Origin of the sequence: Pseudoalteromonas rubra, from assembly GCF_004212645.1 — a bacterium.
GTDB classification, from domain to species: domain Bacteria; phylum Pseudomonadota; class Gammaproteobacteria; order Enterobacterales; family Alteromonadaceae; genus Pseudoalteromonas; species Pseudoalteromonas rubra_G.
This window is the reverse complement of record NZ_PPUZ01000021.1, coordinates 1-57,671: the sequence shown is the minus strand read 5'-3', so window position 1 is coordinate 57,671 and position 57,671 is coordinate 1. Positions and strand designations below refer to the sequence as shown.

Sequence of the window (57,671 nt, the reverse complement as noted above, 5' to 3'; positions counted from 1 at the left end):
AACGTCAGCAAAGCTGGCTGGCAGAGCGCAACATCAAGCTTAACCTCTATGGTGTAGCGAACTCAAAACACTGTTACCTGAATGAACAGGGCGTGCCTTTTGAGCGCTGGCAAGAGGCGCTGGCAGGCGCGTCTGAGGGCTTTAAGCTTGCGGATCTCGAGGCCTTTGTACGTCGTAACCACCTGATCAATCCGGTTATTGTCGATTGCAGCTCGTCTCAGCAACTGGCCGACCAATATCGGGACTTTCTCGCGGCAGGCTTTCACGTTGTGGCAGCCAATAAAAAAGCCAACACCAGCGACTACGACTATTACCTGACGCTGAAGCAGGTTGCACAGCAAAAAGGCCGACGCTTCTTATACGAAACCAATGTTGGTGCAGGCCTGCCGGTACTCGATAACCTGCAGCTATTGTTCGGCGCGGGCGATGAGCTGTTGTCTTTCAGTGGTATCTTGTCGGGCTCACTGTCTTACATTTTCGGTGAGCTGGAAGATGGCCTTAGCCTGTCGGAGGCCACCGCCAAAGCGAAGCAAAGCGGCTTTACAGAACCGGATCCGCGCGATGACCTCTCCGGCACGGATGTCGCGCGTAAACTGCTGATCATCGCCCGTGAGTCGGGTTTAGCGCTGGAGCTGTCTGACATTGAAGTCGAGCCTGTGGTGCCCGAAGACTTTGCCGCGGGCAGCTCTGTGGATGAGTTTATGGCACGGTTGCATGAACTGGACGGTGCGTTTGCGGACCGCATTCAAAGTGCAGCCAGTGAAGGTAAGGTGTTACGTTATGTGGGCAGTATTGCCGATGGTCGCTGCCGGGTCGGGATTGAAGCGGTGGAGCGTACTCATGCATTGTCGGATATTCGTGATGGGGAAAATGCCCTTGCCATATTGAGTCAGTATTATCAGCCAAAACCTTTTGTGATCCGGGGATATGGTGCCGGTGCGGAAGTCACCGCAGCCGGGGTATTCGCTGATATTCTGAAAACACTGACACGCTAGGAGTGGCTATGAAACGATTTTTTGCACCGGCATCCATTGGTAACTTTTGTGTCGGATTTGATTCCCTCGGGGCCGCCATAGCCCCGTTGGATGGGACTTTATTGGGCGATGTGGTGAGCGTTGAAGCTGCCGAACAAGACAGCTTTGCTTGCATCGGCCCTTACGCGGCTAAATTGCCCGCACAGGCTGAGGAAAACCTCGCCTATCAATGTCTGGTTCATTTCAGAGAGCATGTCGCAGCGAACATGCCCGGGGTGAAATTAACCCTGGAAAAACGACTGCCGATCGGCTCAGGGCTGGGTTCCAGTGCCTGCTCCGTGGTCGCGACGTTTGCGGCGCTGGATGCCTTTGCACAGACGCAGCTGTCTCAGACTCAGATGATTGAGCTGATGGCTGATTTTGAAGGCAAGGTCAGTGGTGCACGCCACTATGACAATATCACGCCTTGCTATTTGGGTGGGCTTCAGCTGACAGCCGAATTGGTCCCTGACAGGGCACTGAGCCTGCCGAGCGATGACAACTGGCGACTGGTGGTGGCGTACCCCGGATTTGCCCTGAATACCGCTGCAGCCAGAGCGGTGTTGCCGCAACAGCTGGCGACACACGATGCGGTAGAATTTGCCCAGCGATTGAGCGCTTTTACTTTGTTAATGGCGCAGCAGCAGTTTGATAAGGCCGTGACTTTAATGAAGGATGAGATTGCCGAGCCGGCGCGGGCACCTTTGATAAAAGGGTTTGCCGAGGCCAGACAAAGCCTGCCTGAATTAGGCGCGCTAAATGTCAGCATTTCGGGGGCCGGGCCAACCTTGTTTGCATTATGCGCAAGCGAGGAGGATGCACAGCGTTGCCAGCTGTGGTTACAAAAGAATTACTTGAATGAACATGGCTTCAGCCACATTTGCCGGATTGACCCACAAGGTACAAGAGAAATAAAGGAAGGAGAGTAGAATGAAACTGGTTAACTTAAAAGACGATACTCAGGTGGTATCCTTTATTGACGCCGTTAAAACAGGGTTGGGTCGCAATCAGGGGGTGTTTTTCCCCGAAACGCTTGAGCCTTTGAGTGACATTGATGGCCTGCTGGCACAGCCTTTTGCACAGCGCAGCGCGGCTATCCTGAAACACCTGATCGGAGATGAGTTACCTCTGGACTCATTACAGAGCATGTGTGAGCAGGCATTTGATTTTCCTGCGCGCTTAGTTGAAGTTGAAAAAAATAAATATTGCCTTGAATTATTTCATGGCCCGACGCTGGCATTTAAAGATTTTGGTGGACGCTTTATGGCGCAATGCATTGGTGCCTTTAGTCAGGGAGAGCGGGTCACCATTCTTACCGCGACCAGCGGCGATACTGGTGCGGCGGTAGCCCATGCCTTTTATCAGATGCCGGGCGTGGATGTGGTGATCCTCTATCCACAGGGGAAAATCTCACTGGCTCAGCAAAAGCTTTTCACGACGCTGGGTGAAAACATCCATTGTTATGCGGTAGAAGGCAGCTTCGATGACTGTCAGGCACTGGTAAAACAAGCCTTCCTGGATGATGAGTTTAAACAAACGTTAGGTCTGAACTCAGCCAATTCAATCAACATCAGCCGCCTGCTGGCCCAGGTTTGCTACTACTTTGAGGCATTTGCCCAGCTGAACTCGGCTCAGCGCCAGCAGGTTCATGTTTCTGTACCCAGTGGTAACTTCGGTAATGTGTGTGCGGCCATGATTGCCGCCGCACTGGGATTGCCGGTAAAACGCCTCAGTGCGACCACCAACCAGAATGACACTGTGCCCCGTTATCTGGACTCCGGTCAGTGGCAGCCGAATGCGACTTTGGAATCTATTTCCAATGCGATGGATGTGAGTAAACCTAATAACTGGCCTCGTGTTGAGTCCATGTTGAAACAAGGGTGCTTTCCTAAGTATGAATTTTATTCACGTTCAGTGTCTGAAGAGAGAACCCAGCAAGTGATGCGTACGGTGGCTAAAGCCGGGTACGTGACAGAGCCTCATACCGCAATTGCCTATGAGGGGCTACTGCTGGATGGTCAGCCCGAAGAAACCGGAATTTTTCTGGCAACCGCACACCCTGCCAAGTTCAGAGAAACGGTAGAAGCGGTGCTGGAGCAGGCGATAGAGATGCCAGAGGCGCTGGCAACGGCGCTTGAAAAACCCTGCCTGGCTGAGCCTTTGTCTGCCGATTATGCTGCTCTCAAGCAGGCCGTGTTGGCGCGTCTGACACGTTAAACCCTGGTAGATTGCTTTGCTGGTGACACTCTGAGGCATCAGCAAAGCGCATTCAGTAGATTTCAATTTGAAATGTAATTTCGCATTTTAATAAAAAATATAAATGTTTAAATAAAAAAATATCATCCCCCAAACACTGTGAAATAAATTCAATCCTTGATTAAATAGGCTCACGCCGATTTCATAGGCAAATGGCCGCAATTTGCGTACAATCAAGCCTTCAAAAACCAATCTTACGTGTACCTAGGAGACACCATGTTAGAACGTAACATGAATATTGCAGATTTTGACCCTGAACTAGCTCAAGCGATCCAGTCGGAAACAACTCGCCAGGAAGAGCACATCGAGCTTATCGCATCTGAAAACTACTGTAGCCCGCGTGTACTAGAGGCTCAGGGGTCGCAGTTAACTAACAAATATGCTGAAGGTTATCCGGGTAAGCGCTACTACGGTGGCTGTGAGCACGTTGACGTGGTTGAGCAACTGGCGATTGACCGTGCCTGTGAGCTGTTTGGTTGTGACTACGCCAACGTTCAGCCACACGCGGGTTCTCAGGCAAATGCCGCGGTTTTCCAGGCATTGCTTCAGCCGCACGACACTGTTCTGGGCATGAGCCTGGCACACGGTGGCCACCTGACTCACGGCTCTCACGTGAACTTCTCAGGTAAGACTTACAATGCGATTCAGTACGGTCTGAATGAAGAGACTGGTGAAATTGACTACGCGCAGGTAGAAGCGCTGGCATTAGAGCACAAGCCAAAAATGATCATCGGTGGTTTCTCTGCTTACTCAGGTATTGTTGACTGGGCTAAGTTCCGCGAAATTGCGGACAAAGTAGGTGCTTACCTGCTGGTTGATATGGCACACGTTGCTGGTTTGGTTGCGGCAGGTATCTACCCAAGCCCAATTCCACACGCACACGTTGTTACTACGACGACTCACAAAACCCTGGCGGGTCCTCGTGGTGGTCTGATCCTGTCTGCATGTGGCGACGCCGACATCTATAAAAAGCTTAACAGCGCGGTTTTCCCGGGCGGTCAGGGTGGTCCTCTGTGTCACGTGATTGCAGCCAAAGCCGTTGCTTTCAAAGAAGCGTTACAGGACGACTTCAAAGCTTACCAGACGCAAGTGGTTAAAAACGCCCAAGCAATGGTGGCTGTACTTCAGGAGCGTGGCTACAAAGTGGTGTCTGGTAAGACTGACAACCACCTGTTCCTGCTGGATTTGATCGACAAAGACATCACAGGTAAAGATGCCGATGCAGCGCTTGGCCGTGCTAACATCACGGTTAACAAGAACTCAGTACCTAACGATCCGCGTTCTCCGTTCGTTACTTCAGGTCTGCGCATTGGTTCACCGGCAATTACCCGTCGTGGCTTTAAAGAAGCTGAAGCAAGCGAGCTAGCAGGCTGGATCTGTGATGTACTGGACAACATCGAAGACGAGTCAGTTCAGGCACAAGTGAAAGAAAAAGTAAAAGCAATCTGCGCTAAACTGCCTGTATACGCATAAATCTCAGATACCACAGAGATATCAAAGAAGGCTGCACTGAGTGCGGCCTTTTTTATGTGCACCCACTGGCACTATCTTGATATACTTCTGGCAATTGGCTCAAAGTGTGTTCTCAATTAAATGAGGCGGTTTGAGTGTTTGTCAGTTTTTCATAGTGAGCGTTTATGCACTGCCCATTTTGTACAGCAAAAGAAACCAAAGTGATTGATTCGCGGTTAGTCGGCTCGGGCCATCAGGTTCGCAGGCGGCGTGAATGTATTTTATGTCATGAGCGTTTCACGACCTTTGAAGGCGCTGAGCTGGTGATGCCCAGGGTCATTAAACAAGATGGCTCTCGAGAGCCATTTAATGAAGATAAGTTGCAAAATGGTCTGCATCGCGCACTGGAGAAGCGTCCGGTGAGTACCGAGCAGATTGAAGAAGTGGTCCATCAGATCAAGTCTCAGTTGCGCGCCACCGGTGAGCGCGAAGTTTCCAGTCAGCTGGTGGGTGAATGCATTATGGAAGCGCTGAAAAAACTCGATAAAGTGGCCTATGTTCGTTTTGCGTCGGTCTATCGCTGTTTTGAAGACGTGAAAGAGTTTGGCGAAGAAATTGCCCGACTGGGGGACGAATGAGTTTTACACAAGCCGATCAGACTTATATGGCACGCGCCATTGAACTGGCGCAACAGGGCCGCTTTACTACTACCCCAAATCCCAATGTTGGCTGCGTCATCGTCAATAACGGTGAAATTGTTGGTGAAGGCTTTCATTTGCGCGCCGGCGAGCCTCATGCAGAAGTGCATGCGCTACGACAAGCCCAAGCGCGCGCCCGTGGTGCAACAGCCTATGTCACCCTGGAGCCCTGTAGCCACTATGGTCGTACACCTCCGTGCGCAAAAGGGCTGATTGAGGCCGGTGTGAGCAAAGTAATTGCCGCTATGGTTGACCCCAACCCGGAAGTGGCCGGGCGAGGACTTGCGATGCTCAATGAGGCCGGGATTGAGACGGCTTTTGGGTTGCTCGAGGAGCAGGCCCGCGCGCTGAATAAGGGCTTTTTGAAACGTATGGAGCAGGGGCGTCCGTATGTGGTCTGTAAACTTGCAGCTAGCCTGGATGGTAAAACGGCACTGGGCAATGGCGAGAGTAAATGGATCACCGGGCCTATGGCACGGCGTGATGTACAGCTGGGGCGGGCACAAAGCTGCGCGATTTTGACGGGCGCCGATACCGTGCTGGTCGACGATGCGCGTCTCAATGTAAGGGCAGAGGAATTGACGGATATTGAGCGCCCCGTAGAGCAGTGGCGTCAGCCTGTTCGGGTGATCATCGACTCGCAAAATCGCCTGCATCCCGAGCTGGCGTTATTTAAAACCCCGTCTCCCGTCGTTATTTTACGTTCAGACCTTGATAATCAGCACAACTGGCCACATTTCGTAGAGCAAATTAAGATTAACACCCGGGCAGGTAAAATTGACCTGCAAGCGGCGCTGAATGTGCTGGCTGAGCGCAATATTAATCAGATCTGGCTGGAAGCGGGTGCGACGCTGGCGGGGGCCATGCATCAGCAAGGCCTGATTGATGAGTACCTGATTTATCTGGCGCCCAAGATCATTGGCACAGATGGCAAAGATTTATTCAACAGCGCAGCGCTTTCGTCAATGAGCCAGATCACTGAACTGCAGATCACCGAGGTCACCTCGATTGGCACCGATATTCGTATTACGGCACACAAACAACAAGGTAAGTAAGGCATTATGTTTACAGGCATCATTGAAGCAACGGGCACATTGACCGAGTTAACGCTCAAGCAAGGTGATCTCAGCGTGCAGGTTAGCAGCGCAACACTGGATATGGATGATGTGCAACTGGGCGACAGCATTGCGACCAATGGGGTGTGCCTGACCGTTGTAGAAAAGTTCTCGGACGGTTTTCGTGCCGATGTGTCTAATGAAACGCTGAAACTGACCCGCTTTGGGGAGTATCGGGTAGGACAAAAAGTCAACCTTGAGAAGGCGCTTCAACCTACGTCACGACTCGGCGGGCATCTGGTCTCTGGTCATGTGGATGGCATTGCCGAAGTGGTTGCGGTGCAGCCCAACGCCCGCGCCACTGAGTACTGGCTTAAAGCGCCTGCGCAACTGATGAAGTATATACCGTATAAAGGATCCGTGGCCATCGATGGGATCAGTCTGACGGTTAATGACCTGGATGGCGATAAATTTAAGTTGACGATTGTGCCGCATACCGCACAGGAAACCACCATTGTCGACTTTAAGGTGGGGACCTTAATCAACCTTGAAGTGGATCAGATATCACGTTATCTGGAAAGGTTGATCCAGGGCGAACCGGCTGCAACGCAGCAATCAACTCTCACAACCAGCTTACTGGCCAAAGCTGGCTTTATTAAATAACTTGCCTATAACGCACTTAAAAACGGGAAGATTATGAGCTTAAACAGCGCACAAGAAATCATCGACGACATTAAAGCCGGTAAAATGGTCATTCTTATGGATGATGAAGACCGGGAAAATGAAGGCGATCTGATCATCGCGGCGGAGCATATCACGCCAGAAGCCATTAACTTTATGGCGACCTACGGTCGTGGCTTGATCTGTCTGACCATGACGCAGGAGCGTTGCCAGCAGCTTGACTTACCGCTGATGGTGAAAAACAACGGCGCCCAGTTTTCAACCAATTTTACTATGTCTATCGAAGCTGCCAAAGGCGTGACGACGGGGATTTCAGCGGCCGACCGTGCCCGCACCGTCCAGGCCGCAGTCGCCAAAGGCGCGGTGCCCGAAGACATAGTGCAGCCTGGCCACATCTTCCCAATTATGGCGCAGCCGGGTGGGGTATTGACCCGTGCAGGTCACACTGAAGCAGGTTGCGACTTGGCGCGCCTGGCAGGCCTTGAGCCTTCTTCTGTGATTGTGGAAATCCTCAATCCGGACGGCACCATGGCAAGACGCCCTGAACTGGAAGTGTTCGCCAAAGAGCACGGCATCAAAATTGGCACCATCGCCGATTTAATCGAATATCGAAACCTCAACGAAACAACCATCGAAAAAGTGGCCCAGTGTAAACTGCCAACTGAATACGGTGAATTCGAGCTGGTTACTTATAAAGACACCATAGACAACCAGTTGCATTACGCACTACTCAAAGGCGAAATCAATGCTGACGAGGCAACCCTGGTCAGAGTGCATCTGCAAAGTACGTTCAATGATACTTTGTTGTCGGACCGCAGTGCAGATCGTAGCTGGACGTTACACGGCGCAATGAAGTACATCGCGGATAACGACGGTGTGTTAGTGATCCTTGGTAAACAAGAGAAAACGGAAGACCTGGAACAGCTGGTGAAGGCGTTTGCAGCAGAAGATGCCGGTGAAAAGCCCAATTATCGTAAATTCCAGGGCACCTCCAGAACCGTGGGAGTGGGCTCTCAAATTCTCGCTGATCTGGGGATCAGTAAAATGCGCCTGATGAGTTTACCAAAAAAATATCACGCACTGTCAGGCTTCCACTTAGAAGTTGTCGATTACGTCGAACCTCAATAATTTACTTATAATAGCAGAGGCGCCTGACAGGGATTTCCCTGTAGGCGTTTCGTCTTTTTCTATGCTATTATGCGCCTCAATTTGGCAATTGCTTATACTAGATTAGGAATCATCTAATGAAAATCATCGAAGGTAATAAATACGCACCGGGCAAGAAATTTGCCATTGTCATCTCTCGTTTTAACGACTTTATTGGCAAAAGCCTGTTGGAAGGCGCTGTTGATGAGTTAAAGCGTACAGGTGGCGTAAAGGACGAGGACATCACTGTTGTGTATGTACCGGGTGCAGTAGAATTACCTTTAGCGGCTAAGCGTGTTGCAATGAAAAAAGAACACGATGCCATCATTGCATTAGGTGTCATCATTCGTGGCGGTACACCTCATTTCGACCTGGTTGCAAATGAGTCAAACAAAGGCCTGGCGAGCGTGTCTATGGACTACGATATCCCGGTTGCCTTTGGTGTGTTAACCACGGAAAGTATTGAGCAGGCCATCGAGCGTGCGGGAACCAAAATGGGTAACAAGGGTGGCGAAGCTGCACTTGGTGCACTAGAAATGGTTAACGTGCTAGAGCAAATTTAAGAGGAATCTCAGTGAAACCAGCAGCTAGACGTAAGGCGCGTGTCCTTGCCCTTCAGGCAGTATATTCTTGGCAGCTAAGTGGCAACCCCATTGCTGATATCGAGCAGCAAATGCTGATCGAAAACGACGTTTCAAAGGTGGATGTAGAGTACTTCAAGGATCTGGCACGTGGTGTTGCAGTAAACTGCAAACAGCTAGATGAATTGATGACGCCGCATTTATCTCGTCCATTTGATGACCTGGATATGGTTGAAAAAGCCGTATTGCGCGTCAGCATTTACGAGTTAAAGTTCCGCGAAGACGTCCCTTACAAAGTCGCCATTAACGAAGGGATTGAGCTGGCGAAAATGTTTGGTGCCGAAGACAGTCACAAATTTGTCAACGGCGTACTGGACAAAGCGGTTAAGATAATCCGCAAGTAATCGAGACCGTGAGGAGAGCCGGCATGGGCCGGCTTTTTTAATGTATGAAGGAATTTGAGTTAATCAATCATTACTTCAAGGGGCGTGGCATTGCGCGTCGTGATGTAAAGGTTGGTATTGGTGATGATTGTGCCATAGTGACGGTTCCTGAAAAGCACCAACTTGCCATTACCACAGACACCCTGGTTGCGGGTGTACACTTCTTTGAAGACATTCCACCCAGAGCCCTCGGGCATCGCGCTTTAGCCGTCAATCTGAGTGACCTGGCTGCGATGGGAGCTGAGCCGACCTGGATCTCTATTGGTTTGACCTTACCCGAGGTCGATATGGCGTGGCTGGAAGCGTTTACCGAAGGCATGCATGAAATTGCCGAATACTATAATGTTCAGCTGATTGGTGGAGATACCACGCAGGGGCCGCTGACGATTACCATTTGTGCCAAAGGGATCATTCCCAATGACAAAGCACTGACGCGCTCCGGCGCCAAGGTTGGTGACTGGATCTATGTCACAGGTGAGCTGGGCGATGCTGCACTGGCTATTGAAGCACGTAAACGCCAGATCCCACTTGGTGACAAGCAACTAAAACGGCTTGAAGAGAAACTGCACTTTCCAACCCCCAGAGTGGCGGCTGGACAGGTTTTACGGGGGATGGCAACAGCCTGTATCGATATCTCAGACGGCTTGTTGGCTGACTTGCAGCACATTCTCAATAAATCTGCGGTCGGCGCCATCGTCAATATTGAAGATGTGCCGGTATCAGCGGTTATGCAGCAGCTTCAGCCTGAGGCTTTGCGGCACGAACTGAGCCTGGCTTATGGCGATGATTATGAGCTGTTGTTCACCGTCAATGACAGCAATAAAGGGGCTGTCGAAGCCCGCCTGCGTCAGTATGGCGTTGAGCCTGTTTGCATTGGCCAAATCACCGCCTCAGCAGGTAAGCTGGAGTTGCTCAATGAGGGCGAAAAGTGCCCACTGCCGCGCAGCGGCTATCAACATTTTTAACGAGGAGCAGGTTTGAATAAGCCGTTATCATTCAACCTTAAACGCCCACATCACTTTTTGGCTCTGGGGTTTGGTTTAGGACTGGCCCCCAAAGCCCCGGGTACCTTCGGTACTTTAGCCGCACTCCCTTTTATTTTGCTGACCATGGATCAACCTCTGTGGTTGCAGATAAGCCTGGCGATTGTGATCAGCCTGGCCGGCTTTTGGATCTGTGGTAAAACGGCGCGAGACGTCGGTGTGCACGACCATCCCGCGATTGTCTGGGATGAAGTTGCCGGGTTTTACATCACTATGGTAGGGGCAGCCATTAGCTGGCAGTCCCTGCTGGTCGGCTTTTTGCTGTTTCGCTTTTTCGATATCGCCAAGCCGGGTCCTATCAGACTACTGGACAGAAAACTCCATGGTGGTTTAGGGATCATGGCGGATGATTTGCTTGCCGGGATATTTTCATTGATTTGTCTGCAAGCTTTGTTTAAAACAGGGGTCCTGGGCGGCTAATTTTATTACGGGTACTAAGAGGGAGCCTATGCGATTTATACTGCTACTGTTGCTGTGCATATTCACTACAAGCGTGAATGCGGCAATTAATGATTATGTTGTTAAACAGTGGAGTATGCAAAATGGGCTGCCGTCACAAAGTATAAAAAGTGTGGTTCAGGATCAGCAGGGATATATCTGGCTGGGCACACAGTTCGGACTGAGTCGCTTTGACGGCCTGCAGTTCAGTAATTACACAACACAAAACAGTGATTTTTTGGACAGCAATGCGGTAAACAAGCTCTTTGTGGACCGCTTTGGCATGCTGTGGATTGGTACCCGCAGAGGGGTAACCCGGTTAAACCCGCAAACACTAAAGGCTGAGCGCTTTGAAGTTCAGGGCGAAGTCAGAGACATTCTTGAAGACCATAATGGTAATATCTGGGTTGCCGCGAATGGCTTGTATTATGTGTCGGCCAAACGCCTGACCTTAGCTGAAAATAATCTCGACAATAAAAAACTCTCCCTGACTCATATCAGTCAGATTGTTGGCTCGGTGACCAAGATGACGTCCTCTCCTCAGGGGATCTGGTTGGTCAATGAACGCCACTTATTGCGGATCAGTGAATCACAGTCGATGGGCTCCAACGACATGCGACTGGAACTGTCCAGCAAAATTTCGCTGCCACGACAGCTGGCACAAACTAATATCCATGACCTTGCCTGGATAGATGGCAAGCTTTTTCTCGCGTCGCAGTTGGGGGCTTATTTTCTCGACTTTGACGAAGTACTCAGACGCTACGATGAGATTGGCAATAACGCGACCTACAAGTTCCTGAGCGACCAGCAAGGTGGTATGTGGGTCTCTACTTATGGTCGACTGCTGTATAAAGAAAGCGGCGGTCAGTGGCAATTTGTCGAGTTGGCGCAGCTGGATCAGGGGATCTGGTTTACCGATATCTTTATCGACAATGACTCTAACGTATGGATGGCCAGTATAAATGAGGGCCTGTGGCTGGCACACGCGGGTAGGGTGGAGCGTTTTTCCGTTGGAGAGCAGCAAGAGCAGGCGATTTCGGCGATTACTCAGGATTTACAGGGCAACGTTTGGGTGGCAACCCGTGAAGGTGTGGGGCGTTTAGACAGCAGTGATAATTTTGAACCTGTGATCAGTGCTGAGCAGCTCAAAGGGGTTGAAATCCATGATATGGAGTTTGTCGGGGAGCGTTTGTTTTTGGGCACCGGTCGTGGCGTGGTGATTTATGAAGACGATAAATTACTCGCCATTCCTAATCGAGAGTTTCGCCAGACTCAGGTTTTTACTTTAACTCCTTCCAATCAGGGCGGCCTGTGGTTGGGTACCGGGCGTGGTCTGTACCGGCTCGATTATAGTGGCCTGACGCCCTTTACCTACAACGCCTTTCTTGGCAGTCAGTTTATAACCTATGTCGTCGACTTTCCGCGTTTTGGCTTTATCGGTACCGACAAAGGGGCCTATAAATACAATGAGCGGGGAATTGAAAAAATTGGCGGGCAGACTTCGCTTGAGTCCGCTTATGTGACCAGTATTTTGCACGTAGAAGACAGTGCCACACTCGTTGGGACCTTCTACGACGGGCTCTATTATCGTAGTCAGGATGGTGACTGGCATCAGCTGGATGCCTCTCATGGCTTGCCTTATGGCCCTATCTTATCTCTGCACTTTGATAAATCCCAGGAGCTGGTGTGGGTGAGCACCATGAAAGGCGTTTATCGAATGCCTATTGCTCAGTTCAGTGAGGTGGTGGAAAACTTACAGGTTGAGCAGGTGATAAACCCGTTTGACCGCCAGTTGGATGGGGTACCCAGTCAATGCTGTACCGGCTTGGGACATGATGCAGTGGTGGAGCAGGATGATTACCTGTTGTACCCCAGCCTGCAAGGTATCGTGCGGATCCCGAAAAAAGTGCAGCTGTTCAGCGCTGCCGAGCTGGCCCCTAAATTTGAGAGCATAGTCACGGCATACCGAAACCTGACCCCGGACAGGCTGGAAGGCCCAGTTGAGTTGGATACCAGTGAACGCGACCTGACCATTCGCTACACCGCCATCGATTTCTATGCGCCGCAGAGTATCGAATTTCGCTACAAGCTGGAAGGCCATGATGCGCAGTGGCGCGATGCCCAGTCACGACGCGAGGCGATTTATACCAACCTGCCGCCTGGCGACTTTACCTTTTTGTTGCAGGTAAAGCGACGCGGCCAGGACTGGCAGCAGGCACATAACCTGTCACTCAATTTACAGTTACCACAACGCTTTGATGAAACCGTATTTTTCCGACTGATCATTACCTGCGGCTTTATGTTTTTGTTCTACCTGGTGTTCTGGGTATTCCGCACTCAGGAGCGACGCAAACAGGCAGCGCTGGAAGCTCTGGTAGCTGAGCGCACCACCGAGCTGAGAAAAGCCAATGACAAGCTGAATCAGGTCAATACGCAGCTTAAACTGGTCAGTCACTCCGATGAACTGACCGGGCTACGCAGTCGGCGCTTTTTATTCGATCAATTACCGAAGGACATTGAGCATTATCAGCGCAACGCCCAGTCGTTGCGTCAGCAGGATAAGAGTCTGGTACTAATGATCCTGAATATTGATAGTTTCAGTAAAATCAACGATGCCTATGGCCCAATTGGCGGCGACAGTTGCTTGCAGCAGTTGGCTACCCTGCTCAACACCCGCACGCAGGGCTCTGATTATGTGGCGCGCTGGAGTGGCGATGAGTTCTTATTGCTACTGCGAGACTTTAAATGTTCTGAAGTTGAACGCTATGTCAGTGAATTATGTAAAGCCATCGCGCAATTTGATTTCAGACTACCGAACGGTAAATCGCTGAACCTGAGCGTTTCCGTTGGCTGGTCATTCTATCCACTGCCTTTGCTCGGAGGCCAGGTGATTGGCTGGGAGGCGTCCGTTAATCTTGCCGATATCGCGCTACATGAAGTGAAACAACGCGGCGGAGATGGCGCTGCGACCATTACCTTTGATGAGCAGCTCGATGCCTTTGAATTTGAACAGAGCCAGAACGTGGAATCGCAATTGCAACTGTTGCAGTCTAATGGGCTGGCTGAAGTGAAAGTATGGATGCGTTAGTCTGTCCCATCCCTTTGTTTGTCTCCAAATATGGAAAAAGCGTATAAACAAGGTTGAATATTGAGTAAATATCAACGGAGATTATAAATTTAACGACTTTTAATTTGAAAAGAGATAAATATAATATACTCTCTACATATCGAGCTTAATTAACTTAGAAAATTCTAAATTCAACAATCTACGAGAGTAATCCAATGCGTGAAATAAGATCTTTTATAAAGACTGCAAGCTACAGTGATTTGAATAAAGCGCTGGAGCTTATCCAAGCTGCTATTGATGAGCAGGCAAAACAGGAAGAAGCCAAAAAAGAAGTCTTGGCGCTGATTAAAGAAAAGGGATTGTCTTTAGAAGATTTTGCAGCGGAAAGCGCAACAGATAAGCGCAGCAAAGTGCGTCCAAAATACCGTATTGAAAAAGACGGTGAAGTATTTGAGTGGACAGGCCGTGGTAAAACACCAAAAGCTTTTGTTGGTGTTAATCTAGAAGATCACAAAATCTAATTGTGATCTTGCATAAGCCAGTGACCGTATTTCAACGCAATCTGGCTTATGCTGTTTAAACGTATCCCGGCCGGGTGCGTGTTCTAAATCTTTTCTCTTCTCAACGTTATCAAAATCCTTATTCATTAATATTGTCAGGTGTTCCTATTTACACGCTAAGACCTTATCAAGAAGAAGCTGTTGCTAATACCGTTGCACATTTTAAAAAGTCAGATGACAGTGCGGTGATTGTGCTGCCAACCGGCGCAGGTAAAAGCCTGGTGATTGCGCAGCTCGCTAGACTGGCAAAACATAAAATTCTTGTGATGACTCATGTCAAAGAGCTGGTTGAGCAAAATGCGCAGAAATACCAGAGTTATGGATTAACGGCGAGTATTTACTCCGCCGGCTTAAAGCAAAAAGACCTGACCCATCAGGTGACATTTGCCAGTGTTCAGTCACTGGCTCGCAATATAGAAGCAATAGATACCTTTTATTCCTTATTAATTATTGATGAGTGTCACCGGGTAAGTGGTGAAGACGACAGTCAGTATATGGCGGTTATTGCACGCTTGAGGCAATTTAATCCGGCGTTAAAAATACTGGGTTTGACAGCTACGCCCTATCGACTGGGCAGTGGCTGGGTGTATCACAGCCACTATCATGGTTTTGTGCGCGGCAGCGAAAATAGTCCCTTCCGTCGCTGTATTTACGAATTGCCGCTGCGTTATATGATCAAGCATGGTTATCTGACACCACCGAATAAAATCGATCCGGCTGTAGAAAACTATGATTTCTCTGCACTCACCAGCAACGCGTTTGGTCGCTATAGTGAGGCGGATATGAACCAGCTGCTGCAAAGCAATACCCGGGCGACCAAAAGCATTATTAATCATGTGGTCTCGCTCAGCAAAGACCGTCACGGGGTGATGATTTTTGCGGCAACAGTATTACATGCTAAAGAAATTATCGGTTATTTACCTGCGCAACAGACGGCCCTGGTTATTGGTGATACAGATAACCGGGAGCGCGATGATATTATCGCGGCATTTAAACGTCGAGAAATAAAATATCTGGTAAATGTATCGGTATTAACCACAGGGTTTGATGCGCCTCATGTGGACGTGATCGCTATTTTGCGGCCCACAGAATCGGTGAGTCTGTACCAGCAAATTGTGGGCCGGGGCCTGCGCCTGAGTGAAGGCAAAAAAGACTGCCTGGTGGTTGATTACGCGGCCAACGAGTTTGATTTATTTCACCCTGAAGTGGGCAGTAAAAAGCCTGATTCAGACAATGAACCTGTCCAGGTGTTATGCCCGGGCTGTGGCTTTGGCAATGTTTTCTGGGGTAAATATGATGAACAGGGGCGTGTAATTGAACATTTCGGCCGACGTTGTCAGGGGCTATTGCAGGATGACGAAGGCAATGAACAGCAATGTGACTATCGTTTCAAATTCAAAGAATGCGATAACTGTGGCGCTGAAAATGACATTGCAGCACGCCAGTGCCACAGCTGTGGCGTGATGCTGGCAGACCCCGACGACAAGCTGCGTGCGGCGCTCAATCTGAAAAATGCCATGGTGATCCGCTGTAGTGGCCTAAGCGGTGAAGTGATTAAAGCTCAGTTGCTGAAAATCACTTACTTTGATGAGGACGGGGCGAGTGTGAGCGAGGTGTTTGATTTTGCAAAACCGGCTAGCCGACACCATTTTGTTCGTCAGTTTGCCAAGCATTGCCGCAGTGGCGTGAATGTGAAGGCGTGGACTGAGGTCGCGCAAGTGGATGCCACTTTACTGTCGGCGCCCGACTTTGTGATTGCCCGGCAACACAAGAAGTATGGCTGGCAGGTAACAGAAAAGATTTTTGATTATCAGGGCAGTTATCGTACCGCAGACAAAAGCTAATGCAGAGCACTTTGGGCTCTGCATCGTTCAGGTCCGAGTGTTATTCGGCGAGTATTCCCCAGCCATCGCCATAGCCTTCGTGGCTGTTGGCGATAGACTCCAGATACTGCTCGGTCTGACTTAAGAGCTGGTGATCCGGCACCATAGTGACAGAAGTAACGACTTCCCATACACCGGTATCCGGGCAGGTATCCAGTTTGGTTTTGGGTGCCAGCTCATCAGCGGCAATGGCAAGCATAAAACGCTCTGCGTCGGCCTTTTGTTCGAACAAAATAAAAAAATCGATGCTGTGCATCTGAGTGAGATCGACACCGGCAGCGGCTATCTCAGACAGAAGCTGGCCGTTGTCATCATCAGGGAATTGCATAATCGTACTCAAGTTAATATAGCTGGGGATATTGTCCGCTATCCAACACAAAATAAAAAGCACTGAGGGCAAAAATTTGCGCCTAAGCGCATAAAAATAACACACTGCTAAGGTGCTTCTCGCCATGTCAGTGTTATCTTGCTGTGGTATGATAATGCCAATGTTAACTATAGGGTTATTTAGTGCGTTTATCTGCGTTTAGCGCCATCTTCGTTGCGCTGCTTTTTTCATTTCAGTCCTGGGCCAATCCGCCATCTGGTATCACAGAGTTTACCATTCACAGTGCGTCTGACAGCACTGAATTAACGGATGAAGCCCGTGACAATGTGATGCGCTTTTTAGCTTCATATGTAGGCAAGCCATTCACGCCGCGCAGGAAAAAACTCATTGATAAAGATGTGACTAAGGCGCTGCAGGCATTGGGATACTATGACCATACGCTTTCCCTGGCTTTTGATTCCCAGACGCGTCGCGTTAATTTAGAGCTGGACCCCGGAGACGCCTGGCGCTGGGATCAGGTCGAAATCTCCCTGCAGGGCATTGACGATGAGGCGCTGCGCACTCGTTTGCTGAGTGGGGCTATCCAGGTTGGTGAACAAGCCAGACATGATCGCTATGAAGCCACCAAAGCGCAGATCGAAAGCCTGTTGCTGGAGCTGGGTTACTTTGATTTTCAGTGGCTAAGAAAACAGCTTAGTGTGGATAAAGCACAGCAACAGGTTTCTGCGACACTCGTGTTATCGGCGGGCCAGCGCTATCGCTTTGGCGCGTTACGATTGTCAACGCAGTCTAAGGCGATTGCGTTTGCACAAGCGCTGAGCCCATTTCAGCCGGGCGAGCACTATGTCGCAGAAAAGTTGTCGCAATATAACCTGACGCTCAATGAAACCCCGTATTTTCAGAGTGTGCGTGTTTATCCGCTACTCAAAGCCAGACAAAGCGGCGAGGTGCCTATTCGTGTTGAGCTAGTCGACAAGCCGGCCAATAGCTATGAAGTAGGCGGAGGATACAGCACGGATTTAGGGGCAAAAGCACGCTTTAAATGGAGCAAACCCTGGATCACCCAGGGGGGACATTCGATGACTTCAGATCTCAATGTGTCGCAGCGTCAGCAGGATATCAGCGCGGCGTATACCATTCCGGTGAGCGACCCAAACAGCGATGTGTTTCGCATCTTAGGAGGTTATCAGTTACAGGACGACCTCACTGAAGGGGTCGATACTAAAACCTGGAACATTCAGGTTCAGCGTCAATGGCTGACGTCCGGCAACTGGGTCCGTACCGCTTTTTTAAAGCGAGAGCATGAAACCAGTGAGCAGGGAGGTGAAACACTCAAGACCGAGATGCTCATTCCGGGGATCAGCTATGCGAAAAAGCAAAGTCAGGGTGGCATGCTGCCTTACTGGGGCAATGAGCGGTTAATCTCGATTGAGCTGGCCAGCGATTCGGTTATATCTTCCACGTCTTTACTCAAGGTGCGATGGAAAAATGCCTGGCTGCGAAACCTGCAGCAGCGACACTTCTTTCTGACACGCCTGGAAGCCGGTGCGATTGTCACGGATGATATTTCGGCCGTGCCTTTTAATATGCGTTTTTTCGCCGGTGGCGATCAGAGTGTGCGCGGCTTTGCCTATCAGTCTGTGGCACCGCGCGATGAAGAGGGAAACCTGCTTGGGGGTAAATATCTTGCGACCGCCAGCGGCGAGTATAATTACCAGTTCTTACCCAACTGGCGTGTTGCCCTGTTTGTAGATACCGGTACGGCAACGGATGATTTTAAAGACAAGTGGGCCGTGGGGGCGGGGTTTGGATTGCGTTATCTGACGCCGGTCGGACCTATCCGGCTTGATCATGCTTGGGGACTGAGTAAAGACAGTAAAAGCACACGTTTAAGTATTGTGATTGGACCGGAGATGTAATGGGATTGAAAACTTGGCTGCGCCGAATTAGCTATGCTGTTGCAGGCGTGTTTGTAACCGTCTTTTGTCTGCTATTTACCTTGCCCGGTCACCAGCTGATGGTGTGGGTGGCCAATCACAGTGTGCCGGGGTTGCAGGTCAGCTCGCCTCAGGCGCGTCTGTTATCCAACGCGGTGCTGGATATTCGTTTTGAAAATGAGCAGCTGACTTTTGGTGCGCGCCGGATGAGCCTGTCACTGGATTGGTTTAGCTGTGCCACTGTGTGCCTGTCTGGCAGTGCCGATAAAATAACCCTGCATCTGGCAGAGCAGGGCAGTGAGCCGCCTATAACAGCACAATCAGAGCCTGCTGCTGAGGCAGCCCCTTTGTCAGTACCTTTCTCTATCGCTATTAAGCAGTTCCGTTTGGGTGGGGCAGACATCAAGGTCGCCGGACACCAGATCAGCCTTACTAAGTTGGCGCTGGCAGCCAGTGCTGATGAGCAGGGTCTTCAGCTTAGCAAGCTTGCGCTGCGCAGTGCACAGATCCTACAAACTGAAGCGCCGGCGCCTGCTGAGCCTTTTGCAATGCCGACAGAAATTCCGGCATTGTCGCTGCCCGCCATAGAGCTTTCCATGGCCGTTAACCTGGAACAACTTAGTGTTGCAGAGCTGAGTTATCACCCCTATGAGGGAGACAGTCAGACGTTGACGCAGCTTCAGCTCAGCGCAGATGTCAGGCAATCTGAGCTGTCGGTACGTCATTTATCACTGGGTTATCTCGCCCATCAGCTGGCGCTCACTGCGCAGGCAGACCTTAGCAGCTGGGCAGTGTCGGGGGCACTTGATTATCAGCACCCCGATTACCAGAGTAACCTGACGTTCAGCGGCGATCTCAGGCAACTTGAGCTGGCGGCCACAGTTGCCGGCAATGCACAGGGTAAAGTTGCTTTAAGTGTGAGTCCGGCGCAGCCAAACTGGCCATTCTCACTGGATGTGCGCGCTGAACAATCCGCGCTTGGCGCACAGCACAGGTTACAGCACCTAACGCTCAGCGCAGCAGGCACGGCAGATGACTATCAGCTTACTGCCAATGCCGACGTGACGCTGAGCGAGCAGCTGGCGCTGGCAGATAATCAGCTCGCGGTGCAACTGGCTGCCAGCGGCGGTCTTAGCGCATTGACGTTGCAAAAAGCCGCACTGGACCTGGGAGAAGCGCACACCCAACTGAGCGCTGAGGTAAGTTGGCAAGACGGGATCCGCAGCCAGCTTCAGGGCAAGCTGCATGCATTGCCGTTAGGTGCCTGGCTGGCGTTCGATGAGACGCAGCTGTCGGGCGCTTATCAACTTGAATTTGAGCAGCATGGTAGTCAGTGGCAGGCACAGATTAACGAGCTGACCCTCAGCGGGCAACTCGCTGCCTTGCCTTTGCAGCTGGTCGCTCAGGGCAAAGTGAACAGTGACTTACATGGCGAACTTCAGGCTGCCCGGCTCAGTTATGGGCAAAGTCAGATCACGGTGTCTGGCACCGCCGACCAGCAATTGGACTTACAAGGCAAGCTGCAACTAGCGCACCAGCGCAATGCACTGTTGCCGGCGGATATTCAGTTATCAGGACAATTTACTGCAAGCGGGCCGGTTGATAGTCCAAAACTGACGCTTAACAGCCTGCTTGGCAAACTGGGTTATCAGGATACCTCAATCGACAGCGGCACACTGGCACTGAGTCTGGATATGGCCCGAAACTGGCTGACTGATCTTTCCTTGTCTTTGTCTGCGGTGACCGTGGGTGAATTGAGCGCAACGGATCTCAGCGTCACAGCACAGGGCGATCAAAGCCTGCATCAGCTGAACGTGCAGGCCGACAATACCGATGGCAGCGTCGAGTTGACGCTGAGTGGTCGGTATGCTCAGCAAGCCTGGGCAGGCCAGATTGATGCCGGACACTTGAACTTGAAAAACAGTGAGCTGGCGCTGGTGTCTCCGGCGGCGCTTGCCGTCAAAGCTGGGCAGGTACAAGTGGCTCGCCAGTGTTGGACGCTGTCACCCGGGCAGATCTGTTTTGCGGCGCAGCATGGCACTCAGGGTCAGGCCAGCGTTGAAGTGCAAGAATTGGATCTGACGCATTTTAATCCGCTACTGAGCGACCTGGCGAACCTGCAAGGCCGGTTATCGGCGAATGCCAGCGCAGCCTGGTCGCAGGGCCAGTTACAGGCGTTGGATGGCAAACTGGCAATGTCGGATGCTCAGGTTACCCTCTATGGTGCCGCGGCAGAGCAGCTCAGCGACAACGAAGATAACGTTGCCCCGACGTTACCGCTTGAAATTGAAAACTTTTCCCTAGCACTGAACAGTGATGCGCAGCAGGCCAAAGCAGACTGGCAGTTGGCGCTCAGAAAACTAGGACACTTTAATGGTGAGCTGGCCATGCCACTACAGGCCGAGCCACAGACTATGCGTGGTTTTGTCAACATAGCCGGCATCGAGCTTGGTAAATTCCGCCCGCTATTGCGGCGCTTGTTATGGCCAGATCTGGAGCTGGGTGGCACCATTGCTGGTCAGGTTAACATTGATGGTGCTTTGGCTCAGCCGCAGCTCAGTGGCCAGCTCAGCGCCACAGATATTCAGCTTAAGGCCAGTGAAATACCCGTCGCCATTAGCGACCTAGACCTGGACGTGCAATTGCAAGGCCAGCGGGCCCAGCTAACCGGTCTGCTGAACACTACACCGCGAGGGCAGGTTGCACTCAGTGGTGAGCTTGACTGGCAGTCATCTATGATTGCGGCGCTCAAACTCAATGGTGAGCGACTGACACTGATGCCACAGCCGGGCGTAGAGCTGGATATCTCCCCGGACCTGTCACTGCGTTACAACGGCCAGTATGGTGAAGTCACCGGTGCGGTGACAGTCCCTTATGGTCGGATTGAAATTGCCGAATTACCGCAGGGGGTGGTCGCCGTCAGTGACGATCAGGTGATAGTAGACAGCGCCAGCGCCACTCAGCCAAACCAGATGATGGACTATCGTCTTGACCTGGATGTGCGTTTGCTGGATGACGTCAGGGTCAAGGCGATGGGACTGGATGCTTATCTGACAGGTGAGCTGTCTTTGGAAAAGCAGCTTGCTTCGGCCCTGTTGGCCAGTGGCGAGATCAATCTCAGAGAGGGTAAGTATAAAGCCTTTGGCCAGGACCTGAGTATCGAGACGGGTCAGCTGGGCTTTAATGGTCCGCTGGACAAGCCCTATATCAATGTGCGGGCTATCCGTAACCCGGATACCACGGCGGATGGGGTGATTGCGGGTGTTGAAGTGAAGGGCAGTATTCGTAGCCCTGAGCTGGTGATTTATTCGCAGCCTGCGATGGATCAGGCCCAGGCACTGGCTTACCTGCTCAATGGCCAGCCGCTGGGCGAGGGCGAAAGTAACAACAATACCATGCTGGCACAGTTACTCCTGTCGCAGAGTATAGACCGTAGTAAGGGTTACTTTGCTAAAGCGGGCGAGACGATAGGGTTTCAGGATGTGAATCTGGCTGCCAAGGGCAGCGGTGATGATACTCAGGTTGAAGTGTCAGGTTATCTGACACCCAGTGTTCAGGTTAGTTACCGGGTTGGGGTGTTTGCGTCGCTCAGTGAGGTGGCGGTGCGCTATCGGATTTTTTCAAAGTTTTATATTGAAGCTACCAGCGGTTTGTATAAGAGTATTGACTTGCTTTACAAGTTTGACTGGGACGAATAATGCGCCGCTTTTTGTTGCTACTGATGCTGTGTGCCTCGACTGTGGCTGCGGCTAAACCTCAGCCGCTGGAGATCCGGGTGACTGCTGGTGCCGACCCCTATGTGACACAGCTACTTGAGCTGGCGCTGTCTTATCAGTCCCGGCCAGTGATATTAAAGCCGATCGCCGGGATCCCAACGCAAAGTCGGGCCGTGCGATTGCTTGGCAAGCCGTCGGGTATCGATGTGTTTTGGTCGGTCACCAGTCGGACGCGCGAACAGCAGGCGCTGGCCGTGCGCATTCCTCTGGTAAAAGGTCTGCTGGGATATCGGGTGCTGTTTATTGCAGCCAGCCGGGCTGCCGATTTTGTCGATATTAAGCATTGGGGGCAGTTACAGCCTGTATTGTTTGGGCTACGTCACGACTGGCCCGACCGAGAGGTCTTTGAACTTAATGGGTTGCAGGTCGTGGCATTTCACGACACCGAAAAGGCGATGAGTATGCTCAGCAGCAAGCGTCTGGATGTGGTGCCGCTGGATATACTGGCGGCGGGCGATTTTTCGTCGCGCAGCGATATCATGGTGCAACCTCAGTTGCTGATCCATTACCCGTCGGCCGTCTATCTGTTTGTTGATAAAGCCAATACCCAGCTCCACGCGTTATTGCAAAAAGGCCTTGAGGAGGCGATTGCAGATGGCTGTTTCGAATGGCTGTTTCGCCGCCACTTTGCAAGGCAGCTTGAACAGCTGGACCTGGCCGGGCGCACACGACTGAACTTACCAAATCCGACTTTGTCTGCCGAGACGCCGTTGTCACGGAGCGAACTGTGGTATCAACCAGGAAAATACAATGACAATAATAACACGCAAAGCAACAAAACTGAGCATGGCAGCCATGTTGCTCCTCACCCTCACTGCCTGCCAGTCAAGCCCTGAACAGGCCAGTACTGATAAGGTATCCTCAGCGTTAACTGGCCTTTCTCCTGCTGACATCATCGCACAGGCCAGCGAGACGGACTGGCGCACTGTCGAGCCGGAGCAGATTCTTAAAATCACCCTGCCAGGCGGCCCGGTCTATGTTGAACTGAATCCTGAGCTTGCACCGGGACACGTGAGCAATATTAAAGCGCTGGCACGGGAAGGCTTTTATCAGGGGTTGTCGATATACCGCTTTGTTGAAGGCTTTGTCGCACAGGGGGGTGACCAAAGTGATGAGAAGCGTCCTGTAAACGGTAAAAAAACCATCCCTGGCGAGTTTTATCTGGAAACGGCCGCGCCTTTGGAGATCACGGGCTTAAATCTGGTCGACGGATATGCACCACGCAGTGGATTTTTACATGGGTTTGCTGTGGCACAGAACGACGAGGGAACACGCACCTGGCAAACCCATTGCCCAGGGGCGTTTGCCATGGCGCGGCAGAATGACGCCGACAGCGGCGGGACTGAGTTCTACTTTACGCTCAGCGCACAGCGTTATCTGGATTTAAATACCACGGTTTTTGGCCGGGTGTTAGCGGGGATGGAGCATGTGCAGCGATTGCACCGACAGCCCCAGGGTCGCCTTCCTTTTAACCCTATTCTGGCGGTTGAGGTACTGGCGGACATTGAGAAGACGGATAAACAGCGTTTTCGGGTATTTAACACCGAAAGCCGTGCTTTTCGGGCCTTGATTGCGGCGCGTAAAAACCGTCCGGAAGCCTGGTTTTTACACCAGGCCAATCACACCGATGTGTGCGCCGTTAACGTGCCGGTACAGGCCTTTACTGGCGATTGATCCGCACGTTGAAGGCGGTCTGATTTTGCTCGCTGGAGCGAAATGGATTGATGTCCAGGCCGCCGCGGCGGGTATAACGGGCGTATACTTCCAGCTTGCTGGGTTTGAGCGCGCGCAGCAGATCGCAGTAAATACGCTCAACACACTGCTCATGGAACTCGTTATGATCGCGAAATGAGATCAGGTAACGCAGCAGCGACTCCCGACAGAGTTTCGCGCCTTCATAACGGATCACGATACTGGCCCAGTCTGGCTGTGAGGTGATCAGGCAGTTCGACTTAAGCAAGTGGCTGTGCAGGGTTTCACTGACCGGCTCGTCGCTTTGCAGCGCCAGCAGGCCATCGCGCGGGCTATAATCATTGACCGTGATATCTAAGTCATCGATACAATCGCCCGGCAACGCTGAAAATGGCAGGCAATCGTGGTCATCGGGGCCATACAGTGTCACTGCCACATCGCATTTGGCTGCTGCGGATAGGTCTTGTTGCAAGGCATTGCGTACGGCATCAAAGCTGTCAAACTTGCTCTGATTAAAACTATTCAGATAGAGCTTAAAGGATTTAGACTCGATAATGTGGCTGCTCTGACAAGGGAATACAAATCGCGCGATTGCCACCTGAGGTTTGCCTTTTGAGTTCAGCCAGGACAACTCATAGCCATGCCAGATGTCTTCACCAAAAAACGGCAATGCCTGCTCGTCCACGGCTATCTGGTCGCGGTTGAGTTTACGGGCGATAGGGTGCAGCAGGCTGGGGTCATACTGACTGGCGTATTCTGTGGTTTTACCCAGCACAGAAGCTTTTAACTCCGGGGCGTTATTGTAGTCTGTCATGTTGATCCATTAGTAGTTACAATGGCAACGATTATAGCGAATAATGAGCGAGAATAGCAGTATGAGCGTGCGCACTTTGATCCTCGAACTTCACGAAAAATTTGCCAACTCCGTGCAGCAATCCCAGGGCCACTGGCCACTGATCCAACATGACGAACAATGGCCCAGCCCCTGTGAGACTGGTGAGCCAAGGGGTGATGGGCTGATAGCCTGGCAGGCAGTACCAAGAACCCCTGGCGGGGATTTGAATGCGCTGGCCAGTGCACTGGATACCCAGTTTAGCGCTGAGCTGAATGACTTTTACGGCTCGGCTTTTGGCGGTAATATACTGCTTATGCTGGAGGGAGAAGAAGTTGAGTTGTTGCAGGCCTGGAACGAAGAGGACTTTGAGCGTTTGCAGCAGAATATCACAGGCCATGTACTGATGAAGCGTCGCCTGAAACAAGCTGATACCGTTTTTATTGGCCTGACTGCACAGGAAGATGTGCTGATCACTGTGCAGCTGAGCAGCGGAGAAGTGTGCCTTGAGCGTGTCGGTAAGGCACCACATACCGTGCTGGCGCCGAGCCTGAGCGCATTCCTGAGTCAGTTAACGGCACAGTTTTAAAGACCTGTTGGGTGATGGCCTCATCACCCCTTACTGAAAGTCCCAGGAAATATTAGAGACCAGCTCGCAGGTATCACACTTAAAGTCGAAAATCCCAAACCAGGGTTCATCCAATGCCCAGTGCTCATCGCATCCCGGGCACTTACGCGCCTTTTCCTGTGCCAGACTCTCGCCACCAACCCGGTACAGGTAGTAATACACAGGTTTTTTGGTGAGATAACGGATCCGTTTACTCAGGTCCAGCCCCCGCCGGGTCAGATCGCTGTCCAGGCTGGTCAACTCGTTCAGGGCGGCAAACTCGCAGCGCGTGGCGCCATTGATCTGGATCTGATCACAGGCCTGCCAGTCTTCCTGCCATTTGATTAATGCCTTGTAGTCCCCGTTGGCGATGGCCGGAATGGTGTATAGCGGAACTGGCTGAAAATCATCACCGCAATAGAGCGGGCTGCAGGTATGCACATACGTGGTGTAGAGAATAAAGCTGGATGGAGATTGACACTGATCGGCACCATTTGCGTGAATATCCTGACCAATCACTTTTACTTTAGGGGCCAGCAATCCTGCCTGTTGCAGTTGCTCAATGGCATGTTTGACAAAAGGGCTGTGATGCAGCGGATGCAAAGAGTCTTCAAGTGGACACATCACCCGGGTGATAAAAAACCCTTCCTTTAACACGGTAGGAAATTCATCACCGATGATTTGACCATTGAAACGCAAGGCATTGACCAGTCGGTTAATGGCCTGCTCGGCCAGTTCCAGCGTGGTGTCCTGGTAACAGTCAAAAGTAAGATCAACCACAAACATATCAGCGAGACTCCAGCAGGGCGAGTAGTTTGTCCAGCTTAGCCTCAATGCGGTCCAGCTGAGTTTGCTCCGTTTCCTGGCTTGGCTGCGCGGCCTGCTCAGTTTGTTGTTCAAGTGTTGATAACAGATCAGGATTATTTTTGTAAGCCGTCAGTCCCGCAATGATCAGGGGCATGGCGACAGGCTCTGCCAGTTTGGCTTTGGTGGTGGCAACGGTGGGGGTTTTGCCTTGCGCAACGAGTGCGGCAATTGCGTTCAAAACTGCGGGATGCATATAGCGGCCTCTGGAAAATAAAACTCACTGCATTGTAACACTTTAGCCGCCGGAACATCACCAGTAAAACCTGGTCCCGCTGCGTAAATGGCGGCGTGAACGCAGGCACTATGCACGACTAGCAGGTAAGGAGCGGACGTAGCTGGCATTTTACCGCTTCCGCTCGCGTACTACCTTCTCGTTGCGGGTCCCTTAACGCAATCGCGCATCTAGCTCGTCGATGACTTCACTCCAGTCAGCGTCCTCTCTAAGTGATTCTTCAATAAAGTGTTTTTGTCCTTCATTCCAAAATGGCGCTTCTGCCAGCAGCATATCACTGGGCAGGCTGTGCTGAGCGAAAAAAGCTTCCATACTGGCCTCGCTGTTGTCCAGTCCAAGCTGAGCGAATAAGTTCTTCAGATTATGTGCGCTGGTATCCATATGCCCCTCTTATTGTTTAAATAGTGCGCTATAACTATAGTAGATTTAGCACACCGACCAAGTAAATTTCGTCGGATAATCACAACAACAAGACAAGGAATCGCTATGACTAACCCGGCATCCAGCGCACAACTAACCATTAAACACTTACTTCCCGAAGACAGTACCGTAGCTGCCAGCCTGTTATACAGGGCCTACCATGATGATAAGTTATTTAAAGATGTGCTGGGGGGCTCGGATGCGCAGACTTATGAGTCACGTCTGCGTGCATTGATCCGCGAGGAGCTGTCGTGTTTTGGTCAGTCAGCCCAGCCCTTGATTGGGTTGTATCAGGCGCAGTCTTTGCTTGCGATTGCTTGTGTGTTTGAAGCGCAAACTGAGTTACAGGCCTCGCGACGCTGGGACTGGCGTTTACGATTAATGATGAGCGCCGGATATCTACAAACACAGCAGTTAATAGACAAAGAAAAAACCATTCGTGAAGCGCTGGCGGATCAGGGGCATTATTATTTTTTGTCTTTTATCGCCGTTGAGCCGCACTACCAGGGCCAGGGGCTGGGGCATCATTTACTGGATGCGCTGGATGAGCTGGTAAAAGAAAACCCCATCGCCAGTGGCCTTGGCGTGTTTGTTTCAGAGGCTGATCAGAACGCCTTTTTTCGCCAGCATGGCTATGAAAAATTTCAGGTTTTAACCTTCAAGTCAGTTCAGGGCGAACTGCTGTTTAAAACTCGAGCAGCCATTATGGAAAAAAGCCTGTGAGACTTTTCTCACAAGGTTGTAGGTGAAGGCGTTTTAGACCTACTGCTTTAACCCCTAAAAAACAATTAACATCATGAATAGTAATGAGTTTTTTATTGTTTCAAGTAAATGACGAAAAAAAGCATGAGAAAAAGCGCCTTTTTCATTGTCCAGGATTGCGTAAACTTAATCATGTTCAAGGACGGAAGGACACCAGCGCCAGGAAGAGGTGAAGCGGACAGAGTCAGGATGGCTCGGATAACATCAGGAGGATGTTAAGCAAAGGAAGGTCGGGAGTGCTTAGGAAAAGCGAAGGGGACCGAGTCAGGATGGCTCAGGCAACATCAGGACGATGTTAAGCAAAGGAAGGTCAGGAGTGCTTAGGAAAAGCGAAGGGGACAGAGTCAGGATGGCTCAGGCAACATCAGGACGATGTTAAGCAAAGGAAGGTCAGGAGCGCTTAGGAAAAGCGAAGGGGACAGAGTCAGGATGGCTCAGGCAACATCAGGACGATGTTAAACAAAGGAATTGTCAGGAGCGCTTAGGATAAGCGAAGGGGACAGAGTCAGGAAGGCTCAGACAACATCAGGAGGATGTTAACCAAAGGAAGGTCAGGAGCGCTTAGGAAAAGCGAAGGGAACAGAGTCAGGAAGGCTCAGATAACATCAGGACGATGTTAGCCAAAGGAAGGTCAGGAGCGCTTAGGAAAAGCGAAGAGGACAGAGTCAGGATGGCTCAGACAACATCAGGACGATGTTAACCAAAGGAAGGTCAGGAGCGCTTAGGATAAGCGAAGAGGATAGGGTCAGGATGGCTCAGGCAACATCAGGACGATGTTAAGCAAAGGAAGGTCAGGAGCGCTTAGGAAAAGCGAAGGGGACAGAGTCAGGATGGCTCAGGACACAAAAGGACGTTGGTTATAAAAGGAATAGGGAAGACACGTCGAAAGGTGCGAAACAGTTCACATCGGCCGACAAAGGATGTGCTTGGATGCGGTAAGGATATCTACAGGATGTAACCTATCGGATGAAGTCAGGGAAGAAGATCGGGTGTGTCAGGATGTATACCCGTTCAGGGGATGATGAAGCTTGGCGGCTTGCTAGTTTGTTGTAGGCAGAGGTATCGGATACCTCCCAGGAAATTCGTCAGATTGGGGCGTAGCGCAAGGGTTACGCCTTGGTTTTTTTATTCAGTTCACCACACAGCATGCTTTACTATCACGCCCTAACTTCACATATCAACCTATCACGTTAGTCATCTTCAGTGAACAGCACGGTAACACCAATCAGCCCATTCGGTGCGGTGGAATATCCATCTTTTTAAGGCGCAGGTTTTCAAGGTGCATAGTACCGGTATAGGCACTTTGCTGATCTGAGCTGAACTCAAAGGCAAATTGACTTTTTATTCCCAGCCTGCCATTACTCAGCACCGCGAGCCTGCGTTTAACACAGGCGACACTGAGTAGCTGGACATTGAGCTTTTCAGCTTGTCCAACCGCATGCTGTTGTGCCGCTTCTGCTATCTGGCGGCCAAACCAAAAGAACGCAATGACTGCGCCGATAAGAATAAAAAGCCAAAGAGTGATCATCGTTTAAATAGCCTGCCTATTGCCCTGGACAGTGTTTCACTGCGATTTTCTGTTCTAAGTAGAGCTAAGACATGTGGGCGCAGTGTTGGAATTGCAACCAGATCGGCGAAAATGCTTTCAAATAAGCCGTCCACTTCAGTGTTGTGTGCAGCACTATCCATCAGTTTGATAAGCCTGGGTGAGTCGGTCAGTGTCTCCCAGCAACGCCCTGTAATGGTCAGTTGCAAATCAGCTTGCGCCGCGAGTGGAGATCCCAGAATAGTGTCTACTGCTTCCGCAATCAGCCCCAGACTATGGCTACCAGATAAGGCTCTGAGGTGGTTTATGCTGGCTGCCAGATCTTCGCTTTCTACTGCCGTTTTCAGGCCGCTAAGCAAGTGCTCGGTCAGCTCAACGCCAATGGCCACGTGCTCCAGCATGGCAGCCAGAGGAGATTGCACTTGTGCGGGAAGGTGTGACCAGCAGGCTTTCAAATTATCACGATTGCTGCCATGCTCCAGACGCATGGCAAAGTCGGCCAGGCCCTGTACCGCCAGGTTTTGCCACTGATCCAGCCCCAGCTTTTGTGCAAAATACAATTCGGCATATTCGTAATATTGTGACGCCGGACGTTTGAGTTCCGTTTTCAGTAAAGCATTAAACGCGGCCAGTTTATTGGCGTTAGGCGCATAGACATAGGGGTTGTTATCCAGTTTGCCTTGCGCCGCTTCGCCAGTGAGCTGCGTGCCTAACGCGTCAATCACCATAGAGGCAAAGTGGTCACGGCTGGCAGCAACCAGTTTGCTCTGTTCATCCAGCGGCAGCTTCAGAAACCATACATATGGGTCCTGGGTCGCCTGGTTATCCCAGAACTGAATTGCCAACAGGGCATGACCGGCGAGCGGATAAGGGTAGGGCACCTGAGTGGTTTCGATTTGCGCAAACTGCTTTTTATCGATTTTGGTTATGCGACGGCCAATATCATAGGCGCGCCATTGCGTGCCGGCTGAAGTCAGTAGTTCACCTAAAGTCGTAATCTGCGCTGTCATTTTCATCTCACTTTATTGCGTTGAGGCGCGATTATAACGTTATTCTTGGTCACTGGTAAGGGTGACCATAAAGATACAAACGCCCGGGTTTGATGGGGTATAATGGAGTTTTTGTATTGTGTGAGGAAGCACTATGGATCACCCTGTATGGCATTTGCTTGACGAGCTGGAGCGCACGTTGCGCGAGGCTGAGCTTTGGCAGACAGAGCCAGTCCCGGCGCAGGCGTTATTGTCTGTGCAGCCATTTTGTTGCGATACGTTACGTTTTGAGCAGTGGTTGCAGTTTGTTTTTGTCGTTAAGATGCGTGCTCTCATACATAGCGGCGCAGCCTTACCGGCTAATATGGCCATCGCCCCAATGGCAGAAGTCAGCTTCGCACAACACCCTAACTATAAAGCATTGCACAGTGTGTTACAGCGCCTGGACTCAGCTGTATCGGAGTCGGCCCCATGTTAGAAATCGTTTATCAGGATGAGCACTATGTGGCCATCAATAAGCCATCGGGTTTGCTGGTTCATCGCTCGTTTTTAGACAAGCATGAAACGCAGTTTGCGATGCAGATGCTCAGAGATCAGCTGGGACAGCATGTTTTCCCTGTCCACCGACTTGACCGACCCACTTCGGGGGTTCTGCTGTTTGCGCTGAGCTCAGAGGCGGCGCGTGATATGAATCAGGTGTTTATCGACGGGACAGTACAAAAGCGTTATCTGGCTCTGGTCCGTGGCTTTGCTCCAGCAGACGTCTATGTTGATAAACCATTGAAAGAGCAGTTGGATAAAATTGCCGACAAATTCGCGGATCAGGATAAAGCCCCCCAGGAAGCGCAGACTCAGTTCAATTGTTTGCACCAGGCAACGCTGAATATCCCGCTGGGTAAATACCCCAGCATTCGTTACTCTTTGGTGGAGTGTTTTCCTAAAACAGGTCGTAAACACCAGATCCGGCGTCATCTTAACCACCTTAACCACCCCATCATTGGTGATGTTAATCACGGGGATAACAAGCAGAACCATTTTTTTCAGGATCATTTTGGCATTCGCCGCCTGATGTTGTTTGCAACTGAGCTGAAGTTTTTGCATCCTTATAGTCAACAACCCATCACCATTCGTGCCAGTCTGGGAGAAGATATGTTGAACCTGTGCAAACAACTGGGCTGGCCAGACACCGAAAAGGACTACCAATAATGGCATCAATTACACTTTTTGTCGGCTCCGTATTTGGCAACGCTGAGAACCTGGCAGAAGAAGTTAAAAAAGACATTGAGCAGCAAGGGCACAGTGCAATTATCGCCGAGCCACCGACGCTGGAGCAGGTGCAAGGGGCAGAAAACCTGTTGTTTATATCTTCCACCACCGGACAAGGCGATATTCCCGATAATCTGCTACCTTTAATATTGCAAATGCAAAGTCAGTTTCCCATGCTGACGGGGAAAACCGTAGGAGTTGTCGCTCTGGGCGACAGTAGTTACGGTGATACCTTTTGTGGTGCCGGGCGTCAGATAGACACTTTAGTTCAGGAACTCAACGCCACAGTGACTGAGCCTCGATTAGATGTAGACGCGTGCGAACACTTTGAGCCCTATGAAGCGGTTGCCCCCTGGTTGCAAAAGTGGCTGCAACATTTTTGATGAGCTCACGATGAATATTATAAAAAAGCCGCTGATGTCAGCGGCTTTTTGATATCTAAATAGGCTATGAGCTTTTTACATCAACAGTCAGTTTTAACTTCTGACCTGGCTGAAGATACTTCTGACCAGCAAGCTTATTCCACTTAACAATTTCACTGACGGTCAGGTTAAACTTGGCCGCGATCCGTGCCAGAGAATCCCCCTTACGAACCTTATAGGTAATGGTGCGTTCTGTGGTATTCGCAACCGGCTGAGTTGTCGCTTGGCTTTGGTAGATGGTGAGCTTCTGACCAAGCTTGAGTACCGAATTGGCCTTGAGTTTATTCCATTTGGCCAGTTGCGCGACAGTGACATCATACTCACGGCTGATATCCCACAGGGTATCACCGCTGGTGACTGTGTGGGTTTTCTTGTTGCGCGTTGCCTTGTTCGCTGCGCTGCGCACCGCATCCGGTAAATGCTCACTTTGCAGTTCGCCGTCACTGAGTGGAACCAGTAGTTTCTGACCCACCCGGATAATGTGCGAATCCAATTTGTTAAGCGAGCGAATGGCACTGGTGCTGGTAGAGAACTTCTTGGCGATCACTGACAGGCTATCGCCACGGGCGACCGTGTAGTATTGCCAGCGCAGACGATCTTTTATTGGCGTACTGGCAAGGCGTGTTTTAAATGCGTCTATCTTATCTGCCGGCAGCAACAGGGTATGTGGACCGTTCGGATCGGTGGCCCAGCGGTTAAAGCCCGGATTCAGGCGATAAAGCTCAGTAAGGGATATGTCGGCCATTTCAGCCGCCAGCGCCAAGTCGATTTGCGACCCAACTTCTACACTATCAACCACCTGGGCATTGATGATCTTGTTCCACTTAACGTTAAACTCATCCTGACGCTTTAACAAGTCAGACAATGCCAGCAGCTTAGGCACGTAGGCGGTGGTTTCGCGTGGCAAGTCCAAAGACCAGAAATCGGTCGGCAAGTGCTTCTTACGATTTTTACGAATGGCCTTTAGCAGTCGGCCTTCTCCAGAGTTATAGGCTGCAATGGCATTGAGCCAGTCGCCTTCCAGAGTTTTATGCAGGTAAGTGAGATAATCCAGTGCGGCGCGGGTTGATTGAACAATATCGCGACGACCGTCGTACCACCAGTTTTGTTTGAGATCGAAGCGCTCGCCGGTTTGCGGCATAAATTGCCAAATTCCAGATGCGCTACGGTGAGAATACCCGAACGGATCGAACGCACTTTCTACGATTGGCAGCAGGGCAATTTCAATCGGCATCTCGCGTTTTTCTACTTCTTCAACAATATAGTAAAGATAAGGTTCGGCGCGTTTTGAAATACGATCCAGGTACGCTTGGTGGCGCTGATAGTAGTTACGCTCCGCGACCACAGGACGATTTTGTGGCACATCAATAGACAGCTGATAGCGGATCCGCTCCCAGACGTCATCGAACACCGGTGGTGGCTCATCGGCTTCCACGGGTTCCTGAATGGCACTCATCAGAGTGTCGCTGATCTCGGCCGGACTGGCATGATCCAGTTGTTCGGCTTGTTCAATTGTCGGGCTGTCGAACGTAGTTTGACAACCGCTCAGCAGTGCTGATACTACCAGCAGCAAGAGAGGCTTTTTCATAAAACTCGGTCATTGATCCATGGTCAGGGTACGGCGCCGCAGAAAAATCCACAGCTAAAACCCGTCAATGTTAACTGTTTAGTTGTAAAAATTAAAGCAGTGCCTAAAAATTATCCTTCCATTTTCTGAGCGCGGCAAACCTTTGCCAGTTTTCACTCCCCTCGGTGTGCATATCAGCCGGTAAAGTATTTAGCATATGTGGCAGGTTCGCTCGCATAAATGGGTTGATGCTTAACTCGCGTTCAATTGTGGTCGGCAATGTCGGCTGTGCCTGAGCGCGTTGCTGCTCACCCCATTGTTGCCACTGAGTTATGTCTGCATTCTCTGGCTCGACTGCGGCGGCAAACGCCAGATTGGCCTGGGTGTATTCATGCGTGCAGTAAATTTGGCATTGCGCAGGTAACTGGGATAGCCGTTGTAATGACTGCCACATTTGCTGCGGGCTGCCCTCAAATAAACGACCACAGCCTGCGCTGAACAGAGTATCACCGGTAAATGCCAGCTCAGGGGTCAGGTAGCAGATATGGTCCAGTGTGTGTCCGGGGGTGTGAACGATAGTAAAGTCCAGCCCGGCAATGGTCACCCTATCACCGTCATGCAAAGGGTGTGTAATGCCATTAAAGGGCGTATTGTGTGGGCCATAAACCGGCAGTTCACCATAATGCGCGCGCAAAGGGGCTATCCCATCGGTGTGATCCCAGTGATGGTGTGTAACTAAAACGCCCGCCAACTGTTTTTCCGCTGCCGTGGCAAACTCAATGACGGGCTCGCTTTGTCCCGGGTCAACGACCCACATCAGATTGCTATCTGACGGACATATTGCCCAGATATAATTGTCACTGAAGGCCTTGATGGGGTGGATCTGCACTGCGACTTGCGCCATAACTCATTGCTCTATAAAGTGAAGGTGTAACTAGTATAGCGAGTGCGTATCATGAAACCAGCTCTAAGTTTTCAGCAGGGACCCAAGCCCTATCAGTGGCAGGACTTTCCACATGGTGATTATGTGCGCGCGGGCATTGAAAGGCGAATGGCCAACTGGTTACCTCGCATGTTTGGGTACCATATGCTCAAGCTGGGTTGTCTGAGTGGTCAGCTCGACACCTCCTTAAGCCCCATCAGCCACCAGATCTGTGTCGCACCGGAGGGAGAGCATGTCGGGGTGCTGGCCGAGATTGACGAATTACCTTTTTATGAACACAGTGTAGACGCCTGCATACTCAGCCAGTGTCTGGAATATCATTCCGATCCCCACCATATCTTGCGGGAGGCACACCGCACCTTGATCCCGGGTGGGTATATCGTGATCAGCGGGTTTAACCCCTTTAGTTTATGTGGCTTGGCGCATCTGTTGCCCTTTAGCAAAGAAAAGCTGCCCTGGTCCGGGCGCTTTTTTACGCCGTCGCGGGTTAAGGACTGGCTGGATCTGCTGGGATTTGAAATTCTGGCTGATGAGCGTTTTGTCCATGCCTCACTGGCAAGGGGCTCGCGTTTGTCGCGTTTTGCGCCCTGGCGTCGCTTTTGTCGACATTATATGAAGCCGATGGGCAGTGTCTATTTGCTGGTGGCCCGCAAACGGGTTGCCCCCTTAACGCCGATCAAGCCAAAGTGGCATGCCCGGCCCAAATGGACGCCAGCAGTAAAAGGGGCGCGACTGAAACACAGCCGCAATCAGGAACAAGGTTAGGCGGCTATTCGCTCTGATAACCTGTATCTTCTAAAAGGTCGCTGCCACCGGCCGCGTCGCGGGCCAAGTCGTCAACCAGTTCATTGTACTTATTACCAGCATGTCCCTTTACCCAGCGCCACTCAATGGTATGGCGCTGTACCGCGGCATCCAGGCGCTGCCATAAGTCGACATTTTTAACCGGTTTTTTCGCGGCTGTTTTCCAGTTACGCTTTTTCCAGTTTGCCAGCCAGGATTCAATGCCCTGTTTCACATACTGACTGTCGGTATACAAAATGACCTGGCAGGGGCGCTTGAGGGTTTCGAGTGCAACAATGGCTGCCAGCATCTCCATGCGGTTATTAGTGGTGAGCCGATATCCGGCGCTGAGGGTTTTTTCATGACCCTGATAACTGAGGTACACACCATAGCCGCCGGGTCCCGGATTGCCTAAGCAGGAACCGTCGGTATAGATCTCTACGGATTTTTGCACGAATTCGCCTGTTTTTATGTAAAATACTCCAATAGACGCTAACCATAGCAAAGTTAGGCAAACGACGATATGCATAAAAGACAAATAGTACTGGATACAGAAACCACGGGCATCGACCCCAAAGAAGGTCACAGGATCATTGAGATCGGTTGTGTGGAGTTAGTGAATCGTCGTCTGACCGGCAATAATTTTCACGTATATATCAACCCGCAACGTGGCATTGAAGAAGAAGCCATAGACGTTCACGGTATTACCAACGAGTTTTTGCGAGATAAACCGTTTTTCCATCAGATAGCCCAGGAGTTCTATGACTATATACAGGGCGCTGAGCTGGTGATCCACAATGCCCCGTTCGACGTCGGCTTTATGGACCACGAGTTTGCTATGCTGAACCAGGGGTTTGCAAAAACCCATGATGTATGTGAAGTCTTAGATACGCTGGTTATGGCGCGCGACTTGCATCCGGGTCAGAAGAACAGCCTTGATGCCTTGTGTCGCCGTTATGATATAGATAACTCTAAGCGTACGCTGCACGGCGCATTGCTGGATTCCGAGATCCTGTCGGATGTTTATCTGGCCATGACGGGCGGCCAGAAGAAGCTCAATTTGGCGCAACATAATGAGCAGGCTCAGCAGGACAGTGGCGGTGGAATTCGTCGGTTAAGTGCCGAGCGAGCGCCGTTAAAAGTGGTGATGGCGACTGCCGATGAGCTGGACGCCCATGAAGCGCGTATGGAACTGGTCAACAAAGCCAGTGGCCAGAGTTTGTGGCAGCAATAATGGCTGTCAGGCGTAAGGTCAGTGTCAAAGAGAACGATTAATTTATATGGGGTAAACGAGCATGCGGATCGGCTTAGCAGGATTGATGTTACTATATAGCGCGTTGTTCAGCGCGATGACGATGGCCGAGACTCCGCAAATTACGCTGCTTGAGCGTGATGGTAAAATCAATGAAATTCCGCTGCTGGATAATCGCTTTCGCATTGATCACAATGTGAAGAAAATCACGCTCCTCTTCTTTCGCGCTCCCGGTACGCCAGCGGTGGTGCTGGTGAAACCCGATGGCAGTAAGTACTACGCCACACACGCCATCGCGGATGAAAAACTCGAATGGTATGACGAAATAAGTTATGACCTGGTGATAGTGACGGATCCTATGCCTGGTCCCTGGCAGGTGTTGGGGCAGATCCGCCAGGACAGCCGGGTGATGGTATTAGGGGACATTGAATTACAGGTCGACCCCTTACCGCCGCTGATCTTTCGTGGTGAAATGCTAAAAATTCAGGGGCAAGTGACCAATGATGGCCAGCCTGTCGATATCGGTTATTTCCGCGATGTGGTCACCCTCTATGTGGAATTTGTCAGTACCAACAATGATCAGTATGCCAACTTTGGCGCAGGCACCCAAAGTGTGGCCGAGTTTAAAGATGATGGACGTGAGTTTGATGAGCGCCCGCTCGATGGCATCTTCACCGGCGAATTCCGGCTTAACTTCCCTGCCGGTGAGTGGCAACCTGAGTTCTTTATAGAAACCCCCATCCTTAAGCGCCGGGTTGTGAAAGACCCGATCATTATTGCAGAGCCGCCATTTGCTTTTGAGTTGATGCTGGCGGGGCCGGAAGAATTTGAGCACCAGCTGACTATCCGACTGGCCTCAGAGGTGGTGAAGCCAGAAACCGTGATCTTCCAGGGCAAGATTTTATATCCCAATGGTGAAGAGCAGATGTTTACCCTCAACGGGGAAGAACGTTTATACCGGCAGCTGGCCATTAAGAACTATGACTGGGGAAGATATAGTGTGGAGCTGTCAGCTTTTGGCGAAAACATTAATGGCCGTGAATTTATGGCCCGCCTGCCGGATTATAACTTTGAAATAGAACGTCCCATTGAAAAGGTACCTGAATTGCCCGAGTCAGAGCGGCCAACACAGCGTACGGTCACTGTGCCTGAACCTGAACCGGGACTCAGTGCCGGGGCCATTGTGGCCATTGTGCTGGTTGGTAATCTGCTGATCCTGCTGCTGGGTTGGCTGGCAGTGCGCATCTTTGTACAGAAAAAGCCCATCAAACTTAAAATAAGTCTGCCCTTTATCGGTAAGAAAAAGCAGTTAGATTTAGAAGAGTTAGAAGAGGATACAGAAAAGTCGGGCAAACAGAGTTCAAAAAATGATAAATCAGCTGATATTTTGAACCTTTCGATGTCGGATGACTAAAAATCCCCGATTTTTTCAAAAAAGGTGTTGACTCTTAGGGGGGGCATTCGTATTATTCACGCCGCTGTCAGGGAGCACACCTGAACAGCGAGAGAACAAGATGCTGCGGAGTGGTAGTTCAGTTGGTTAGAATACCGGCCTGTCACGCCGGGGGTCGCGGGTTCGAGTCCCGTCCACTCCGCCATTTACTTTTTCTCTATAAGCGCACGCTGGAGTGGTAGTTCAGTTGGTTAGAATACCGGCCTGTCACGCCGGGGGTCGCGGGTTCGAGTCCCGTCCACTCCGCCAATCGCTTATCCTGTGCCGTACTTCTTTGGAGTGGTAGTTCAGTTGGTTAGAATACCGGCCTGTCACGCCGGGGGTCGCGGGTTCGAGTCCCGTCCACTCCGCCAACATCTTTAAGAAGTACACCGAGCTAAACCACCGTGGAGTGGTAGTTCAGTTGGTTAGAATACCGGCCTGTCACGCCGGGGGTCGCGGGTTCGAGTCCCGTCCACTCCGCCATCTAGCCAGGGTTTAGTTTGGATTATCAGATTCAATGTAGTCTGAGTTTATGACAAAACGACGTCACAAACATCGTTATTTACTCGTGGAGTGGTAGTTCAGTTGGTTAGAATACCGGCCTGTCACGCCGGGGGTCGCGGGTTCGAGTCCCGTCCACTCCGCCAACACTTTAACGAGTAAAAAATTGCATTATATCTCTGCGGAGTGGTAGTTCAGTTGGTTAGAATACCGGCCTGTCACGCCGGGGGTCGCGGGTTCGAGTCCCGTCCACTCCGCCATTTGATATAAGCATAAAAAGTCATACCACTGCGGAGTGGTAGTTCAGTTGGTTAGAATACCGGCCTGTCACGCCGGGGGTCGCGGGTTCGAGTCCCGTCCACTCCGCCATTTCATATAAAGATTAGCTTTACCTCACATATAAAGTTCGCGATCAATATTCTTCCTTAAATCTTTTTATAAGCTCTGATTTAACACATCTTCATTTAGCCTAACTATCTGAAACTTATAATTCTAGTTGCGTGATTCTTTAAACGCCTGAATAGCCTGAGCTTTTTAGCCCCCTACAATGTAAGAATGTGTTTATGAAATTATACATTTTTTTACATTAGTGGTTGAATCTTAGCCGTCAAATTCGTATATTGCCGCCTCTCTAAATTATGGGTTTGAAATTAATGAAACAGCTTTCCATTTTAATTGTGCTCCTGACAATATTTCTAGCAGGGTGTAAATCAACTCCACAACCTGCAGTTAGACTTAAACCTGAGCTTCTTAATGAAAATATTCGCGTTGGTATATATATCAACGAAATTGCGCCAGCTACGACCAGTATCCAAGGTGCAGACTGCTTGCTTTGCTATGGCGTTGCAGTCGCTGCGAATTCTTCTTTGAGTAACCACTTAGAAAGCTTGCCGACAACAGATATCGAGTCTGCGAAGCAAGTGGTTTATGATGGCTATAAGTCAAAGACTCAACATGTTGAGTTTGTAAACCTTTCCAAAGATAAACTGAGCAAACTGAAAAAGTTCAAAGGTGAACTTGGTTTTGCGAAAAAAGACTACCGCTCACTAAAAAGTGAACTAAACATTGATGTTCTAGTGGTGCTTAATATTTACGCACACGGTGCACACAGAATGTACTCTGCTTATGTGCCAGTAACAGACCCACAGGGCTATGTCGCGGGGGTTATCTATTCCGTAGATCTGGAAACAAACCAGTACGTTCAGTTTCAAAGGTTTAACAGAAAGATCTTAGTTGAAGGTGAGTGGGATGAACCAAAGCAGCAGTTTCCAGGTGTGACAAATGCATACTATCAGGCTGTTGAAAAGGTGAAATTAAGTCTTGGTAATATCTTCTTATGATGAAAAAGAGCGCGAAACTCTGTATGGTTCTAGCGCTTGGACTTACAACCCTGAGTGGTTGTAAGTCACCAAAGCGAGACGATTATGTAACAGCGATAGAGCTCAACAAAAGCAATTACATAGCTAAGCATGATGTGAGATTATTGCTTAACCCTGAACTGAACGCTGACATTCGTGGGCGTTACTCACACAACCGTTCTATTGAGCAAGGTTCGATGCTATACGCTGGAACACCGGGCTCAGCATTGGTGCAGGTTTTTGCACATGCAGCTATAAACAGCTCACTGCAAGAAAATAAATTATCAAAGCAACAAACTGCCGCAAATAAAGAGATTCAGCCTTTCAAGGATGCGATAGGAGAGGTAAGTATTGGTAAATTGCTTAGTTCTGAGCATCTTAAGAAAGTAGTGAACTCTGAAGAGGCTAATGTGAACTCGGTTAATGTTAAGCCCATTTTCTTTGTAAGTGGTGATCTATCACATACCTCTCTCAAGCTTGTGACTTGGATTAATGCTGATGATCAGCGTAAAAAAAATGCTAGACGTTATCAAAACATTATTGAGGTCCATGCTGAACGCTTTAGCGATGAGGAGATCCGTCAAATACGTCAGGGAACGAATGGAGAGCTGCTATTATCAAAGATGAGCGAGATGCTCAATCGCGCAATTACGAGTTTGCATGATGACCTTGTTGGGGCATATGCCGAAAAAACGGCTCAGCAAACACTTAAAATAATATCAGGAAATCGTACGCGGTTTATTCGTGGAAATATCATAGCGCACAACTGCGACTATACTGTTTTAAAGAACTTGAGAAAGTGGATCATACACTTCCCGTCAAATGTTGTTGCGAATGAGATAGGCAGTCCTCGAGCCTGCAATGGTGCTCAGGTAGATCCAGTAGAGAGATCATGACGCTTCAAACAAGAGAATCGAGCTTTAATGCTGGATTCTCTTGTTTACATACCTGCATTGGGATTGTTTAACGTAATAGTCGCTCATGCAGTGATAGCGTATAGGTTTTCAACCTTCTATAGTTACATCAGGTAGTCACTAATGCATGCGGCATGATGTACAAACTTATTATACTGATATTGATAGTTACACTGTCGCGGGTGCAGGCGCAAGAGCCCATTCGTATCGCAACCGGTGAATACCCCCCGTTTACCGGCAGTCAGCTTGTTGACGACGGCTTTGTTAATCACCTTATTCGTCAGGCACTTGCACAGGAAGGTCTGGAGGCCGAGTTTGTCTACCTACCCTGGAAGCGTAGTTTTCAGGCTGCCCAGCAAGGGCAATATGATATGGCGTCTTACTGGGTTTGCGAGCGCGAATATCAGCAGCACTTTTATTGCAGCGACGAGCTGTACCGGGGCCAGCTGTTACTTTACTTTCGCGCCGAAACACCCTTGCCACAGTGGCAAACCATTGATGATCTTAAGCCTTATCGCATAGGGGCGATTTTAGGGTATGAATATGTGCCTGAATTTCGCAAAGCAATGGAAGAGGGCGACTTGGATGTGATCATGGTCAGCAACGACCGGCTTAACCTGAACATGCTACTGAATGACCGTGTTGATTTAATTCTGTTAAGTGATACGGCAATGCAAAGCCTGCTCACGGAACATTTCTCATCTTTACAGGCAGATAAAATACGGGCCCACCCAAAGCCATTTTTAAATTACCAGGCACATGTGTTATTTCCCAAATCATTAAAAGGCAGCGCCGCTTTGCGGACGCGTTTTAATACAGGCCTGAAAAAGCTCAAAGCCTCAGGCGAGTTCGAACGCCAGTGGCAACGGCTGCTCAATGGGGAGTTCATTCCTCAGCGTTAATACGTTGATTTAAGGTCAAAGGAGCAAAACTTCTTTGTTGTCTTTGAAAAGAACAGAACCGGAGTGTTGGTGGCTACGTAAACTCAAATTTTATCTGATTACTTACTAGGAGCGCCTTAAGATAGGTTTTATTAATATATTCATTAAATTGCGCAGCTTGTTGAAATAACGTGTGGTTATGTTATTTTTTAGCCTGATTTTTGTGATGAAAAGGAAATTAAAATGAAGTTAAATCTAAAGAAGAAAAGCATCAAATCGCTCAGTTCGGACAGCAAAAAACTTCCCAATGCAGCAACGCCTGCGGTTGCTGGTGGTACAAATAGTGTTGCATGTGCAACTGAACTATACTGCGCTAGCAATGATTGTTTCACTAAAGAATGGATTGATAATTGTAACCCTCATCGTTATACCTACCAAGGTACAGGGTGTTGCAACACCACCCTATGCTAAGTGCAGTTGAGTAACGCCATATGTAAGTCATTGTTCAAATGGGAAGCTTCTCAACAGGTTTAATTCCCGAAATGATTTTATCGGCACATAGCAAACGCAGTAGGGTCACCATTCGAGTGAGCCTGCTGCTATCATTTCTCCTCTGCACACTGCGTTGCGCGCTATTTTCCAAAGCCAGCCGACCGCGTACTCTTGCACTGTGGTTCAATTCTGGCTGAAGTTCACAGCCGGATGCCTGACAGAGTCTTGCTAACCTCAGAGTGAGCATGGCAAACCTGTGTTAGAGCCTAACTTCGGCAAACTCGGCTCAATGTTTCTATTTGGCACTCAGCCGCTTTATATCTCCCTCCACCGATTCCATTTTGGCGATCAGCAAATTACCATCCGCGGCGATATCATAGTGCCACAACAGATTTTGCGTTTTCAGGAGCTCTGGCTGGGTATTGCCATCAAGCGACATGCGCCAGATATGATCCGTCTTTGACCAGGCGCTTTGCCAGTACAGGAAACCATCTCTCAGTCTGGGGTTCGTTACCTGGTGATAAGCCTTGGGGGCAAGTGATGCAAGTCGCGAATTATCTGAAAGCGGCTCTGCCAGATTTTTAGTGCGATAAATGGCCGACTGTTTAAACACAAGCCAGTTTTGCGCCCGGTGGTCATACAGCAGCAGATCTGAGCTCACGTTGTAGCGGCGCTGTAATTGCCCTGACTTACTGTAGATCAGCACTTCGTGGTCGTCGGAGGCCCACAGGGTGTCGCTGTCCAGCCAGCCAAAATGGCTGAGCGAATGCGATAACTGCGGGGTAAAGGTTTGCACCACACCTGAGCGGTCAAGCAACAGCAAACGGGACTCCCGGTTAGCCAGAATATAGGCATTGTCCGGGCTCCAGGTGACAAAGTTGACGTACTCATCGCCGGTGTGATGAGTCAGCTGGATCACCCGGTCGTTGCTGTGCAAATAAATCTCGCAGGCACCAGTGCGGCGCGACATAAACGCGGTCTCGCCCAGGCTGTTCGTAACGGGCAGATAGTCATGGCTTGAGCTGGAAAAAATCGGCAGGTTGTCTTTATCACGAATATTCACCTGCCAGCTTTCTGCGGCACTGAAAATATCCCCCTGATTGTCAACACTCAGGCTGCTGAAGAGCCCCTGTGGCGTTGCAATAACCGGGTATTGTTGGCCATCTCGGGTGGTGGCAATCAGATTGTGATGTTTGCTGCTGTCGTTAGTGATCATGCTGTGGTGTTTTGGATCGTATGCAATCAGCCAGACGGGGTAAGGCCAGCGCATCTGCACCTTAGCATCTAAGGTGATCAGCCGCGAGTGCAGGTTGGCGTCTTTGACCAGGTAGTAAGTTTGCTGATCCCAGCCGCGCACTGTGGTGATCAGCTTATCTCCCTTGTTCAACTTTAACGGGATAGGAATATATCCTTTACTATTAATAGTATATTGATATGCATGCGTCCCCGTTTTATCGCGCACCGTGGCGATCAGCTGCGTGTCTGAGCGCCAGGTGGGTGCCTGAATATGGTAACAGGGCAGGTCCTGTGATTGGTGGAGCTGCTGACCCTGTGCATTGACTATCAGCAATCGACAGCCATCTCCCTGGTATTGCCAGAATGCCAGCCAGTCCTGAGCAGGGTGCCAGGTGGGTTTGGCAACCCGGTTATCAAAACTCAGGCGCGCATTTTGGTTCCCCTGCTTATCGCTGATAACCAGAGTATTAAAATCGTCAACATAAGCCAGCAGAGGCCTGCTGGTATGGGCTGCGACATCAAACTCCAGCCCCAATTCATAGGTGATATCTTCAACTTCATAATGTGGTGCAACAATGGGCTCTGGTGCCGACGAAAAGTAGGCTATGGCACTGAAGCAGGCGGCAACTATCGGTAATACCAGCAGTCGGGCGTGTTTTTTACCAGTGGCGGCGGGCTCAGTCGCTGAGGCACTGTGGATCTCGGTATGCGCGCGTGCCTGTGGCTGACTCAGCGCAACGGGCGCAATAAACACATAACCCCGTTTGGGCACCGTTTTTATAAAACGAGGCTCTCTGGCACTGTCATTCAGAATACGACGTAGTTTGGTCAGTAATTGATACAGGCTATTAGATTCGACAATGGTATCTGGCCATAACGCCTCGCTCAGTGCATCCCGCGACAGCACCGTGTCGGGCGAGGCGACAAAAAGTTCCAGTAGTCTGGCAACCTGAGGCTCAAGCTTAATGACCACCTGGCTGTCTGGTGCGCGCAACTCATCCTGACTGGCGTCAAACTGCCAGGATAAAAAGTAATAGTGCAGAGTGCGTGTGTTTGTCTCCCTGTTTGAGTCCATCTTAGTCAGGCTACCTTGGTTGTTTTTATCTGTGTGACTGGCGCGGTAATGGAGTTCATGCCAGTTTCTGTTAGTCCATTGCGGCTTTCGCAATCTAATGAAGGGCAATCAAACGATCTCCCAAGTTTATGAGCTGAAACTAACCTAGTTCAGAACAAAGTCAATAATCATCAGCGTTTGATCATCCTTATTCAGGAAACTTTCAGCTTTTTTGTGACGCTTTTCTGCTGCAATGCGTGCAGTTACTCATATCGGGAGCAGTCATATGAAGCAATATTATTGGGTCTTGTGCGTCGGTGCAGTGTCGAGCAGTCAGGCACTGTGGGCAAATCAGGCCCGGGACACACAGATACACCTCGACGGTCGCCTGGATGAAGCCGCCTGGCAGAGTGCCAGGCAGTTTAAGCGTTTTTACCAGGTGGTTCCTGCCACCCTGACAGTCCATACCGATAAGGTGAACGCCAGGGTATTTAGCGATAAATCAGGTGTTTACATTGGTATTATAAACTATCAGGATGAGGCGATCAGGCAGAAGCAGTTTAATATTCAGGACGCCTTTATGCAGGCCGAGTTCAATCGCATTGTGGTCGACTTTGCCGGTGATGGCAGTGGTGCCTATGAGTTTGCGGTAACGCTGGGCGGTGGTACGCAGGATGCGGTATTGACCCCGCAGCTGACTAAAGACAGCGACTGGGACGGTGACTGGCAGTCAGCGACGTTCGAGGCGGCGGATTTCTGGTCTGCCGAGGTGTTTATTCCCTGGCATACCGTGTCTTTTTACAATCCGGCGCACCGCGCTGACAGCGCGGTGGGCGAAATCGGGATTTCTATTCAGCTTTATGACCTGAGTAAAAATTATATCTATGCAAATCAAAAACAAACAACCAGCAATAGCGATTTCTATCTTGGCATGCCCAAGCTGAAGTCGGCCATCCCACAGCACAGCCAGCTAAGCTTTGTACCTTATATGAGCCATCAGCAGCATTTTGCTGAGCAGGTGACAGATAACAGTGAGAGCGATGCGGGCTTTGATCTGTTTTATAAACCCAGTCACCACCAAAAGTGGTCGGTGGCGGTGAACCCGGACTTTGGCCAGGTAGACAGTGACGAGGTCGATATTAACTACAGCGCCGTTGAAACGCTGCGCAGTGACAAGCGGCCTTTCTTTACTCAGGACATAGGCGTGTTCAGCGTGCAGGCATTGCAGGACACTAAGCTTATCCACACCCGGCGGATAGGCGCAGGCAGCGACGATGGCAGTGAGTTTATTACGCCCATCGACCTGGCTACCCGTTTTGTTCATCAGGGCGAGACCATGCAGGTCGGCGCGTTTGCAGTAAAAGAAAATGACCTCGACAGTGACGCCGGTAAGCGTTTTTACGCTGCCCGGGCAAAGTATCGACAAAAACATTGGCAGTCGGGTGTGCTGGCCACTTATACCGACCGCCCCTGGCTGGCGCGCAATGCGAAAACTGTGGCCTGGGACAGCCAATATCAAAGTGCCACCTGGTCGTTTCAGGGAGCGCTATTGGCCAGTCAGGTAGAGCAGTTCAGTGAACAGACGGGCAATGGGGTGTCAATGCAGCTGGGATATCAGTTCTCACCAAACACCACCGTAGAAGGGCGTTATCTCAAGCTCAATGACCATTTTGATAATAGCGACCTTGGCTATGCTCAGCGCAATAACTGGCAGTACAGTGAGGCGAAATTTAGCCATGCTATCAATACACAAAGCGACTGGTTATCGCGTATTAAGCACTCACTAACATTACGCTACGAGGCTGATAATGACGGATTGAAACTACCGGCGCGGCAGGCTTATCTGAGCCAATGGTTGCTGGCCAGTGGCGGCCAGGTTGACCTGCACCTGGACAGAATCAGCGGAGGCTGGCAGGACAATATCGGGCGTAACAGTCAGGCTTTTGAGGTACCAGGAAACTGGGAAACTCGGGTAATGTATATCAGTCCTTATATCGGAAAATTCTCCTGGGCTGCCAGCTTTGAGTATGACAGGGAAGGGTTTGCAGGCAGTGCGCAGCAATATGCGGTCGATCTGACCTGGTTGCCACACCCAAACTGGACGCTGAAATTTAATAACTTTTACCGCACCGGGGATGGCTGGTTAGTGGCAAGTGATACCGATCAGGTTACTCAGTATGAACGGGATTTCTTCGTCAATAAAATTCAGGTGAGCGGTCTTATCACCGACAAGCTGGAATTTTCTTCGACACTGGAATGGGCTGTCCTTGAGGCGCGCAGCGATCAGGTTTTTGCATTACAGGACCACCAGCGCCAGCTGTTACACAATGTGGACACGAGCTTTGAAGACCGCCGCCTGTCCAGCCAGTTTAAGCTGCGTTACCGGATGGGGGCCTTGTCCGATCTGTTCTTGGTCTATCGCCGCGGTGGTGCTGTGGGAGACAGCTTGCCCCGTGGTCAGATTGGTGCACAGGCCTGGCTTGAGAGTGCAAAGCAGTTGTGGCAGGCACCGATGCAAGACTCGGTATTAGTGAAAGTCAGGTATAAGTTCTGACAATCGCAGAGCTGCCCATCGCTGTGTGAATATTTCTCAATTCACAGCGTGTGTTCAGCGTCGCATACTGAGTTTTTTATATTCAGGGACAAGGCTATGCCAATAAGACATGCAATGATTGTGGGCGCGGCGCTGAGCTTGCTTGCCTCGTGCACCGCTCATCAGAACACAACCAACTTGTATCAGGCGCAGGATTGGGTTACGGATGGGGTGTTTACTGACGGGGTGGAAGGTCCGGCTGTGGACCGTAATGGCGTGTTGTATGCGGTCAATTTTGCTCAGCAGGGCACAATTGGTCAGGTGAGCGGGCGCGATAAAGCAAACCTGTATCTGACCTTGCCCAAGGGGAGCACAGGAAATGGGATCCGCTTCGACCCGCAGGGTAATATGTATATTGCCGATTATACTGGCCACAACGTACTGAAAGTATTGCCCGACAAATCGGTTGCCGTGTTGGCTCATAACCCGCACATGCACCAGCCAAACGATTTGGCGATCAGTGACAGTGGTATACTCTTTGCCAGCGATCCGGATTGGCAAAACAGCCAGGGGCAAGTCTGGCGGATCTCTCCCGATGGTCAGACTCAGTTGCTGCGAGCCAATATGGGCACCACCAACGGCATAGAAGTCAGTCCGGATAACCGTACCTTGTACGTTAATGAGAGCGTGCAGCGGCGGATCTGGGCATTTCCACTCGATGAGCAGGGCATGACAGGCACGCCAGAATTGTTTTACGAATTCACCGAGCATGGTCTGGACGGCATGCGCTGTGATGAAAATGGCAACCTGTATGTAGCCCGTTATGGCGCAGGTGAAGTGGCTATCCTTTCACCGCAAGGACAGCTATTGCGCAAGGTGGCGCTGAAGGGCAAGTATCCGACCAATATTGCCTTTGGCGGCAAAGATGGTAAGCAGGTGTTTGTGACCATGCAAAAGCGCGGCGCCATCGAAACTTTTATTTCTGAATATGCAGGACGCGCTTTTAACCGACATACTTTGTAACGACAGCCGCATATGCCCGGCTCAGGTGTTTTGTTAATATCGGAACAGGCAACAATCAAGGACCTGTATGATAGAAATAAAACACCTGAGCAAAGTGTACCTGCACGACCCGGTTTTCTCTGACTATAGCGCGACACTGGCTGAGCAAAAGCTGTGCATTGAAGCGCCAAACGGGCAGGGGAAAAGCACCTTATTTAGGATCATTGCTGGTCTGGATGATGCCTTTCATGGCACGGTGTTATTTGACGGACAACCACATCCTGTAGCGCAGCAAGTGGTTGCACTGGCCAGCGATTCAATCCCCTATCCGGAATTTTTGACAGCCCGGCAGTTGTTGCAGTTAACCGTCAGAAGCTGGGCGTGTCCCTGGCCTGAACTGATGATAACTCAACTGGGGTTTGAGCCGTTTCTGGATACCCGCTATGGCGCCTTGTCATCAGGTAATCAGAAAAAGTATCAGCTGATCAACGCTATAATGCGTGACACGCCTTATCTGGTGCTGGACGAACCCAGTGCAGCTTTGGATCATGCCAGCCTCGATGTCCTGTTGGGTTGGCTGAAGCATCATCCTGCCCAGGTGATCATAAGCTGCCACGAACCTCAGGCATTTATTGACATTGGCTTTGTCACTCAGCCGTTATTTGGGTGAGGTGGTGATGTTACATTTCTATCAGTATCGATACCGGGCATGGCGCACGGCACTGGCTGTGCTGATGAAACAGCTGCAGCAATTCTCATTGATGTTTGTGACGCTGTTTTTTATTTTTATTCCTCAGCTTATCATTGGCGTGTTTTATGGCCTGGGTAAACTGGTGTCTTTCGACTCGCATGACCTGGCAATAAAAGTGGCATTTGGCTTTGTGTTGCTGCAGAGCTTACTGCTACAGGCCGTTAAGCCTGCCATCATGGACACCGCTCATCGCGCGTTTCATCCCACCTTGCTGCACAGCCGGTTACATCAATATGCCGCTGACTGGCTCCTCCTGCTGGCATGTCATAGTTTGTTTATTGCGGCGCTCATTCTGGCAATGAGTATTGGTATTGATAAGCTCTGGCAGGCGCCGCAGCTGCCAGGCTTTATGCTGGTACAGTGGCTATTTGCTCTGGCTTTGCTCTATCGTCCCCAGACCTTGCTGAGCGCAATATTGGTTGCTTTTGTAGCCATCTGGTTGGTCCCCACTATCGAGATTTATCTGGCCGTTATTTTACTCTGGCTGGCGCTGGATTGGGTCAGGCCCAGGCTTCGGGTAACACTGCCGCAGCCCAGACTTAATCTAGTAAGCTTTTGGTACTATGTTATCCAAGCTTCCCCCTGGATGTTGCTGTGGCGCTCGGGGGCGTCATTACTGACTATGTGGGCCGGTTTGATCATTGCCAAAGAGCGGCCAGATCTTTTGCATTACTATACGTTAGTCATACTGCTCGTGAATCAGTTGTGGTGGAGCAGCCTGTATCTGGATACCAACAAACAGGTAGCCGGGCGCAGAGCCTATTGGCGCGGCCTGGGTGTGTATTCTCAGCTTGTAATTAGCCAGTCATTGCTGATTTACGGAGTAAGCTTGGCGAGCTGGCTGGGCGGTGTACTACTGCTTAATGGCGAGCCATTCAGCCTGGCTGTGATATTGGGCAGCCCGCTGTTGATGTGGGTGGTTCAGCGCCATCCACAACGTTTGGCTGTGGCCTGGGGCAGTTTCAGTGTCACTGTAATGATGATTAAAGTGTTGTTTCTCTGAGGGTAATACCAATTTGCTTAATTAATTGTTCTATTTTGAGACGAGAAAATATGTTCGATAACTAGGCAAAAATTTGCGAACTCATACCTTAGGTAAAGGTTCTAAATGAGAAATTTTTAACACAGTTAGCGTCATATTTGCTCCGTCAAATTGAACAGGTATTAAGTGAAATTGGTATAAATAGCAGGCATAAAAAAGGCCAGCTTAGCTGGCCTTAGGTTCGAGACAAGTTACGCGGCGTTAGCGCCCGCGTCTTTTGCAACCACTCTGGCTTTACCAGCCAGTAGATCAGCCGGATCAAAGTCATCCACATTGATAACGGCCAGTCGCTTCGCTTCGACGGCTGCCAGTTTGTCGGCTTCGTCGTTGTTCAGCGCACCACATTCACGACCCATTTCGGCCACTTTGTCCAGGCGCATGAACGGCAGTTTTTCACCTTTGGCACGACAAACTTTGTCGAACAGCGGCTCCACTTCCAGAATGTCCTTCAGTGTTTGCTCTTGTTTACCAATCAGGTTCAGCGGCTCATCGCGCAGGTAAATGTGTGACGCAAGGCGGTCACGGGCTGAGCTTGGCGTTTGCAGAAGCTGCGCCAGTTTGTGCTCCATCTGATCCGTTGGCTTACGGACCGGACGACCGAATGGGAACAGGATCAGCTTAAGCAGACCACGCAACGCCATTGACGGCATGTTGTTAATGAGATCCGCCAGAGCGCGCTGACACAGGTACAAATGTTCCTGACAAGCCCACTGAACGTAAGGTAAGTCTTCTTTACGACGACCTTCATCGTTGTAGCGCTTCAGGGTTGCAGAAACCAGATACAGGTAACTTAGCAAGTCGCCCAGTCGCGCAGAAATACGCTCTTTACGTTTCAGTGAACCACCAAAAACGGCCATACAGATGTCAGACATCAGTGCCAGCGACGCACTAAAGCGTGCAGCAGCACGATAGTAGTCTGCCGTTTCATCGTTAAATGGTACTTTGCTGAAGCGACCGCCAGTCAGGGCCAGCCACTTAGTGCGAACCAGGTTAGAAATGGTAAAGCCAATATGGCCCATTAATGCCTGATCAAAGCTGTTCAGCGCTTCTTCTTTATCTTTAATGGTACAGGCGTTGAGCTCAGCCAGTACAAAAGGATGGCAGCGGATTGCGCCTTGACCGTAGATGATCATGTTACGGGTCAGAATGTTTGCACCTTCTACTGTGATAGCAATAGGCGCACCCTGATAGCCGCGGCCCAGGTAGTTGTTTGGACCCAGACAGATCCCTTTACCGCCATGAATATCCATAGCATGCTTGGTTGAATCACGCATTTGCTCTGTCAGGTGATATTTCAAAATAGCAGAAATAACAGACGGCTTTTCACCTAAGTCGACGGCACCCGTTGACATGCTTACCGCTGCGTCACTGCTGTAGGCGTAACCACCCAGTTTAGCCAGTGCTTCTTCAATCCCTTCCATTTTACCAATGGGCAGTTTGAACTGACGGCGAATACGGCTGTATGCACCGCTGGCCAGCGCCAGAGACTTAATACCACCGGTTGAGTTAGACGGCAGTGTGATCACGCGACCTACTGACAGACACTCAACCAGCATGCGCCAGCCTTGACCTGCCATTTTCGGACCACCAATAATGAAATCAAGCGGTACAAAGACATCTTCACCCTGAGTTGGGCCATTCTGGAATGGGACGTTCAGCGGGAAGTGACGGCGGCCAATTTCAACACCCGGGGTGCTGGTTGGGATCAGCGCACAGGTAATACCAATTTCTTTTTTGTCGCCAAGCAGGCCATCCGGGTCGCGCATTTTGAATGCCAGGCCCAGTACGGTGGCCACAGGTGCAAGCGTGATATAACGCTTATTCCAGGTCAGGCGAATACCTAAGGTTTCTTTGCCTTCCCATTCACCTTTACAGACGATACCAAAATCCGGGATAGATGACGCATCAGAGCCGGCTTCCGGAGAAGTCAGGGCAAAGCAAGGGATCTCATCGCCTTTTGCCAGACGTGGCAGGTAATGATCTTTTTGCTCTTGTGTACCATAGTGCTGGAGTAATTCGCCCGGACCTAATGAGTTAGGTACACCAACGATAGAAGACAGCAGAGTCGACTTACTGGTCAGCTTTTGCAGAACGCAAGACTGCGCATAGGCCGAAAACTCCAGACCACCGTATTGCTTTTTGATGATCATGGCGAAGAACTTGTTGTCTTTCAGGTATTGCCATACTTCCTGCGGCAGGTCGGTCAGCTCGTGGGTTGCTTCCCAGTCGTTCAGCATTGCACATACTTCTTCAACCGGGCCGTCCATAAAGGCTTGCTCTTCCGCAGTCAGGCGTGGCGCCTGATATTGGTGAAGTTTATTCCAGTTTGGGTTACCACAAAACAGATCGGCTTCCCACCAGGTAGTACCAGCATCGATAGCGGACTTTTCGGTTTCTGACATGCTCGGCGTGACTTTTTTGAACGCCTTGAACAGTGGCGCAACGATGTACTGCTGACGCACGTTAGTCATTGATAGAGGGATGGCAATGGCTAAGAAGATTAACCAGGCAAACGCGCCAAAGGCCCCGGCAAAGGTGCCTATTAGCAACGTCGCCGCAGCAACACCCAGACAGGTGTTCCAGCTCGCACGGTGGTAGCAGGCAGCGCTAACCAGTGCGATTAAAGCGAGTGTAAATAAAAGTGTCATGTTGTTATTCCTTGTAAGAGGTCTGACCACATTGGCTAGGCTAGCTTGTTGGACCAGTGATTTCAAGCTTAAAAAGCATCTTATCTTCATTTTAGTTGCTAATTATTTACCACGCGAGTTAACCATGTTGGTGTTGTTTTTATGTAATTGGTTTGTAATTTTTAAGTTCTTGCCTATAGTTTAGGTGATCATTCTAGGAGGGAATTGTCATGCAATATGGAACATTGTGTGTCGCGTCTGCGACGTTTTTTGCTATGCTGCTTTCAGCTCATCTTTATCAGCCCGCTGTTTTTCTTAACCTTGCCAGTTGCGTGTTGTGCGCCATTTACGGCTATCAGGGCGCCAGTATCATTGCCATGTTTTTAGCCTGGTGTAATGTACAGGCGTTTTTGGTCAGTCCGTGGATTAATCTGACCGAGCAACCCAGTATCAAAGTGCTGGTGATATTTTTGCTTTGCATGATGTTTGCGGCCATTAGTATTGGGGTTCACAAACGTTAGTCTGTTGTCCGGGCGGTGGCTGCGGTACAATAAAGGGTCCGTGTATCGTTTGGGAAGAATGAATGAAGATCCTTGCAGATCAGAATATGCCCCTGGTTGAAGAGTTTTTCTCTGATCTTGGGGTGGTACAGCGTTTTGATGGCCGCAGCCTGAGCCCGCAGCAACTGATTGATGCCGATGTGTTGCTCACCCGCTCAGTGACCCAGGTTGACAGCACACTGCTGGCCAAGGCATCACAGCTCAAGTTTGTTGGCACCGCGACCATAGGAGTTGATCACATCGACCGGCCCTTGCTGGCACAGCGTGGTATTGGATTTGCCAGTGCCCCCGGGTGTAACGCGATTGCCGTTGCTGAGTATGTGATCAGTGCTCTGTATGCGTATGCGCAGCACAGAGCGATTAATCTGCAAGGCAAAAAGCTGGGTATTGTTGGGGTTGGCAACATCGGTCAGTGTTTACACGACAAACTGGCAGCCAGCGGGATTGAGTTATTACTGTGCGACCCGCTGCGCCATGAGGCCGGTACGCTGGATCAGCATATGCCACTTGATGAGCTGCTGGCGCAAGCCGATATAGTCACGTTTCATGTGCCTTTGGTTCGAACCGGGGCGCATCAGACGCGCCATCTGCTTAATGCGCAGCGGATCTCGGCACTTAAGCCTGATACGCTGGTGATTAACGCAAGTCGGGGCGATGTGATTGATAATCAGGCGTTGTTAAATGCACTTGAGGGCGGTCAGTCAATCGACCTGGTGCTGGATGTGTGGGAAAACGAACCCGATATTCTGATGCCGCTGCTGGCACACACCTTGTTTGCCTCTGTGCACATTGCCGGTCATACGCTGGAAGGCAAAGCGCGCGGTACCCAGATGTTGTACCAGGCTTTGTGCAACCAGTTAGGTGTAGAAGCGAGTAAATCGCTGGAGTCGTTTTTACCTATTCCGGCACTGACTTCTTGCTATGCGGAGCATACGCTCAGTGAACAGGAACTCGGCAGACTGGTGCATCTGGTCTATGATATTCGTCGTGATGATGGCCTGATGCGCAGTAATATCGCCAGTCAGGGGTTTGATATGTTGCGTAAAAACTATCCTCCGCGCCGCGAGTTTAATACCCTCACGGTACAAAATGCGCCACAGTGTGGGCAACAGTTACAGCAGCTTGGTTTTAAAGTAGTTAATTCGAATGAGGAATAATATGTCGCAGAAATATGATGTGGCGGTGCTCGGGGCAACCGGGCTGGTTGGTAAGCAAATTATTGAAACACTGGCAGAGCGCAAGTTCCCGGTTGGCAACCTGTACCCGCTGGCGAGCAGCCGCAGCGCAGGTGAAGAAATTGAGTTTAACGGCGAAACGCTCACCGTGCTTGATGTCGCAGAGTTTGACTTTAGCCAGGCCCATATTGGCCTGTTTTCAGCTGGCGGTAGCGTCTCTGAGCAGTATGCGCCGATAGCGGCAGAAGCGGGCTGTGTGGTGATCGATAACACCTCGCACTTCAGATACGACTTTGATGTGCCTTTAGTGGTCCCAGAAGTCAACAGCGCAAGCCTGGCGGATTTTCGCAATCGTAACATCATCGCTAATCCAAACTGTTCGACGATTCAGATGATGGTGGCGTTAAAGCCGATTTATGACGCTTATGGAATTGATCGTATCAATGTCTCTACCTATCAGGCTGTCTCTGGGGCAGGCAAAGAAGCGGTGGACGAGCTGGCCAAGCAAACGGCTAACCTGATGAATGCAAGACCAATGGAAAACGAGGTCTTCACCAAGCAAATCGCGTTTAATGTGATCCCACAGATTGATGCATTTCAGGACAATGGTTACACCAAAGAAGAAATGAAAATGGTCTGGGAAACACAAAAGATCCTTGGCGACAGCAGTGTTATGGTTAATCCAACCGCGGTGCGCGTACCGGTCTTTTATGGCCATGCAGAAGCCATCCACCTGGAAACCCGCATGCCTTACGATCTTGAGCATATCAAGCAGTTGCTGAATGAGGCGCCAGGCGTGGAACTGATCGAAGATGAACAGGACTACCCGACACCGGTCAGCGATGCCAGCGGTAATGATACTGTGTATGTGGGCCGCCTGAGAGCGGATATCTCACATCCTCACGGTCTGAACATGTGGGTTGTGTCTGATAATACCCGCAAAGGTGCCGCGACCAACAGTGTACAAATTGCAGAAGAGTTAATCGCACACTATTTGTGATCTGTTACAGGGTTTGTTGCTTATGACAGACCCTGACCTCCCTTTGCCCACCTCTGCGCAACGGCAGCATTTTGCCACTTTTCATTTCTCTTGCGCCATGTCAGTGTAATTCGTCTATCCTTGAGAATAATCAGGGGCTTAAACAAAGCTCGGCTAACTCATTAAAAAGCATGATAAGAATGTTAATTTTCAATACTTTGGCGATGGATATTCGCCGTTATCTGGTTTATAGTTGGCAATTGGAACAGAGCTTGCACAAGCCCTATTAAGCACAATTCAGTAGTCGCGTCGCCGCCAGGGCAACGCAAGAAGAGTATACAAAGGAACAGCATGCGCGGTTTAGCCTTTATTTGTATCTTAGCAATGGCCCTTATTGCAGCGCCCGTTCACACTCAGGATGGGACCGTTCTTAAAGGTCCAAAAGGGGTGGACCTCGGTCTTCAGGGGCGTTCAGTTGGCCCGATTAAGCCAACTGATACCCTATGGCGTATCGCGCATAAAATCCGCCCCAGCGACTCGGTTTCTATTTATCAGGTGATGCAGGCGTTGTACGAGAAAAACCCGCAGGCTTTTCTCGACAACAACCTTAACCACATGCGCGACGGCGCGTATCTGAAAATCCCGACTCTGGCGGAAATTCGTCGTGTTAACCCCGAACTTGCGCGACAAAAATCGGATCAGGATGATGAGCTGTGGGAGCTGAAAAAAAGCGGCAAGCTTGATCAGGCGACCATAGACGCTGCCGACAAACGTGTAACACAAGCGCGCAAGGTCGATGTTGAAGAAGCGCGCGAAGCGCTCACCAATGAGCTCAAATCACTCAAAATGGAGCAAGACTCCCGCCTGCTTGATTTACAAACCCAATTTAAAACGTCTGTTCGCAGTGTAGAAGAGATCCTCCAGGAAAATAACGAACTTGAGAAAAAGCTGAATAACATTTCTGAAGAGCTTAAAAATGTTCAGGATCAGCTCGGCAGAGACAGTGAAATTCAGCAGCAACTTAAAGCCGTGATCGACATGCAAAACGAGTTGATCGCGCAGCAACAAATGCAGGCAAAGGCGGATGCCGAGTTCAGTGTTGCTAAGCTATTTGCCAACCCTCTGGTTGTGGCCTTACTTGCCACCATTCCCGCTTTGCTGATCATAGGTGTGGTGGTGATGCGTATGCGCAAAGGCAAGGCAAAACCAGCTCAGGAAGACGATGAATTCCTGCCGCAGTCTCCGGCTCCTGCAGCAGCCGGCGCCGCCGCAGCAGCAACGGCAGCCGCCGCAGCGGATCCCCTCGACCTCGATCTCCCACATGATAGTGCGGAAGATGCGCTCAATGAAGGCGTTCAGCTGGATGACGATATTCTGCCAGATGACGAAATTGTCTTTGACAGCCTGGAAGATGATGGTTTTGAAGAGGGCAATGACACACTCGAGCAGGATGAACTGGACAGCTTACTGAATGACGACATTGTGTTTGATGACGAGTCTGAGGACGACAGCGAAGCAGCTGGCGCAGATGATCTGGATGACTTTTTACAACAGAATTTCGACGAAGGGGATGACAGCCTGGGTGATGAGATCACCCTGGATGTAGATGCAGAGTCGGCAAAAGACGATAACGACATACTCAGTGCCGATGATATTGACGACTTGTTCAACGAGGTCAGTGAAGGCACCGATGATGATACCCTGGATGTTAGTGATGACGCGCTGGCTGCGTTAAGTGAAGAGCTGGCAGAGGAAAGCCAGGAAGAGGCCGGCGCAGCGGATGAAGACTTTGATCTGGACGACATTGATAGTCTGATAGATGAAGTTGGAGAGTCGCCCCCAAAGTCCCCAGCGGCTGACGGAGCAGCGACAGACGATGGCTTGCTCAGTGCCGATGACATCGACGACTTGCTCGATGGCGCGCTGGATGATGAACCGGATATTGCTGAAGATGATTTCGATGTTGATGATATAGACAGCCTGCTGGACGAAGCGCAGGATAGCGGCGCAGACGCATCGCAGGCTGCAGATGCTGAACTCGACACTGACGATGATATTGACGCGTTATTGGCTGAGGCGCAGGACAATGATGTCTCTGACGATGCTCTGACAGCAGAACTCGACGCTGATGATGATATTGATGCTTTATTGGAAGAAGCGCAGGGCAGCGACGAATCTGATGATATCGATGGCTTGCTAGAAGAAGCGTCTGATGCTGGTGAAGAAGCGCTGGCGGAAGAGCCGGATGACATCGATAGCTTGCTAGAAGAAGCATCTGATGCAGGTGAAGAAGTGCTGGCAGAAGAGCCAGATGATATCGATGGCTTGCTAGAAGAAGCGTCTGATGCTGGTGAAGAAGTGCTGGCGGAAGAGCCGGATGACATCGATAGCTTGCTAGAAGAAGCATCTGATGCAGGTGAAGAAGTGCTGGCAGAAGAGCCGGATGATATCGATGGCTTGCTAGAAGAAGCGTCTGATGCTGGTGAAGAAGCGCTGGCGGAAGAGCCGGATGATATCGATAGCTTGCTAGAAGAAGCGTCTGATGTTGATGAAGAAGCGCTGGCGGAAGAGCTAGATGATATCGACAGCCTGTT

At 50.4% G+C, this 57,671-nt stretch carries 51 protein-coding genes and 7 tRNA genes (1 of these 58 running past the window's edge); 46 read left to right on the top strand and 12 right to left on the bottom strand.

What is annotated here, in order from left to right; all coding sequences use genetic code 11:
- The 15 genes from thrA to C3B51_RS08000 form a co-directional block, all read left to right on the top strand.
- Nucleotides 1-995 carry the 3' end of a bifunctional aspartate kinase/homoserine dehydrogenase I gene (gene thrA, locus C3B51_RS08070; protein WP_130244705.1) on the top strand. Its footprint begins 1,423 nt before the window's first position, so the window shows 995 of its 2,418 coding nt (coding positions 1,424-2,418); its start codon lies beyond the left edge, outside the window; the stop codon is at nt 993-995.
- A gap of 8 nt (nt 996-1,003) precedes the next feature.
- Nucleotides 1,004-1,942, top strand: a complete 939-nt coding sequence (gene thrB, locus C3B51_RS08065) for a homoserine kinase (RefSeq protein ID WP_130244704.1) — start codon at nt 1,004-1,006, stop codon at nt 1,940-1,942.
- A gap of 1 nt (nt 1,943) precedes the next feature.
- Entirely contained in the window at nt 1,944-3,230 is a 1,287-nt protein-coding gene (thrC, locus tag C3B51_RS08060; RefSeq protein ID WP_130244703.1) for a threonine synthase, read from the top strand.
- Nucleotides 3,231-3,485: 255 nt separating this feature from the next.
- Nucleotides 3,486-4,742 (top strand): serine hydroxymethyltransferase, encoded by a 1,257-nt coding sequence (gene glyA, locus C3B51_RS08055; protein ID WP_046006870.1) that lies wholly within the window; start codon nt 3,486-3,488, stop codon nt 4,740-4,742.
- 164 nt (nt 4,743-4,906) lie between these two features.
- Nucleotides 4,907-5,359, top strand: coding sequence for a transcriptional regulator NrdR (nrdR, locus tag C3B51_RS08050; protein ID WP_125716105.1), 453 nt, complete (start codon nt 4,907-4,909; stop codon nt 5,357-5,359).
- Complete coding sequence (ribD, locus tag C3B51_RS08045) at nt 5,356-6,474, top strand: bifunctional diaminohydroxyphosphoribosylaminopyrimidine deaminase/5-amino-6-(5-phosphoribosylamino)uracil reductase RibD (RefSeq protein WP_130244702.1); 1,119 nt, start codon at nt 5,356-5,358, stop codon at nt 6,472-6,474. The genes nrdR and ribD overlap by 4 nt, the downstream gene beginning before the upstream one ends.
- Before the next feature lie 6 nt (nt 6,475-6,480).
- Complete coding sequence (locus C3B51_RS08040) at nt 6,481-7,137, top strand: riboflavin synthase (protein ID WP_046006868.1); 657 nt, start codon at nt 6,481-6,483, stop codon at nt 7,135-7,137.
- Nucleotides 7,138-7,170: 33 nt separating this feature from the next.
- Complete coding sequence (gene ribBA, locus C3B51_RS08035; RefSeq protein ID WP_125716108.1) at nt 7,171-8,283, top strand: bifunctional 3,4-dihydroxy-2-butanone-4-phosphate synthase/GTP cyclohydrolase II; 1,113 nt, start codon at nt 7,171-7,173, stop codon at nt 8,281-8,283.
- A gap of 116 nt (nt 8,284-8,399) precedes the next feature.
- Complete coding sequence (gene ribH, locus C3B51_RS08030; protein WP_125716109.1) at nt 8,400-8,864, top strand: 6,7-dimethyl-8-ribityllumazine synthase; 465 nt, start codon at nt 8,400-8,402, stop codon at nt 8,862-8,864.
- A gap of 11 nt (nt 8,865-8,875) precedes the next feature.
- Nucleotides 8,876-9,286 carry a transcription antitermination factor NusB gene (gene nusB / locus C3B51_RS08025; RefSeq protein ID WP_010382792.1) on the top strand — a complete coding sequence of 137 codons (411 nt, stop codon included), beginning with the start codon at nt 8,876-8,878 and terminating at the stop codon, nt 9,284-9,286.
- A gap of 44 nt (nt 9,287-9,330) precedes the next feature.
- A complete protein-coding gene (gene thiL / locus C3B51_RS08020; RefSeq protein WP_125716110.1) occupies nt 9,331-10,290 on the top strand; it encodes a thiamine-phosphate kinase in 960 nt (319 codons plus the stop codon).
- A gap of 12 nt (nt 10,291-10,302) precedes the next feature.
- Nucleotides 10,303-10,788, top strand: a complete 486-nt coding sequence (locus tag C3B51_RS08015; protein ID WP_130244701.1) for a phosphatidylglycerophosphatase A family protein — start codon at nt 10,303-10,305, stop codon at nt 10,786-10,788.
- Between the two features lie 28 nt (nt 10,789-10,816).
- Nucleotides 10,817-13,894, top strand: a complete 3,078-nt coding sequence (locus tag C3B51_RS08010) for a ligand-binding sensor domain-containing diguanylate cyclase (protein WP_125716111.1) — start codon at nt 10,817-10,819, stop codon at nt 13,892-13,894.
- A 194-nt stretch (nt 13,895-14,088) separates the two neighbouring features.
- On the top strand, nt 14,089-14,394 hold the full coding sequence (locus tag C3B51_RS08005; RefSeq protein ID WP_125716112.1) for an H-NS family nucleoid-associated regulatory protein: 306 nt from the start codon (nt 14,089-14,091) through the stop codon (nt 14,392-14,394).
- 131 nt (nt 14,395-14,525) lie between these two features.
- The gene (locus C3B51_RS08000; RefSeq protein WP_130244700.1) at nt 14,526-16,277 is read left to right on the top strand and encodes a DEAD/DEAH box helicase; all 1,752 of its coding nucleotides are present in this window, start codon (nt 14,526-14,528) and stop codon (nt 16,275-16,277) included.
- Nucleotides 16,278-16,317: 40 nt separating this feature from the next.
- Here the strand turns inward: C3B51_RS08000 and C3B51_RS07995 are convergent, their stop codons facing one another.
- Nucleotides 16,318-16,644, bottom strand: coding sequence for a ribonuclease E inhibitor RraB (locus C3B51_RS07995; protein WP_125716114.1), 327 nt, complete (start codon nt 16,642-16,644; stop codon nt 16,318-16,320).
- 182 nt (nt 16,645-16,826) lie between these two features.
- On the opposite strand from C3B51_RS07995, the gene C3B51_RS07990 reads away from it, so the two are divergent.
- From C3B51_RS07990 to C3B51_RS07975, 4 genes are read left to right on the top strand one after another with little or no spacing between them, the layout of a single operon-like run.
- The gene (locus tag C3B51_RS07990; protein WP_130244699.1) at nt 16,827-18,563 is read left to right on the top strand and encodes an autotransporter assembly complex protein TamA; all 1,737 of its coding nucleotides are present in this window, start codon (nt 16,827-16,829) and stop codon (nt 18,561-18,563) included.
- Nucleotides 18,563-22,279: an autotransporter assembly complex protein TamB gene (gene tamB / locus C3B51_RS07985; protein ID WP_130244698.1), complete on the top strand. Its 3,717-nt coding sequence runs from the start codon at nt 18,563-18,565 to the stop codon at nt 22,277-22,279. The genes C3B51_RS07990 and tamB overlap by 1 nt, the downstream gene beginning before the upstream one ends.
- Nucleotides 22,279-23,193: a transporter substrate-binding domain-containing protein gene (locus C3B51_RS07980; RefSeq protein ID WP_130244697.1), complete on the top strand. Its 915-nt coding sequence runs from the start codon at nt 22,279-22,281 to the stop codon at nt 23,191-23,193. Before tamB ends, C3B51_RS07980 begins: the two co-directional genes overlap by 1 nt.
- The gene (locus C3B51_RS07975) at nt 23,108-24,031 is read left to right on the top strand and encodes a peptidylprolyl isomerase (protein ID WP_206076613.1); all 924 of its coding nucleotides are present in this window, start codon (nt 23,108-23,110) and stop codon (nt 24,029-24,031) included. Before C3B51_RS07980 ends, C3B51_RS07975 begins: the two co-directional genes overlap by 86 nt.
- Here C3B51_RS07975 and queF read toward each other — a convergent pair.
- Nucleotides 24,018-24,863, bottom strand: coding sequence for an NADPH-dependent 7-cyano-7-deazaguanine reductase QueF (gene queF / locus C3B51_RS07970; RefSeq protein WP_130244696.1), 846 nt, complete (start codon nt 24,861-24,863; stop codon nt 24,018-24,020). The two genes, C3B51_RS07975 and queF, sit on opposite strands and share 14 nt — an antisense overlap.
- A gap of 61 nt (nt 24,864-24,924) precedes the next feature.
- Here queF and syd point away from each other — a divergent pair, with 61 nt between their 5' ends.
- On the top strand, nt 24,925-25,470 hold the full coding sequence (syd, locus tag C3B51_RS07965; RefSeq protein WP_130244718.1) for a SecY-interacting protein: 546 nt from the start codon (nt 24,925-24,927) through the stop codon (nt 25,468-25,470).
- Nucleotides 25,471-25,500: 30 nt separating this feature from the next.
- Here the strand turns inward: syd and C3B51_RS07960 are convergent, their stop codons facing one another.
- The 3 genes from C3B51_RS07960 to C3B51_RS07950 form a co-directional block, all read right to left on the bottom strand.
- A complete protein-coding gene (locus C3B51_RS07960; protein ID WP_130244695.1) occupies nt 25,501-26,274 on the bottom strand; it encodes a Zn-ribbon-containing protein in 774 nt (257 codons plus the stop codon).
- Nucleotide 26,275: 1 nt separating this feature from the next.
- On the bottom strand, nt 26,276-26,548 hold the full coding sequence (locus tag C3B51_RS07955; RefSeq protein ID WP_130244694.1) for a hypothetical protein: 273 nt from the start codon (nt 26,546-26,548) through the stop codon (nt 26,276-26,278).
- A 192-nt stretch (nt 26,549-26,740) separates the two neighbouring features.
- A complete protein-coding gene (locus C3B51_RS07950) occupies nt 26,741-26,968 on the bottom strand; it encodes a DUF2789 domain-containing protein (protein WP_046006853.1) in 228 nt (75 codons plus the stop codon).
- A 105-nt stretch (nt 26,969-27,073) separates the two neighbouring features.
- Here C3B51_RS07950 and C3B51_RS07945 point away from each other — a divergent pair, with 105 nt between their 5' ends.
- The gene (locus C3B51_RS07945; protein WP_130244693.1) at nt 27,074-27,730 is read left to right on the top strand and encodes a GNAT family N-acetyltransferase; all 657 of its coding nucleotides are present in this window, start codon (nt 27,074-27,076) and stop codon (nt 27,728-27,730) included.
- A 1,264-nt stretch (nt 27,731-28,994) separates the two neighbouring features.
- Here the strand turns inward: C3B51_RS07945 and C3B51_RS07940 are convergent.
- Nucleotides 28,995-29,297: a DUF3301 domain-containing protein gene (locus tag C3B51_RS07940; protein WP_046006851.1), complete on the bottom strand. Its 303-nt coding sequence runs from the start codon at nt 29,295-29,297 to the stop codon at nt 28,995-28,997.
- On the bottom strand, nt 29,294-30,325 hold the full coding sequence (locus C3B51_RS07935; RefSeq protein WP_130244692.1) for a DUF3549 family protein: 1,032 nt from the start codon (nt 30,323-30,325) through the stop codon (nt 29,294-29,296). The genes C3B51_RS07940 and C3B51_RS07935 overlap by 4 nt, the downstream gene beginning before the upstream one ends.
- A gap of 133 nt (nt 30,326-30,458) precedes the next feature.
- Between C3B51_RS07935 and C3B51_RS07930 the strand changes: the two genes are divergently transcribed.
- The 3 genes from C3B51_RS07930 to C3B51_RS07920 are packed head-to-tail and all read left to right on the top strand — an operon-like array spanning nt 30,459 to nt 31,953.
- Nucleotides 30,459-30,782 carry a YqcC family protein gene (locus tag C3B51_RS07930; RefSeq protein ID WP_130244691.1) on the top strand — a complete coding sequence of 108 codons (324 nt, stop codon included), beginning with the start codon at nt 30,459-30,461 and terminating at the stop codon, nt 30,780-30,782.
- On the top strand, nt 30,776-31,510 hold the full coding sequence (gene truC / locus C3B51_RS07925; protein WP_130244690.1) for a tRNA pseudouridine(65) synthase TruC: 735 nt from the start codon (nt 30,776-30,778) through the stop codon (nt 31,508-31,510). Before C3B51_RS07930 ends, truC begins: the two co-directional genes overlap by 7 nt.
- On the top strand, nt 31,510-31,953 hold the full coding sequence (locus C3B51_RS07920; protein ID WP_130244689.1) for a flavodoxin: 444 nt from the start codon (nt 31,510-31,512) through the stop codon (nt 31,951-31,953). Before truC ends, C3B51_RS07920 begins: the two co-directional genes overlap by 1 nt.
- Before the next feature lie 64 nt (nt 31,954-32,017).
- On the opposite strand, the gene C3B51_RS07915 is transcribed toward C3B51_RS07920, so the two are convergent.
- Both C3B51_RS07915 and gloB read right to left on the bottom strand, forming a co-directional pair.
- The gene (locus C3B51_RS07915; protein WP_125716126.1) at nt 32,018-33,580 is read right to left on the bottom strand and encodes a lytic transglycosylase; all 1,563 of its coding nucleotides are present in this window, start codon (nt 33,578-33,580) and stop codon (nt 32,018-32,020) included.
- 103 nt (nt 33,581-33,683) lie between these two features.
- Nucleotides 33,684-34,463, bottom strand: coding sequence for a hydroxyacylglutathione hydrolase (gene gloB, locus C3B51_RS07910; RefSeq protein WP_130244688.1), 780 nt, complete (start codon nt 34,461-34,463; stop codon nt 33,684-33,686).
- 51 nt (nt 34,464-34,514) lie between these two features.
- Here gloB and C3B51_RS07905 point away from each other — a divergent pair, with 51 nt between their 5' ends.
- Entirely contained in the window at nt 34,515-35,267 is a 753-nt protein-coding gene (locus C3B51_RS07905; RefSeq protein ID WP_046006844.1) for a class I SAM-dependent methyltransferase, read from the top strand.
- 4 nt (nt 35,268-35,271) lie between these two features.
- Here C3B51_RS07905 and rnhA read toward each other — a convergent pair whose 3' ends face one another.
- Nucleotides 35,272-35,739 carry a ribonuclease HI gene (rnhA, locus tag C3B51_RS07900; RefSeq protein WP_125716129.1) on the bottom strand — a complete coding sequence of 156 codons (468 nt, stop codon included), beginning with the start codon at nt 35,737-35,739 and terminating at the stop codon, nt 35,272-35,274.
- Nucleotides 35,740-35,808: 69 nt separating this feature from the next.
- Between rnhA and dnaQ the strand changes: the two genes are divergently transcribed.
- The 13 genes from dnaQ to C3B51_RS07835 all read left to right on the top strand — a co-directional run bounded on the left by dnaQ (nt 35,809) and on the right by C3B51_RS07835 (nt 42,097).
- Entirely contained in the window at nt 35,809-36,519 is a 711-nt protein-coding gene (dnaQ, locus tag C3B51_RS07895; protein ID WP_125782241.1) for a DNA polymerase III subunit epsilon, read from the top strand.
- Between the two features lie 85 nt (nt 36,520-36,604).
- Nucleotides 36,605-37,951: a TIGR03503 family protein gene (locus C3B51_RS07890; protein ID WP_130244687.1), complete on the top strand. Its 1,347-nt coding sequence runs from the start codon at nt 36,605-36,607 to the stop codon at nt 37,949-37,951.
- A 107-nt stretch (nt 37,952-38,058) separates the two neighbouring features.
- Nucleotides 38,059-38,135: transfer RNA gene (locus tag C3B51_RS07885), tRNA-Asp, on the top strand.
- Nucleotides 38,136-38,162: 27 nt separating this feature from the next.
- Nucleotides 38,163-38,239, top strand: a tRNA-Asp gene (locus tag C3B51_RS07880).
- Nucleotides 38,240-38,266: 27 nt separating this feature from the next.
- A tRNA-Asp gene (locus C3B51_RS07875) sits at nt 38,267-38,343 on the top strand.
- Between the two features lie 35 nt (nt 38,344-38,378).
- Nucleotides 38,379-38,455: transfer RNA gene (locus C3B51_RS07870), tRNA-Asp, on the top strand.
- Nucleotides 38,456-38,542: 87 nt separating this feature from the next.
- A tRNA-Asp gene (locus tag C3B51_RS07865) sits at nt 38,543-38,619 on the top strand.
- A gap of 37 nt (nt 38,620-38,656) precedes the next feature.
- Nucleotides 38,657-38,733, top strand: a tRNA-Asp gene (locus C3B51_RS07860).
- 32 nt (nt 38,734-38,765) lie between these two features.
- Nucleotides 38,766-38,842, top strand: a tRNA-Asp gene (locus tag C3B51_RS07855).
- Nucleotides 38,843-39,126: 284 nt separating this feature from the next.
- Nucleotides 39,127-39,813 carry a hypothetical protein gene (locus C3B51_RS07850; protein ID WP_240701868.1) on the top strand — a complete coding sequence of 229 codons (687 nt, stop codon included), beginning with the start codon at nt 39,127-39,129 and terminating at the stop codon, nt 39,811-39,813.
- Nucleotides 39,810-40,727, top strand: coding sequence for a hypothetical protein (locus C3B51_RS07845; RefSeq protein WP_130244685.1), 918 nt, complete (start codon nt 39,810-39,812; stop codon nt 40,725-40,727). Before C3B51_RS07850 ends, C3B51_RS07845 begins: the two co-directional genes overlap by 4 nt.
- Before the next feature lie 152 nt (nt 40,728-40,879).
- On the top strand, nt 40,880-41,647 hold the full coding sequence (locus C3B51_RS07840) for a substrate-binding periplasmic protein (protein ID WP_130244684.1): 768 nt from the start codon (nt 40,880-40,882) through the stop codon (nt 41,645-41,647).
- Nucleotides 41,648-41,869: 222 nt separating this feature from the next.
- Entirely contained in the window at nt 41,870-42,097 is a 228-nt protein-coding gene (locus C3B51_RS07835) for a hypothetical protein (RefSeq protein ID WP_130244683.1), read from the top strand.
- Between the two features lie 316 nt (nt 42,098-42,413).
- Here the strand turns inward: C3B51_RS07835 and C3B51_RS07830 are convergent, their stop codons facing one another.
- A complete protein-coding gene (locus C3B51_RS07830) occupies nt 42,414-44,429 on the bottom strand; it encodes a winged helix-turn-helix domain-containing protein (protein WP_130244682.1) in 2,016 nt (671 codons plus the stop codon).
- Nucleotides 44,430-44,694: 265 nt separating this feature from the next.
- Between C3B51_RS07830 and C3B51_RS07825 the strand changes: the two genes are divergently transcribed.
- From C3B51_RS07825 to C3B51_RS07810, 4 genes are all read left to right on the top strand, one after another.
- Nucleotides 44,695-46,962 carry a DUF5916 domain-containing protein gene (locus C3B51_RS07825; RefSeq protein ID WP_130244681.1) on the top strand — a complete coding sequence of 756 codons (2,268 nt, stop codon included), beginning with the start codon at nt 44,695-44,697 and terminating at the stop codon, nt 46,960-46,962.
- Between the two features lie 96 nt (nt 46,963-47,058).
- Nucleotides 47,059-47,964, top strand: coding sequence for an SMP-30/gluconolactonase/LRE family protein (locus tag C3B51_RS07820; protein WP_130244680.1), 906 nt, complete (start codon nt 47,059-47,061; stop codon nt 47,962-47,964).
- A 67-nt stretch (nt 47,965-48,031) separates the two neighbouring features.
- Nucleotides 48,032-48,613, top strand: coding sequence for an ABC transporter ATP-binding protein (locus tag C3B51_RS07815; RefSeq protein ID WP_130244679.1), 582 nt, complete (start codon nt 48,032-48,034; stop codon nt 48,611-48,613).
- Nucleotides 48,582-49,697 carry a DUF6136 family protein gene (locus tag C3B51_RS07810; protein ID WP_165389123.1) on the top strand — a complete coding sequence of 372 codons (1,116 nt, stop codon included), beginning with the start codon at nt 48,582-48,584 and terminating at the stop codon, nt 49,695-49,697. Before C3B51_RS07815 ends, C3B51_RS07810 begins: the two co-directional genes overlap by 32 nt.
- A gap of 230 nt (nt 49,698-49,927) precedes the next feature.
- Here C3B51_RS07810 and fadE read toward each other — a convergent pair whose 3' ends face one another.
- Entirely contained in the window at nt 49,928-52,384 is a 2,457-nt protein-coding gene (gene fadE / locus C3B51_RS07805; RefSeq protein WP_046006990.1) for an acyl-CoA dehydrogenase FadE, read from the bottom strand.
- 209 nt (nt 52,385-52,593) lie between these two features.
- Here fadE and C3B51_RS07800 point away from each other — a divergent pair, with 209 nt between their 5' ends.
- From C3B51_RS07800 to C3B51_RS07785, 4 genes are all read left to right on the top strand, one after another.
- Complete coding sequence (locus tag C3B51_RS07800; protein WP_125782220.1) at nt 52,594-52,884, top strand: DUF6419 family natural product biosynthesis protein; 291 nt, start codon at nt 52,594-52,596, stop codon at nt 52,882-52,884.
- A gap of 62 nt (nt 52,885-52,946) precedes the next feature.
- A complete protein-coding gene (locus tag C3B51_RS07795) occupies nt 52,947-54,080 on the top strand; it encodes a 4-phosphoerythronate dehydrogenase (protein ID WP_130244677.1) in 1,134 nt (377 codons plus the stop codon).
- A 1-nt stretch (nt 54,081) separates the two neighbouring features.
- The gene (locus C3B51_RS07790) at nt 54,082-55,098 is read left to right on the top strand and encodes an aspartate-semialdehyde dehydrogenase (protein WP_125716138.1); all 1,017 of its coding nucleotides are present in this window, start codon (nt 54,082-54,084) and stop codon (nt 55,096-55,098) included.
- Between the two features lie 330 nt (nt 55,099-55,428).
- A partial coding sequence (locus C3B51_RS07785; protein ID WP_276319647.1) for a FimV/HubP family polar landmark protein occupies nt 55,429-57,671 on the top strand: 2,243 nt, incomplete at its 3' end.

Bases quoted from the DNA above. Each gene is read 5' to 3' on its own strand.
- thrB (WP_130244704.1), top strand. From the start codon at position 1,004: ATGAAACGATTTTTTGCACCGGCATCCATTGGTAACTTTTGTGTCGGA.
- thrC (WP_130244703.1), top strand. From the start codon at position 1,944: ATGAAACTGGTTAACTTAAAAGACGATACTCAGGTGGTATCCTTTATT.
- glyA (WP_046006870.1), top strand. From the start codon at position 3,486: ATGTTAGAACGTAACATGAATATTGCAGATTTTGACCCTGAACTAGCT.
- nrdR (WP_125716105.1), top strand. From the start codon at position 4,907: ATGCACTGCCCATTTTGTACAGCAAAAGAAACCAAAGTGATTGATTCG.
- ribD (WP_130244702.1), top strand. From the start codon at position 5,356: ATGAGTTTTACACAAGCCGATCAGACTTATATGGCACGCGCCATTGAA.
- C3B51_RS08040 (WP_046006868.1), top strand. From the start codon at position 6,481: ATGTTTACAGGCATCATTGAAGCAACGGGCACATTGACCGAGTTAACG.
- ribBA (WP_125716108.1), top strand. From the start codon at position 7,171: ATGAGCTTAAACAGCGCACAAGAAATCATCGACGACATTAAAGCCGGT.
- ribH (WP_125716109.1), top strand. From the start codon at position 8,400: ATGAAAATCATCGAAGGTAATAAATACGCACCGGGCAAGAAATTTGCC.
- thiL (WP_125716110.1), top strand. From the start codon at position 9,331: ATGAAGGAATTTGAGTTAATCAATCATTACTTCAAGGGGCGTGGCATT.
- C3B51_RS08010 (WP_125716111.1), top strand. From the start codon at position 10,817: ATGCGATTTATACTGCTACTGTTGCTGTGCATATTCACTACAAGCGTG.
- C3B51_RS08005 (WP_125716112.1), top strand. From the start codon at position 14,089: ATGCGTGAAATAAGATCTTTTATAAAGACTGCAAGCTACAGTGATTTG.
- C3B51_RS07995 (WP_125716114.1), bottom strand. From the start codon at position 16,644: ATGCAATTCCCTGATGATGACAACGGCCAGCTTCTGTCTGAGATAGCC.
- tamB (WP_130244698.1), top strand. From the start codon at position 18,563: ATGGGATTGAAAACTTGGCTGCGCCGAATTAGCTATGCTGTTGCAGGC.
- C3B51_RS07980 (WP_130244697.1), top strand. From the start codon at position 22,279: ATGCGCCGCTTTTTGTTGCTACTGATGCTGTGTGCCTCGACTGTGGCT.
- C3B51_RS07975 (WP_206076613.1), top strand. From the start codon at position 23,108: ATGACAATAATAACACGCAAAGCAACAAAACTGAGCATGGCAGCCATG.
- queF (WP_130244696.1), bottom strand. From the start codon at position 24,863: ATGACAGACTACAATAACGCCCCGGAGTTAAAAGCTTCTGTGCTGGGT.
- syd (WP_130244718.1), top strand. From the start codon at position 24,925: ATGAGCGTGCGCACTTTGATCCTCGAACTTCACGAAAAATTTGCCAAC.
- C3B51_RS07960 (WP_130244695.1), bottom strand. From the start codon at position 26,274: ATGTTTGTGGTTGATCTTACTTTTGACTGTTACCAGGACACCACGCTG.
- C3B51_RS07955 (WP_130244694.1), bottom strand. From the start codon at position 26,548: ATGCATCCCGCAGTTTTGAACGCAATTGCCGCACTCGTTGCGCAAGGC.
- C3B51_RS07950 (WP_046006853.1), bottom strand. From the start codon at position 26,968: ATGGATACCAGCGCACATAATCTGAAGAACTTATTCGCTCAGCTTGGA.
- C3B51_RS07945 (WP_130244693.1), top strand. From the start codon at position 27,074: ATGACTAACCCGGCATCCAGCGCACAACTAACCATTAAACACTTACTT.
- C3B51_RS07940 (WP_046006851.1), bottom strand. From the start codon at position 29,297: ATGATCACTCTTTGGCTTTTTATTCTTATCGGCGCAGTCATTGCGTTC.
- C3B51_RS07935 (WP_130244692.1), bottom strand. From the start codon at position 30,325: ATGACAGCGCAGATTACGACTTTAGGTGAACTACTGACTTCAGCCGGC.
- C3B51_RS07930 (WP_130244691.1), top strand. From the start codon at position 30,459: ATGGATCACCCTGTATGGCATTTGCTTGACGAGCTGGAGCGCACGTTG.
- truC (WP_130244690.1), top strand. From the start codon at position 30,776: ATGTTAGAAATCGTTTATCAGGATGAGCACTATGTGGCCATCAATAAG.
- C3B51_RS07920 (WP_130244689.1), top strand. From the start codon at position 31,510: ATGGCATCAATTACACTTTTTGTCGGCTCCGTATTTGGCAACGCTGAG.
- C3B51_RS07915 (WP_125716126.1), bottom strand. From the start codon at position 33,580: ATGAAAAAGCCTCTCTTGCTGCTGGTAGTATCAGCACTGCTGAGCGGT.
- gloB (WP_130244688.1), bottom strand. From the start codon at position 34,463: ATGGCGCAAGTCGCAGTGCAGATCCACCCCATCAAGGCCTTCAGTGAC.
- C3B51_RS07905 (WP_046006844.1), top strand. From the start codon at position 34,515: ATGAAACCAGCTCTAAGTTTTCAGCAGGGACCCAAGCCCTATCAGTGG.
- dnaQ (WP_125782241.1), top strand. From the start codon at position 35,809: ATGCATAAAAGACAAATAGTACTGGATACAGAAACCACGGGCATCGAC.
- C3B51_RS07890 (WP_130244687.1), top strand. From the start codon at position 36,605: ATGTTACTATATAGCGCGTTGTTCAGCGCGATGACGATGGCCGAGACT.
- C3B51_RS07850 (WP_240701868.1), top strand. From the start codon at position 39,127: ATGAAACAGCTTTCCATTTTAATTGTGCTCCTGACAATATTTCTAGCA.
- C3B51_RS07845 (WP_130244685.1), top strand. From the start codon at position 39,810: ATGATGAAAAAGAGCGCGAAACTCTGTATGGTTCTAGCGCTTGGACTT.
- C3B51_RS07840 (WP_130244684.1), top strand. From the start codon at position 40,880: ATGATGTACAAACTTATTATACTGATATTGATAGTTACACTGTCGCGG.
- C3B51_RS07835 (WP_130244683.1), top strand. From the start codon at position 41,870: ATGAAGTTAAATCTAAAGAAGAAAAGCATCAAATCGCTCAGTTCGGAC.
- C3B51_RS07830 (WP_130244682.1), bottom strand. From the start codon at position 44,429: ATGGACTCAAACAGGGAGACAAACACACGCACTCTGCACTATTACTTT.
- C3B51_RS07825 (WP_130244681.1), top strand. From the start codon at position 44,695: ATGAAGCAATATTATTGGGTCTTGTGCGTCGGTGCAGTGTCGAGCAGT.
- C3B51_RS07820 (WP_130244680.1), top strand. From the start codon at position 47,059: ATGCCAATAAGACATGCAATGATTGTGGGCGCGGCGCTGAGCTTGCTT.
- C3B51_RS07815 (WP_130244679.1), top strand. From the start codon at position 48,032: ATGATAGAAATAAAACACCTGAGCAAAGTGTACCTGCACGACCCGGTT.
- fadE (WP_046006990.1), bottom strand. From the start codon at position 52,384: ATGACACTTTTATTTACACTCGCTTTAATCGCACTGGTTAGCGCTGCC.
- C3B51_RS07800 (WP_125782220.1), top strand. From the start codon at position 52,594: ATGCAATATGGAACATTGTGTGTCGCGTCTGCGACGTTTTTTGCTATG.
- C3B51_RS07795 (WP_130244677.1), top strand. From the start codon at position 52,947: ATGAAGATCCTTGCAGATCAGAATATGCCCCTGGTTGAAGAGTTTTTC.
- C3B51_RS07790 (WP_125716138.1), top strand. From the start codon at position 54,082: ATGTCGCAGAAATATGATGTGGCGGTGCTCGGGGCAACCGGGCTGGTT.